Origin of the sequence: Paenibacillus sp. RC67 (assembly GCF_030020805.1) — a bacterium.
Taxonomy (GTDB): domain Bacteria; phylum Bacillota; class Bacilli; order Paenibacillales; family NBRC-103111; genus Paenibacillus_S.
This window is the reverse complement of record NZ_CP125098.1, coordinates 373,014-430,684: the sequence shown is the minus strand read 5'-3', so window position 1 is coordinate 430,684 and position 57,671 is coordinate 373,014. Positions and strand designations below refer to the sequence as shown.

Sequence of the window (57,671 nt, the reverse complement as noted above, 5' to 3'; positions counted from 1 at the left end):
TATCGGCGGTATCGTGTTAACGAGCACAGGCAGCGTCTTTGAAAACTGGTCCGATATTCATTGGAACCCATCATTTGTTGCATGCCTTTTGTTTATTTCCATTTTCGTTATTGCACTCGGTTGGCTCGCTTTCTTCAAGCTTGTCGGCTCAGGGGAGGCCAGCAAGGTAGGATCGTTTACTTTCCTCATTCCGCTTATCTCTATTATTTGCAGCGTGCTCTTTTTAGGCGAAAAGATTACCATTACACTGGTTGCCGGACTCATTCTTATTCTACTTAGCATCGTGCTGGTGAACTCCAAACCTAAAGCTTTGTGCAGCAAGAAGAACCTTAAGACGGCTTAGGCTTAGGTGCTTGGTCTCTTCCTTCTCTCTTCTTTCTAGCAAAAAGCCGCTTTTTTGGCGGCTTTTGATTTTGGTGAGAAGTCTTTATTCTATAAAAAATGTAATGGTTGGTAGGTGGCATATCCCCTGGAGGAGCGATAGTGCCCGCCTTTGTTATCGGGAAATCACCGCTGCAAAGCGCTTAAATTAAAATTTCCCGATAACAACAGCGGCCGGAAGGGGATATGCCACCGGGAAACCAGTATATTTTTCTACTTACAAAGGGTTCTCACCAACTAAAAAGGCCGCTTCTCAGCGGCTTTTTTCTATTCCTCTTCGTCAAATACGCACTCCGCAGGCTTCAACACCTTCGTCTTGTACTTCCATTTGTATCCGAGCCAGATGACCAGAAACAATGGAATCCCAATGTACGAAGCGAACATATACGCCCAATCGATTTTACCATCCGAGAACGCACCCATCGCTTGCCCGATAATGACGATCACACAGAGCACCCCAGCCAATACAGGCCCGAATGGAAACCATTTAGCACGATACGGCAGATCCTTCAACGATTTACCCTGAGCTACATAGGCTCGACGGAAGCCGTAATGACTTATGGCAATACCCAGCCATGCAATAAACCCGGACATTCCGGACGCATTCAACAGCCAAACATACACCAAACCATCTCCATAAAACGAAGACAAGAAAGCGAACATACCAAGCACCGCTGTTGCCAATAGAGCAAATACGGGTACTCCCCGGCTTGTCAGTTTCTTCAGAAAGCGAGGCGCCTTACCTTCCTGCGCCAGCACCCACAGCATACGGGTCGAAGCATACATCCCTGAGTTACCGGCCGATAATACCGATGTCAATATGACAGCATTCATGACCGAGGCGGCCATGCTCAAGCCCGCTTTTTCAAATACGATCGTAAAAGGGCTCATCGTAATGTTGTCACTGGACAAAGCTTCATTCGTGTACGGAATAATTAAGCCGATGACGAGAATCGCCAACAAGTAGAACAATAAAATACGCCAAAACACAGTACGGATGGCACGCGGCACATTTTCCCTCGGGTTCTCACTCTCACCTGCCGCAACACCGACAAGTTCCGTACCTTGAAATGAGAAACCAGCCGCCATGAACACACTTAATGCAGCTAGGAAGCCTCCGTGAAAAGGCGCGTCTCCTATCTTCCAATTTTGGAAGCCTACCGACTGTTGAGACCAGATGCCTGCGATCATCAGAAGACCGATAGCGATAAATACAATAACGGTTATGACTTTAATAAGCGCGAACCAAAATTCCGTCTCTCCGTACCCTTTGACCGAAAGCAGATTAAGCATTGTCATTAGAGCAAGAAATAAGGCACTCCATAAGAAAGAAGAGCTATTGGGAAACCAAAATTTCATAATTAGCGTAGCAGCCGTCAATTCCGCGGCGATAGTGATCGCCCAGTTGTACCAATAATTCCAACCAAGCGCGAAGCCGAAGGCAGGATCAACGAATCTCGTTGCATATGTACTGAATGTCCCGGATAGCGGCATGTATGTTGCCATTTCCCCCAAACTCGTCACGAGAAAATAGACCATTATACCAATGGTCAAATAAGCAAATAGAGCGCCCCCCGGTCCTGCAGTATGGATGGCTCCTCCGCTTGCCAGAAACAGGCCGGTCCCGATGGACCCGCCTAGCGAGATCATGGCCATGTGGCGGGCTTTCAGCCCTCTTTGCAGCTTTTCTTCCTTCAAAAAAGAACACTCCCTTGTCGTCACCGTTCCCGATAAGACTCTATCTTGCCTAATATAGAATAGTAGTGCTGGAGTTAAAGATCAATTGAAAAATTTTACAATTGCATTAAAATTCAACGCTTGCGCTGCAAAATTCTTCTATATTTTACCGCCCCACACTGCTTTCGATACGTTAGCCTGCAGATTTTATGTGGCAGACTTATTTCAAATGATATTACACTGCCCAACTAACAAGGGGAAAGAGAGTCTAAGAAAAAGAAAAATATTACATAGTAGGTAACCTCATTCTGGTGAAAGAAGCGATCCGTATCAAGGAACGGGAATGCTGAGCTAGGCTATGACAGGGATATGCTTCCATGTTTCTAGAAAGAAAAAATGAATGGAATGGAGGCTACATTGTAAAAATCCCCGGCAGCGAATCCGCTTCCGGGGAACCTTCTCTTGCAGTCTTCATTTAAGCTGCACAACCAGCACCTCGCCAGTCGCCATGGAGTTTAACCCTTCGTACCCTTTGTTTCTTAGATGGCGGCATAGGTCATCCGTCGATGCTTTCCCAGCGTGCACCAGCACTGTCTGCTTCGCAGGCACAGCATCCAGCATCGCCTTAACGTCAGGCAAGCCTTGATGTACTTTGTACCTGACCAAATGAATCCGACTGCCGTCCTCTCCCGGTTCTTCTCCGTTCAGCAGCCGCTGACCGAGGCTTCCCTTGGCCAAATGACCTGTCAGCACGACTCTATAACCGCCGTTCAGGCGAAGCTGGTTATAGTACCATCGGCATTTGGCTGATTGCATCATGCCGTCATTCGTGAACACGATGACACCCACCCCAGCACTATCGGCGAGTGCCTGCTCCCGCTCCGATTCACAATCCACTACAATCAGGCGCTCATCCGATAGGCAGTCCATTATGTGCTGTGCCGCATTTTCCTTCAACCATTCCGGCCAATCCAGCATTTGTCCGAGTACGTCCATAATCTCTCGTTCAACAACGATCCTTGCATGCGGGAATGTATCAAGTGCCCATAATAGCAGCTCCTGACCTCTCCCATAGGTTGGTACTGGAAGCAGTACCGTCTCCTGCTGCTGCAATACGGACCCCACGACCTCTTTCAACTGTGCAAGCTTATGCTCCTGAGAGTCTTCATCCATTCCATAAGCCGCTTCCACAATGGATAATTCTAGGCATTCCGCCGCATGGATGCTGCCGTACTCCTGCAGCCCTCTTAGGTTAGCCTCACCGCAATTGGGTATGCTTGGAATTTCCGCTGCAAGCAAGGCTGATTCAGACGTATAATCGCCCGAGAAGAAAGCCAAGCTCCCTTCCATATTAAGCAGCAGCCAAATAGAGCCTGGCAGATGCCCGCTTCTTCCCCAGCAGACGCTCAGCTTGTCCGACAGCGCCAGCCATTCACCGGCTGGAACCACTTCTTCTATAAATGCGTAGTGGATTGCGTCGATATGCCGCCCCTCGTAAGGCAGCTCAGCACCTTGATCCGTCACATAGCGCCTCCAGGCCTCGAAATAAGAGGGAAGCTGACGAACGGTTGCCCGTGTTGTCCATACCTTACCCCCATAGCCCATCTTATACAGCAGCGGCAGGGCCATAGAATGGTCTTCATGGGCATGGGAAAGAAACACCGCATCCAATTCGGATACGGCCCGCTCATCCAGCAGAGGGTACTCCCCTGTTCCTTCCTTCTTCACCCCGCAATCCAGCAAAACGCGGGTTTGACGGTGTTCCACGAGGTAGCAGGAGCGGCCATGCTCCCCCGCACCGCCCCATACAGTTACTTGCATTATTTCACACTCCACTTTTTGTTTGCGCTTATCGTATTAACGGCAAGGAGCATGACTGTCGTCAGACCGACGGAGACAACCGCCATCGCCATCCCGAGAGACACCTTGCCTTGCTCGAATTGAGAAAAAATATACGTTGCCGACGTTTCCATCGAAGGGGGCAGAATCATAAGAGACGCGACCAGCTCACGGACCGAGATCGTGAAGGTCATCATCCAGCCCGCCAGCATCCCCGGAATGATGAGGGGCAGCAGAATTCGGCGGAAAATGTACGTTGAGCTTCCTCCAAACACCCGTCCAGCCTGGAACAGCGATGGATCGAGCTGAGCGAAATTGGCTTTGACATATTGCACCGTGTAAGGGAGAAAAAACACAACGTACGTCAATACGACCATGCCATATGTGTTGTACAGCGGAATCGGATTCCACGGTGCATTCCACAGCAGGATCAAGCCTACCACAATGACAATGCCCGGCACTGTATTGGGCAGCAGGCTGAACAAGTCAGTTAGTTTCTGCGGCCATGATCTGGCCCGACCGATCATCAAAGCGAAATACGTTCCAAGGATGACCGAGATCGTCGCTGCAACCAAGGATAGGCTGATACTGTTCATCAGTGCCTGCATGCTTTTGGAGCCCCATGTAAGGAGTTCCACGTAATGTTGAAGTGTCAGGTTGGTCCAAGCCAGTCCGACTCCGCGCAGCTTCATCAAGGATGCTGCGATGATCGAAAAATAGGGGATGCCGATGGAAACCACAAGCAGTCCCACAACATAGAGCCAGGCAAGGCTGCGCATCCAGCCGCTCATCCGGTACAGCTTCCCGCGGGAGCCCTTGCCTCCGACCAGCGAATAGGTAAACCGCTGGCTGACTATGGACTGCATATACCAGATCAGCAAGCAGGTGGTTAACAGTATGGAAGCCAGCGACGTCGCTTTGCCGAAGTCAATCGGCCAACTGGAAATGTACTTATGGATTTCCGACGTCAGCACGTAAAAGCCGATTTTGCGGCCAAAGGTAGCCGGGGTACCGAATTCGGCAATCGTTTTGACGAAAATAAGCAGCGCCCCCATCGCATAGCTGGACAGCAAGAGCGGCAGCACGACGCGGCGAAAGCTGTACAGAAAGCCGCCCCCATGCACACTGGCCGCTTCCTCCTTGCTGCCGCCGATCTGTACGAGCGCATTGCGCAGGATCAAGTACAGGAACGGGAACAAATGAAGGCTCATGATGGCAATCATCCCGAATGAGCTAAAAAACACCGGCGTCACCGCTGCGGCTGAAGGAAGCAGCTGCTCCAGATAACCATTCGTCTGCATAAATAGAATCCAGCCCATTGAGCCGATATACGGCGGAGTCATGAAGGGAATCAGCAGGACAATATCGAGCCACGTATGGCGTTTTAAGTCAGTTCTAGATAATATCCATGCCAACGGCAGAGCTAACACCGTTGTGCCTACGATGACGCACAATCCGAGCCAGATAGAATTCCAGAACACCTCGCCTAGCTCATTGGCCAGAATCGTTCGAATCGGAGCCATCCAATCCCATTGTTCACCGGAATGAATGCTTGTCAAAAAGATGAAAAAAAGCGGGACGACCACCAGCAGCGCTAGAAGCAGCAGCGCCAGTGTCATCCCCAGTTTTTTGAAAGAACCTGTGTTTGTGCTGTACATAGCTGCCTCTTATTTAAATAACTGCGTGAATTTTTTCGTTACGGCTTCTCCGTTGGTGTCCATCCAATTCCAGTCCACTTTCATTTGTGGAATTTGCTCCACACCCGGACGGTCTTTGGCTGGAACGTCTTTACGGCCAGGCAGCAGATACGTTTCAGCTACCATTTTTTGCGCTTCGTCCGACAGCAAATAATCGATAAACGCTTTGGCATTGTCTACGTTTTTGCTGGATTTAATAATTGCAGCTGGACGCGGGCTAATCACAGTACCGCTCGCAGGATAAATCATGTCGACAGGCTCGCCCTTGGCCTTAGCTTGATAAGTCATGTAATCAACACCAGCAGCCACGATGCTTTTGGAGCCTGTAATCACCGGATCAAGCGCTTCTTGGTTAGCTCCTGCCATCGCTACACCGTTTTTCTTATATTGATCAAGCAAATCCCAACCTGAATCGCCCTTCATGCTCAAATATCCAGTAACGAAATCAAGCGCTGAGCCGGACAATGCAGGGTCTGGAATGTTTATTTTGCCCTTCCACTCTTCCTTCGTTAAATCCGTCCATTCCTTTGGCGGGGTTTTGACGAGCTTTGTATTGTAGCCGATACCAAGCGCCGAAGCGCTGTAGCCGAAGAAGTTGCCTTCCTTATCAGACCATTCAGGAATCAATTTATCCACATTCTTTGCTTCCTTATACTCCAAAGTGAGGCCGCTTTTCTTCAAGCCCTGGGCGGATGGCAGTGATGCCAGAACAACTACGTCGACAACCGGATTGGCCTTCTCGGCTTCCATACGGGATAAAATTTTGCCGTTTGTCCCTTGGAACATTTCAATTTTCACGCCGGTTTTTGCTTCATAGCCCTTTTGAATGCTTTCAGCCAGTTCCTTAGGACCCGCGCTGTAAACGACCAACTTGCCGCTCAGCTTCTTCTCTTCTTTCTTTTCCTCGTTCTTAGCAGGCTGCTGCGCCGGCTGTTCAGCTTTCGGTGCCGCTCCATTCGTCGCTGCCGTCTGCTGTGAGGTGCCGCAACCGGCAACTCCGAATCCGACCATAGCCGTCAGTAAAAGAAGTGCTCCATTCTTCAATCCGGTTCTCATTTTCATTGTTATAAGCCTCCCCAATTGGTTACGAAATGGTATGAATGTGCCGCTTCGATACATAAACCTCGGTCCGCAGCCCGACCGGCAATCGTACTTGATGATAGGCTGTCCATAATCCCATAGCCCCCATATCCAGCTGTACCTCATAGCGGTCACCATGATAGCTGACGCTGCGGATCGTACCCGAATAGTTCTCTTGCTCCGGATCATCCGTTCCACCCTCGGATTGCTGCCAGTGAATATGCTCGGGTCGAACCATCCGTTTGTCCTTCTCCAGCCAGTTCGATTTCCCGATAAATTGCGCGACGAAAGGATGCTCCGGCTGATTGTATATTTGCTCCGGCTGGCCGCTTTGAAGAATGCGGCCTTCCTTCATAACAACGATCTCGTCGGACATCGACATCGCCTCCGTCTGATCATGCGTAACATACAGCGCAGTCAGTCCGATGTCCCGTACGAGGCTGATGAGCTCAAGCCTCATCTCGTCTCGCAGCATCGCATCGAGCGCACTAAGAGGCTCGTCGAACAAGACAAGCTGCGGCCGAGTAACAACCGCTCTTGCAAAGGCAACCCGCTGCTGCTGTCCACCGGACAGCTGGTGCGGATACCGTTCCTCCATACCGCTCAAACGGACGGTATCGATAGCTTGCTGTACGTGATGCTTCAAGTCCTTCGTGTTTCCCTTTGCCCTCAGCCCGAAGGCCACATTCTCAAACACCGTCATATGCGGCCACAGGGCGAAATCCTGAAACACCATCCCGAAATTTCTGCGATGCGCGGGCTTATCTACCTTCCGGTTGCTGGAGAACAAGCACTCCTCGCCTACGAGCAGCTCTCCGCGATCTGGTGTCTCCAAACCTGCGATCATGCGCAGCAGCGTCGTTTTGCCGCAGCCTGATGGCCCTAACAGTGTCGTAAAGCTTCCTTTTCGAATTCGCAGATCTGTCGGCTGAAGAGCCTGTACCTGATCGAACGATTTTTGCAAGCCTTGAATGATGACATCCATGCAATTCCCTTCCCATCTGCCAATCTAACCTCAGTGTACAGGTCTAAATGCAAGGAAGTATTATCTCTACGTAAAGCCTTTGTTAAATTTATCAATGGGATCTATTCAATTCCATAGATTTTCTCTATACTGGTTCCGTACCTATTTTCTAACCAGAGGGATGTGCAAGATGAACCTGCTGAAGCTGCAAATTGTCGAATTGTTGGAGAAACATAAGAAAATCACACCTGTTGCCGACGCGCTCGGCTTGAAGCAGCCCACAGTCACCTTTCATATGAAAAGTCTAGAGCAAGATCTTGGCGTTCAGCTGTTCGAATCCCGATTAGGTAAAATTTTATTGACCGAAGCCGGTCAATCGCTCTACCACTACTCGGTCAAAATCAATTCACTGGCTCAGGAAGCGGAGCGCGTCGTCAAGGAGTATGACCAGTTAGGCAGAGGTTCGTTGAGAATCGGGGCAAGCTATGTACCCGGTACGTATATTCTTCCGCGCATTCTGAGCGGCTTTGCCAAAGCTTATCCAAGAATCAGCCTAACGCTGATGGTGAAGACCGCACCGGTCATCAAGGAGATGCTGTTGAACCATGAGATTGATCTTGGAATCCTATCCTGCGAGCCATTCCAAGCGCCTTACCTTGCTGCGCAAACGTTATGCGAGGATGAATTAGTGCTGATCGCTTCACCGCAGCATCCATTAGCAGAAATGCCGGAGCTCCTTCCCGAGCATCTTGAGAACGTCCCCTTCCTGCTGCATAGCCCGGAGTCGAGCACGAGACAGCTGACTACGAAATGGGCTGACACCAATCAAATAGAGCTGAATGCACATATGGAGCTGGATTCGCTGGAAGCGATCAAGCAGACGGTCATGCTCGGTGAGGGCGTCTCCTTCGTCTCCCAGCTAGCGGTTCGCAAAGAAGTGGAGCGCGGCGAGCTGGTAAGCCGTCCTATCCCTCAGAATAGCTATAAACGGTATGTCTATTACGCATATAATGTCGATCGGCGGCAGTCCGCCGTTCTGGATCAGTTCATGGAGCATCTGTACCGATCTGCCTCTATGTGATCTGATCCCGGCCAGCTGTCCAATTTCATTTTGTAATAACGACAAAAAGCGCCTTCCCAGTCATCCCCTCATAACAGCCTTTTTTTGCTGATGAGGAGCCTAGGAAGGCGCTATAAAGATATACAAATGGAAACTGTTATCCTGCAGAAAGCCGTTCGGAATCCAAAAGCTCCTTTGTCCCTTGTGACACAGCCGCGGCCTTGTTCATCCGGTGGAACTCGGAGACATTGTCGAGAAACTTTTGCATCGTAGCCCCCAGTAACGAATCACGGCGGCGAATGAATACGGTCGTAATCCGGCTGAACTGCTCCGGAAGTGTGAAGCAGCGAAGTCCGCCAGCCGCTTCCAAATGCGTAATAGTCGACTTCGGTACTAGGGAGATGCCAAGACCCGAGCTAACCATAGCCAAGATGGTTTCAAGCGTCCCGAATTCCATAATTTTGGCCGGCGCAACGCCATGCTGCCCAAGCCATTGTACGAGCCTTGCCCGATACCCGCAGCCTGCCCGGAATACAAGCAGAGGCTTATCTAGACATTGCTCGAGGGAAGCAAAAGCCTCGTCCTTTTTGGCAATAAGAACAAGATCTTCTTCAATCAAATAATCCTGCTCCATCTCTGCATGGTGAATCGGCCCCGTAACGAACGCCCCATCCAGCTGATACTGAAGCACTTCGTTCATCAAATGCTCTGTAACTCCCGTTACCAGTGACAAATCGACGCGAGGATACTCCCTGCAATACGTGGATAAGAGTGCCGGCAGGCTGGATACAGTTTCCACAGTGCCAATAAGCAGAGGACCAGAAGGATCCTCCGGATCATGAAAAGCCTGCCTCATATCGGCCATCAACTTCAAAATTTTTTGCGTATATTCGAGCAGCTTCCGTCCGTCCGCATTCAGCGCCACGCCTTTTCGATGCCTGCTGAATAACGTCGTTCCGAGCTCATGCTCCAGCTGTTGGATTCTCGCAGTTACATTGGACTGTACGTAGCTCAGCTCTTTAGCCGCTTTGCTGACACTTCCCAGCTCAGCAACCGTTTGAAATATTTTCAAATCGTTGATATCCACTTCCTGACCGACTCCTCTCTTCTCCCTTTATAATATCAATAATAATGATGTTTATTATCATTTTCAATCATTTTACATGATATGTTTTTGGGAATAAGATAGAAATCGTGTGAATCGTACATTTGCAGGAAGAAAGTAGGAAGTTGACGATGAGAAAAGACCACATCATTAAAGGCGTATTGATGTGCTTGTTGGCAAGCGTTGCCTGGGGCGCGATGTTTCCGGTAGCGGAAAGTGCATTTACATACCTGGATCCTTTTTATTTTTCTGTTATTCGCTATTCCGCCGTTTCCCTTATCCTGGTGGTACTTCTTTGGATCAAAGAGGGCAGAAAGGCGCTGAGCCTCGGAGGCCGCGGCAAATCACTATGGATGTTCGGAACCATGGCTTTCACCGTATATAATCTGCTCGTATTTTGGGGGCAAAATCAATTAGGAACGTCCGGCGTCATCTTGGCCTCCGTCATGGAAGCTCTTATGCCTATTCTTTCTGTTATTCTTCTCTGGATCGTCAAGCAGCGCAAACCGGAGCCGCCAACTATCATTTGTATTACCGTAGCGTTGATCGGCTGCTTCATGGTTATTACCAAGGGCGACATGAGTGTTTTCGTTCAAGGGAGCTTGTTCCCGGTACTGCTCGTGCTGCTTGGCGTCATCGGCTGGGTCGTCTATACGATCGGCGGCAGCCAGTTCAAGGATTGGTCCGTTCTTCGCTATTCTACGCTAACCTGCGTCTTGGGTACCGCAACATCCGCAGCTATCGTCTTGTTCTTAACGGCACTTGGCATTCTGCATGCACCAACGTTCCATATGGTCTACTCCGCTGGCTTCGAGCTTAGCTTCATGATCCTGATCGCTGGTCTCTTCGCACTCATCAGCTGGAACACGGGCATTAAGCTGCTCACTCCGGTAAACGGCATTTTATTTATTAACTTTGTACCTGTTACAACGTTCATTATTACTGTACTTCAAGGACACTCGATGACCGTTTATGATATCGGCGGCACCCTGCTTATCATTGCCGCCCTCGTGAGCAACAACCTATACCAGCGCCGGCGCGGCAGTCTGGCTGCAGCTGGGGCTGCACATTAGAACTTATTAAAAGCTGTCCTCGAGAGCGGAATACCGCTTAGGGGCGGCTTTTTTCATTAATAAAGCTAGAAATCATCCATTGTTCAAAGCCTTCCAAGTAGCCCATTCTTCAACTCACCACTGCTCAGTAACCGAGAAAAATCCCTCTTTGCAGCTCTAGGCAAGACATCGTCCTCTTGTACGACAAAAAAGCTGCCTCCCGCTCCAGACGGAAGACAGCTTTTGTAATGCAGCTATTTATTCGAATTTACATATCGGAATCATGCCTTATTTGGAACTATTGTATCGATCGTAGACGGTTTGATAAATTTTCATCATTTTATCCAGCCCCATATCGTTGAGCTTTTTCAAATACTCATCCCACTCTTTATCGATACCGCCGGACATCATCCATTTCGCAGTCATTTTGCCTACATAGCCATCGATATCGGTCAAATAGCGAGAAATCTGATCGCTTTCTTCTGCGGTAAAGTAAGCTTTCGGGAAACCGTTATTGACGAGGAACGGAGCATATACGCTGTCCACATCCACTTTACTGCGTTTGCCGCTTGGCGTAACGACCTTCATATCGTTTACTTTATTTGTTAAGGACCATACTGAGTACGCAGTAGGAGGAACCTTCTTGAACTCTTCCTCATTGGCGCCGGCAGGAAGCGTAATTTCGTCGTACTTGCCGTCTGGACGTTCCTTCAGGCTATCTCCGCCGATGACGCCGCTGCTGAATTGCAGCGAGATTTTCGGGTCAAACGAATAGTCGATCCATCGAATAGTCGCTTCCGGATTTTTGTTCACATTGGTGATCGAGAAGGAGCCTCTAAGCAGAATACCTGCTGGATAATCGGCCCATGCCGCTTTCTGTCCGTTCGGCCCTTTTAAAGGTGGCACCGATACGTAATCCTGGTTGCTCGGGTTCCAGTCCATAGCGACGCCTACGATTCCTTTGCTCGTCTTGGCATTGAATACCTTTGCGTCTTGAGTAAAGCTCTCTTGGTCAGCCAAGCCTTCGGCGAACAGCTTGTTGATGTATTGAATGGCTTCCTTGTACTGCGGCTGAACCGCGGTGTAAGTAACCTTATTGTTATCGACGGACAAATGGTTATGTCCGACTTTATGGATATCGCGGTCAATGACCCCGAATGCTCCGAAGAGCGAGTTGATGTCCGTATTGCTGCCGTTGTTTTGAACAAATGACAATGGAATTTGATCCTTCTTATTGTTGCCTCCCAGATCGTTCTCCTTGAACGCCTTCAATGTTTTGTACAGCTCATCGGTTGTTGTAGGCATCGGAAGCTTCAGCTCGTCCAGCCATTTTTTATTGATGAACATCGTCGATTTCGTTCTCGCATACGTTTCGTTAACGGTTGGAAGCGAGTAAATATGGCCATCCGGTGCCGTCAATTGCTTCTTATAGGTCGGATTTTCTTCAAGCAGCTTTTTGATGTTCGGGGCATACTTGTCGATCAGCCCTTCGAGTGGAATAAGCACTCCCTGTGAGCCGTATTTAACGATATCTGTATCTTCGCTTAAAATTCCATGTCCATAAAAAGCGTCAGGCAGCTCTCCGCCGGCGAAGAGCAGGTTTTTCTTATCCGCCCAGCTGCTTCCAGGAGTCAAGTTCCAGTTGATGTGAATGTTGGTTTTTGCTTCGATATCCTGGAACAGCTTGTAATCATTCAAGTCTTTACCTGAAGGCGGCTTAAAGCCGGCAAAGTTCAAGTTCAGCTTTTCCTTCGCAATCGGGAAGTCCGTTGCATTAATGTTGCTCGGCAGCTCGCCGCTCTTCTTGTCGTTTCCTCCCGCGGCGCTCTTGTCCCCTCCGCAGCCCGTCAAACCAAGTGCAATCGAAAGCGTTAATGCCGTTGTGGCAACTGGCCATTTCTTCTTATTCATTGACATAGTCCCCCTTATTCTTTGTTTCTTGCTTCTATTCATTAGCGGTTGGCTACATTACCCTTTGAGTGAGCCCACCAGAGCGCCCTTCACGAAAAACCGCTGAAGGAAAGGATACAGCACAAGTACAGGCAAGCTCGATACGATAATGATTGCGTATTTCATGAGCTCCATCCGCTTCTGCTGCTCCTGCGAGCCATCCTGGAGATTTTGCAAATCAGAGCCCTCGTTCATAATCAGAATGTTTCTTAGTATCACCTGAAGCGGCTGCATAGCGTTGCTCTTCAAATAAATAAGTGCCTGGAAATAGGAGTTCCAATGCCCTACCGCGTAGAACAGCACCATGACTGCCACAATCGGGAGCGCCAAAGGAATCGCTATTTTCACAAAAAACTTCATATTCGTGCAGCCGTCGATCATTGCCGATTCCAGTACCTCACCCGGAATGTTGGATTGGAAAAACGTCCGCGTAATGATCACGTTAAATACGGATACCGCGTTCGGAATGACCATTGCCCACACCGTATTAAGCATCCCAAGATCTTTAATTAACAGGTAGCTCGGAATCAGCCCGCCGCCGAAGAACATCGTAAACACGAGCAGGAACATGAACACATTTCTACCGACCAGATCGGTTCTGGAAAGCGCGTAGCCAGCAGAGACCGTCAGCACGACATTGATAGCCGTTCCTAATACAGTATACAGCAGAGAGTTTCGAAACCCGAGCCAGATGGAAGGTTCAGAGAGCACCTTTTTATAACCATCCAAAGTCAAATGGTCGGGGAAAAACAACAGCTTGCCTGAGTAAATCAAATCGGGATCGGTAACTGAGGCCATAATCACGAAATACAGCGGATAGATGACCAGAATCAGTAAAATCGTGATCAGTGAGTAATTCACCAAGTCGAAGGTGAGATCGCCTTTTGTTTTTGCCAGCTTCATCATGTCACTCCTTTACCATAGGCTCGTCTGCTTAAGCGATTTGGCGATTTTGTTGACCGAAATTAACAAAATGAAATTAATGACGGTATTAAACAGTCCGATAGCCGAGGCGTAGCTGTACTGCGCTTGCACGAGACCTGCCTTGTACACATAAGTCTGAATCGTCTCGGAAGCATCGACATTCAGCTGATTTTGCATCAAATACACCTTTTCAAACCCGACGCTCATCATATGCCCCATATTCATAATCAGCATAATAATGACCGTTGGCATGATCGAGGGGATGTCAATGTGGAGAACGCGCTGCAGTTTGGTTGCTCCATCGACCACCGCTGCCTCATGCAAGTCAGGATTAACCGCCGTCAGCGCGGCCAAATAAATGATGGTTCCCCAACCTACGCTTTGCCATACGCCAGAAAAGACGAATACGGATTTGAACCAGGCCGCTTCCCCCATAAAGAAGATCGGTTTGACTCCGAATAATCCGATAAAGGAGTTCACTGCACCTGTTTTCGGAGAAAGCAGTAAGTAAACAATCCCTACGACAACGACAGTCGAAATGAAATGCGGTGCGTAAGTAACCGTTTGCACGAATTTCTTAAAGCGTTCACTAGTCAGCTGATTGATCATCAACGCCAATATAATCGGGGCCGGAAAAGCAACCAGCAGCTCAAATACGCTGATCCCGATCGTATTCCTGATAACTGTACCGAATTGGTAGGATTCGAAGAATCGGGTAAAGTTGTCAAAGCCTACCCATGGACTTCCACTATAGCCTTTGATGGGATTGAAGTTTTGAAACGCGATCTGCAATCCGTACATCGGAACGTAATGAAAAATAATAAAGTAAGCAAGAGTCGGAAGCAGCAGCAGATATAAATCATAGTTAATTAAGATACTTCGAATGGTCTTAGCGAATTGAGATTTGGATGTGTTTCCTTGACCCTTTAATAGACCGGTTTGGACCGTATCCGTTTGTTGCGCCATATTTGTCGTTCACCTCCATGTTGTCATTGCCTTGCATGTAATCGCTTTTATACTCTTAATTTAACACCGCTGCGATCCCCCCTGTATATAAGTGAGATCGGCTTATGGACTATGCGAATATTGATGTGGTGCGGTTTTGAGGCATGAATCAGTCAAAATTAACCTGCTCATATGCCGATTTTGCAGCATAATGACAAATAAACCCCGCCACAGGCGAAGGGACACCGCTAAAGCGGCTTGCTTCGAATGCAGAGGGTTTTTTCAAATTGGGATAGCTTCGATTTACGCGCGCTGCTGCTTGCGATATTCGCCAGGGGTTACTCCAACCGATTGCTTAAACTTACGGATAAAGCTGGAGACATCATAGTACCCCACCTGCAAAACAATTTCCTTCACAGATCGGTCATCCGTTCGAAGGAGCAGCTTGGCCTGATCGATTCGTATTTCGTTCAAATAATCCATCACGGTTCGGCCGGTCTGTTCCTTAAAGTAACGGCTTAAATAAGATAAAGACAAGGAGAAATGATCGGCGATCTTTTGGACGGAAAAGTCAGGTTCACTGTAATGCTTCAAAATATATTGTGTAATTTGCTCGATCAGAGCCGAAGAGGAAGCAGGCTTGCGTTCCTTGAGAGATTCGCATAGCGTTGCGCACGCGGTAGTGAACAAATCCGCTATTTCATCGAGCGTCGTGAAATCGGTCAACGCCATAACATCGGGAAAGCTTCCATTGGAGCTGCCCGGCTGCTTCTTCTCGACTAAGGCTATGAATTTGCGGATCATATCGTAACAGAGTTCGCGCGCGATAAACAACGTCATTCCGCTCTGCTTCATGCGTACAGCAATTTGCTGAACCTCCTCCGAGATCCGGTCAGGGTTGCCATGCTGCAGCACAATATCCAGATCATCGAGCACACGTCTCGGATTAAACATATCCTCATGATCATGAGCCATCAGTTCGTCAAAGAAAATCGTCCGCTGACTGCCGCGAATCAGCTTGTAATCAATGGCAGTCGAAGCTTCCAGGTAAGACCGACCGACCTGCGTCAGCTCCGCGTACACATTCCCGACGCCCATCGTGATAGGCGCTTCAAACACTGTGCTTAGATACTCATGCAATTGCCCAAGCCATGACTTCCATTCCTCTACGGAGCCTTCTACAGACATAATAAACATCGTCCGCTTTTCCTCCAGGCTGTCCTTACAATATCCTAAATAGGCTTCCTCGAATTTCGCGGATATTTCCGAAATCAGCTTCTCTTTGAAAGGAATAAGAGATGAGGGGTATTCCAGAATCAGCACCGCGATGAGCGGGTTCGGAAAAACGATATCAACCTCTGTGCCCCGATCATTGACCTCTTGTAGCGTTTTCATTTCGCCTTTCAGCAAGCTGCCCAGCAAGTGCTCCTTGACAGCGGAACGGTTCTCTTCCAGCTTGCGTCCGAGCATCCGGTTCGAATCAGCCATATCGTGAATAGCGCTGCCTATCGCTTCAATTTCATTCGCTCTGCGAATGGAATGACCGCGAACCGCTTCGACGAGGGCCGCCAGCCGCTTGACGGGCTTGTAATTAAACAGCATGACAAGATAGACCAGCAGGGAGCCGGCAATGAAAATAATGAGTAGACTATTAATCCATTGGAAAATGACCCGATTGACCGGCGCCATCACGAACGATTGAGGCTGCATCGTCACGTACAGCAGGCCGCTTTTGGCCGATTTTTGATACGTTACGACATATTGTTTATGCATAATCTCGAGAGTAGCACTGCCTCTTTCATCAGTAAGCTGCTTGTAAAATGCCGTATCCTTCAAGTAATCCTCTTGCTTGTAGGCAGATAACACCTGGCCTTTCGAATCGAATACGATGGCGTTGCCCTTCGGCAGCGTCAATTCCGCATTCAAGCCTTTCAACAGCATGTCCTCCTTCATCATGAACATGACGGTGCCATATGGGCGCTGACTGTTGACTGGGATCGGAACCAGATAAGTAATAAGTCGTTGGTACGGGAGCCCATCAATCTTTACATCCTCGGCAGGGCGTAAGAACGGCTTGGTCAGGCTGTTCAAATCTTGAGAGAACTGCTCTGGGCTCCAATCGGAATAATGATAAAAATCCGTCACGAAATCTTTCGCTTTATATACGCTCAACGAGGAGTATAAATAATCCGATCCTCGAATATGCAGCAGGATCTCCCGGATGCTGTCATCTACGACTCGGCTCTCCAGCATTTTCTTCCCTTCATACATACTGAGCGGATCGTGAGTAAAGACGTAAGGGGACAACTCTGGTGTTTGCGTAATTTGTCCCGCTATTTTGTTCATTTGAATCAGCTTTTGATCCACTTCATCCTGCAGCTTGTCGAGCAAAGCCTGATTATTTCTCTCTACCTCATTGCCCACAATATCGGCTAAACGCAAATACCCCGTCGTCCCCAAAAAAAGCAGCGGCAGCAAGAGCAATACTATGTAGGACAAAAGATATCGATAAAAGACCGGTAGCCGGTTAATCGCTGATTTCATCCCATCATCCCCTCTGCATTGTTCTTGATGAAAGTCCGGTGCATAACGGATCGCTGCGCTAGTTGCTCCACTACGCTTCCATCCCCCGCTACTTTATCACCGTACTTAATAAATGACTTTCCTAAGCGTTAGCTCCAAAGGTATGGCATCTTTACACGTCAACTCGATCAGCGTGCTCTCGGTACCGCACTCGACGACACGAATGTAGTTATCCTCTTCTGGCCTAGTCCAGCATCCTTTTAGCTTAATCCGCAGGATATGCCTGATGCTTTCCGCATGAACCCATGATCTTGAATAAAGGCTTACTTCCACCTGCTGGCCGTGCTCATCATATTGATCCGGTTCGACACCCTCGTACAGACGCAGATCAGGATCTACAGCGCTAAGAATCAACTGATCGTCCTCTTCTCGGATCATCACCATGCAAGGAGTATCCACTGCAGTTACATGTCCAATGTTTACGCTTTCATCCGCCTCGAACAGAGCATATGCTGTTGTTTGGCTTGCCCGATCATAGACCACATGCGCGGAACGGTCTTTGCGCAGTACAGTGTATGCCGCCTTTTCGGGTGTGAGCATAGCATCGTGAAATTGCTCCATTCTGGAAGAATCTGTCTGCACAACCATCGTATATTCGTATCCTCTTCCCTTAGGTGCTGCTCCATGGTCCAGCCACGCGGCGGTAAAATTCCCTGCCGTATCAGCATCAGTCGCCTGGTGCTTCGAATATTGGACTTTTTTCGACAGCATGATGGTTTGTCCTGTCGGTATATAGAACCCGTTGCCCTTATTATCCAACATCCATACCGAGTTGTCTAATTCCAAATCCCGAGAGTAAGGAAAGGCACGGATAGCCTCCTCGGAATTCCAATAGATCGGATCGCTGGTATCGACAAGATGGTTTTGAAATAAAGTGGTTTGGGTCGAATACGCCGTATTTTCGTTTTCAATGTCGCTCCCCAGGCATATAATTCGATTGTCGAAGAAAAAGAACGATTTTCTCGCTCGATGCGTACCCTCATATTTCGGATTCTCGTGCAGCTTCATGGCGAACATGCCGTTACTCCCTTCGAGATGCAGCCCGCCGGCATACGTTTCATCTGAAATGAGCATCTCTTCAAATCCACTGAAGGTGTCCACGTTGCGCACATCCGATCGCAGCTCAGAGATTGGCTTATGGATGGTCGTCGTCCCCGGCCAACGGTTCCAGTCCCAGCCATCATGATGGTAGCCGCTGTCCTCGTTATTAATCGGGTCACCCTGACTCATAATTTGCAAATGTCCATGTGAAATATATCTGCCGTACAGATTCGCGCTCACATAGGTCTCATTCGCCCACAAGTAGCGGCTGTGCCCCCTAACTCCCGCTAACCAGGAGCTTCTGCGATGGATAGCCAGAGCGGCGTAATTCATCGTCCAGTGGCCGTTCGGATCTATCTCCGGTGCTATGCCTAACGTCTCTAGGCGTTCCCCTGTTACCGTTTGATGTCCTGGCATTAGAAGGCGTAAATACGCGGCAGCAACCTCCTCATCGATTTCCTGCGTCCCGTCCGGCGTACCCGATAACGCCATATACTCGAATGGTTCGAGCTCTAATGCCCACTTGCCCGTTGGATGACGCGCCGACAGACTAACCAGCCATTCGTACTTGTTCGAGTAAAGCCGCATAGCAAGGAGCGCTTTGCGAACCGTCTCATGAGCCTCCTGTGTAATCCGGTAATCCGTACCACTGGTAAAGTACATAACTGGTGTGACACCGAGAAAACCTCCAACAGCATAAGCAGGGTAATGATTAACGTGGTGGTATGCGGAGCCATCCACTTTATAGGCGGCACGCAGACCTCGGGCCGGGAGCAGCGACTGACTCAACCAGAGCTTGAACGCTGTCAGCTCGCGTACCTTATAAGGCGTTTCGTCCAACATAAGCAAACTGGCAAACATCCCATGCAGGGTCGTGTTGAAGATGTCGACATTCCCCTCCACCTCTTCTAACGGAGTATGAATGCGCCCCGCTCCGCTGAACCAGTACATCGTGCGCTGAGTCCGATCAATCCGTTCTTCCTGTCTTAGGACATCCCTCATCAAAAAAGCTGCCGGGTAATAATTGCGAAAGTTATAGCCAAAATGGTGAACCGTTCCCTGTGAGCTGCCATACGCCCACCCCTGGTCTTCCAAATAATCGATTAGATCAATGAACATCGCTTTTAATTGCTGCTTCCATTCCATTTGATCTGTGGAACGATAGCAGACTGCAATATCCATCATCAGCCTCGTGTATTCCTGCAGCTGTACGCTATTTGCAAGCGCCTTCAGCCGATCTTTATCAGCACCCGGAAAATGATCAAAGAACGGCAGCTCCACCGGACGCCCCGAGATCGTATCCCCTTTAAATGAGATCTCGAAAGAGACAAATTTGCGCTCTATTCGCTGCATATCTTCTGCAGTAACGGAACGCTTCTTTAAAAAGTAGGCTTCGAACCGTTCATCCATCCGTCGATGGTTCTCCACCTGATCCGGTTCTATATCATCTGGAATGGGCAGCTTACGCTCCAGCTGCTTAAATGCGTATAAACTTAGCCAGTGAGCGTTCGCGGCGGCATCCGCACGAAGATTGACGAACGGTGCTTGAACATCTCGAGTATGGAACCTCGGATCGATGGGTGTACAGAGCAGCATCTGATCCATATATAGCGTACCCGCCCCCGCGTTCTTCGGTCCTCGAATGATCAGGCAGTCCATCTCCGGATGGGGCGTGCCCTCCATATCTCTGTCAAAAGCAACCCAAGCCGTACGCCAGCCCTGAAAATTAAGTCGGAAATCGAAGCCACAATCCACCTGTTCTCCATCATTGCGTCCAAACTGGAAAGTGAGCTTATCCTGAATCGGACGAGGATTGTATATCCATACGGCGAAAGAATCGCGAGCTTGACTCTTCGCGCCTTCCTGAAACGGACGATAACCAATATGCCCAGTTATTTTCAAAAAAGCTCGTTCCGAATAGTCCCACTGCAAGCTATGTGCACCATCTTTATATCTCTGGCTGCTGATCGCAAGTTGAGACTGCTCATCGGACTCAATGCATTCGGGAATTCCATCCTCAAAGCTGAAAATCATCATCACCCATCTCCTTTATCGACCCTGCTCATTGTCGAGCTATTGTTTATTCCAGCGTATATACGGATAAATTCGCATATTCCCCTATCAACGGCGCCATCTGTCGGAAACCGATCTTCCCTCCGCCCAATAAGGGACCGTAGGTTTTTCCGTCATCCGTCCAACGAAATACCGTTAGATCATTGACTGCAAAAGAAATTTGCGCTCCGTGTTTCGTGAGCTCCATATGGTAGGTGCCCTGTGCATCCTCCACATCCGGTATCGGATCGGCGCCCTGGCAAACAAGGTGAGCTCCATAGCTTTTTCGCAGGTTGCATGTGTGAAAAGCCCGCTCCTCCGGATATCGTCGGCGAAAGTAAGAAACATGCAGCGCATTGATGTCTCCGCTATGATAATGCTCATATTGACCTGTCCTGCTGGCCAAATGCGGTGCGAACAAATCCTCGCCCTGACGGCCGGTTGCAGCAAAAAACAACATACACAGCCCGGGTTCTCTCACCGGTCGAAAATCCCAAGTGACCCTGATGTCCGAAGGAAAGTGCAGCGGACACCAGAACACGAAATTGGAGGCTTGCCCTTCCGCAGGGTCCAGCTTATTTTCCATTCGCATGGCACCGTTCGGGAACGATACGGACGCCTCTCCCTCCAAACGAAAACCGCTTACATCTTTCTCCGAAGCGAGGGGATTAAAATAGATCATCTGCTTTTCTGAATCCATCGCCGTTCCCCCTGTTTAATCTCTATAAATAATAATCAAGTTTAATCAATAATCGGATCGATTGTACATAAGCCGTTTCTTTACAGAGATATGCGAAATTTGCATATCCCCACAGCAGCAAGCGTTCTCGGCTGCGCGGCACTGTGTTGAGTAAAGCAAAAAAGAGCATACTTCTGCCTGCTACGGCAGAAGTATACTCTGATAAAACGCCTTTAAATTCCCCCCTTCTACTTAAACAAAGAATCAATCTTCCCGTTCAAACCTTCCCAAAACGCGTTGATATTCGCTAGCGGATCACCGATGATGCTTTCTCCTTTTTTGCCTTTATTATAGATAACATCCTTGTTCTTATTGATCTCTTCTAAATATGCTTTAACAATCTGCGCAGTCTTGGTGTCCGGATGCAGCTTCACCAGCTGCTCATAGCTTAGCTTCACTTCCGGCATCAGCTTCATCGTCTTCTCATCTATTGCCTCATACCGGTAACCATGAATATATTCTGCCATATAATTGGCGTATTGTGCCTTCATCTCGGCTTTCTTTTGACCGCTTGGATATTTCGTCAAATATTGCTCTACGTTCAACATACGATCGCCTAGCTCTTTACGGGATATTTTTAATCCCCCGTCATTGGCGAACGGCTTCTGGTCTTCCATAACTCGAATGGAGAGATAGTGCTTCATCTCCTCAGACAAACGAGACGCATACGCTTTTTGCAAAGCTGCATAATCGATCTTCCAAGCAAAGTCGCCTTCGTGGCCATTATCGAGAGCTAGTTTGCCTGCGGCTTGGTTTTGCAGCCATTGCTTCAGATTATCATCGTCCTTGATTTGATTGAAATCAAACGGGTACGACAGGGCATACATCTTTTCGGCAGTGCCTGGCTGAGCCATCAGCTGCTTGAGATTGGCATTGATAGCGGGAAGCTGACGCTCATTATACTGCTCCAGCATAATGAACATTTTATCTGCCGTCGGGGCATCGACCTTGCTAACGTTCGTATCCATAAAAGAGATGAGCTCGCGGGGCTCTTTAGCTTGAGATGCTGCGATTTGCATTTGCTTCAGCAGATCTTCTTTTTTATTTTCAGTCGGCTGAGTCGTCACCGTAGGCTGTGGAGATGGAGAAGATTCCGGCGGATTCTTCACGGTCAACTGCTTGCCGTTATTGCTGCAACCAGCAAGCAAGGCGATGGCAAGCAGGCTCGAAACTGTAATTCTCCCAATAGGTTTCATATCTTTTTCACTCCGTCTATATCCTTATTGTTTTAATTGGTACAAGGTTGTTGTCGACTGTCGGCTCAGATCGTAGCCACTGTCCTCACTAACCATCAGCTGACGGCCCGACGGGCTCCAAAGGATAGGAGCTTCCGGGTTCTGCTCAGCAGCGATAGGCGCCATTCGGCCTGTCTTGGCATTCATCACGTATAATCCCGAAATCCCTTGATTGAGATTGAAAATAGCAAATGCCAGCTTGCTGCCGTCCGGAGACCAGGAGGGTTGTCTGAGGAGCCTCCCTTTGGCCACGAAGGCGCTTGAGGTCGCATCCACAGTATTGATTATCTTCAACGATTCCTCATCGACAGCGGTACCTACTACGACAGCTAACTGCCCCCCGTCTGGCGATAGGGAGAAAGCGGCAATGCGCTCATACAGCACCGTGGACTGCTTGCTTCCCAGATCAAACTTCAGCAGCTGTTTGGATGCGTTCAATATATACAAGGTATTGTTTCTACTCTCAACCTTTTGAATCAGGTCTTTGGATCCTGGTACGGTCAAATAAGTGATTCCACCGTCAGTCGTGAGCAATGCCAAACCATACTCTCTTTGCGGATTTACTACAGGTACGATATAGGTGCTGTTATCTTTCCAGGAACCACGTGATTGACTAATAAAATAAGATAAAACTTCGTCACCGACAACCATGGATGGTCCATTAGACACTGACGTTCCGCCACTCAATACCAGCATCTCTGCCTTACCTCTGTTCTTTATCAGAACCACAGCATGCTGACGATCCGGAGAAATATGCACCTCGGAGCTGGCTGGAATGTCTGTAGGCAAAGTCTCTCCAGTCTCCAGTTTGCGTATAGTAAGCGTCACATTCGAAAGCGTCCTCTCCGCGCCCAGCAGCTCCTGATCCGTTAGCCAATCATACGCGTACAGACCCTCGAGTCGATCCACTCGTACTAACGCAATCTCATCCGCTGTGCCTTGTGATGGTGCATCAATTATCGTAATCGCTCTTCCTTGATTTCCGTCACACCCTGCTGCGAATAGTCCAAGTGTCGCTATTAACGCGGCGTGAACTGCTTTCCGTATCCCAGTTGCTGTTCCCCTCTGCCTCAGATTCATTCCTCCTTTCCGAAGAGCTTATACCGAGTATAGACCCCAATGTTATCCGGAGCATTTCAACTTGTTTCGAACTTGTAAACTTATTCACGGCAGATATATAGGAAATGTAACGGTAACCATAGTACCTTGTCCCTCAGAACCCTCGATGCGGATCGTCCCCGCCTGCTTCTCGACAAGCTGCTTAACCAGAGCCAATCCCAGTCCGCTGCCGCCTGATTGTCTCGCCCGGTCCTTGTTAAGAGTATAGAAGGGCTCGAATAATTGATCCCTGCCTTCCACCGGAATACCTACCCCCGTATCTTCAAACACGACCTCCGCCCGCTCGCCAACAACATGGCATTTTACAGTGACAGACCCGTTTTCCACGTTATATTTAATGGCGTTATCTAAAAGGTTTATCGCAATATGAATAACGCTCTCCCGATCCGCCCAAATAATAACAGGCTCCAGCTGCTTGAAGATCGAGACGCCAAATTTATCGGCCTTCCCTTTCATTCGGTCGCTAATATCATCCAACAGTGCTGCCAGTTCCACTGGCCCGGGCTGATGCTCGAATTCATATTTTTCCAGCGCGGCCAGCTTTAACACCTTTTCCACCAAATCGTATAATCGGCCCGACTCTCTTGATATGGCCTCCCTCGCATCGCGAAGGAGCGTAGGATCGTCTTCATACATGTCCAGCAGATCGGTATAGGCTTTGATAGAGGTTAAGGGTGTTTTAAATTCATGGCTAATGTTGTTGATAAAATGCTTCTGCTGCTGTTCCAGTTCTTGAAGCTTCCGCAGCGCTTGACGCATCTTAGCCTGCTCCCCCTCTAAAGCCTGCAGGTTCGATTGAATCGCCTCGCTCATTTCGAATATGCCCAAGCTTAAATCGCCGAGCTCATCCTTCCGCTTCAAAACAGGCTCAGCTAGCCGCTCGCCTTCGCGAATTCGGTCTGCCGCTTTCTTCAGCTGACCAACGGCGTTCGCTTGACGGCTCATATAGTATCCTCCGAGCACGAAGCTGATAACGAGAACGATCAGCCCTCCAAATACAAACAAACTCAGAATGTTTCGATAGAAAGCACGCTGAGCTAGTAAGGAAGCTTCATATTGAATGACTCCGATTTGTCCGTCCGGCCCTTGCAAAGGAGCCAAATATTGCAACGTATCGCCTTCGGTTATATAAGCAATCTTGTTCTGCAGAGCAGGTTGAAGTGCGTCCGAGACATCCGTCTTCGCAGCCATAGGCAGCGAATCGCCTACTGCCATGCCGTCCGAATCATACAGAATGACCCTCATACCACTTATGGACCCAAGCTCAACAGCCAGCTTCTGGCCCTGCAGCTGCATGAAGGATTTTGGCTCCAGGCGTGCGCCTGTAACGAATTGCTGGCGAATATGAAGATTAGCCGTCCCTGTCTGCTGCTCCAAGGAGCTTTCCGTCTGCCTGCGTTGATCGTCCGATACCCCTTTGAGCACAAGCATCGATAATATAGCGATCGTAAATACTAATAAACCGGCAACAAAGCCGATAAACTTCCATTTCAAACTCACTCGAATCACGAGCTGTCACCCGCCGCCTTGTATCCGACGCCATACACCGTTTGGAGCAGCTGCTGCTGGTCCGGACCGAGCTTTGATCTCAGCCTTTGAATATGAATGTCCACCGTACGCGTTCCTCCCGCGTAGTCCATTCCCCATACTTGCTCCAGCAATTCCTCTCTAGTAAACACACGCTTCAGATGGATAAGCAGCAGTGCCAGCAAATCGAATTCCTTCGGGGTCAGAATGAGCTCCTTCCCTCCGACGCTCACGGTCCGCTGCTCCAACTGCAGCTTCAAGCTCCCGATGGCGATTAGAGTACCGGGCTGGCTCTCCCCTTTCTTGTCTACCCGCCTGCATAAAGCCTTGACCCGAGCTACCAGCTCCCTTAGATCGAACGGCTTGGTCATATAGTCATCGGCCCCGAGCTCGAGCCCTACAATTTTGTCCACGATATCATCTTTCACGGTCAGCAGCAAAATACCGATATCTGTCCTGCTCCCCAGCTTCCGGCATATATCGAACCCGCTCAGTTTGGGCATCATGACGTCCAACACGAGCACCTGCGGTTGAAAGGCTTCCGTCTTACGAAGCGCCTCTTCTCCATCATAGGCCGTTTCCACCTCGAAGCCCTCCCGTTTCAACGCATAAGCGACAGCATGGGCTATCGCCTGCTCATCATCCGCTACAATTACTTTGAAGCTCATATTGAGTGCTGATCCCCCTTCCGAAGCCGACTGTCTGTCATCCCATATTTTTTCTTATTATAGATCATTTCAGCTTGTGCTCCAAAACAACGTATTGGCAAAGGCCATTCAAGCTAATAAGGCTGTCCCTTACTCAATCTATTGCTTACCGTTGCAGCTTTTTTGTGTTCATACCGCGTATAAAAACTTATATTCTTTATGATTCACGTAACTTATTTGCGGTTGCCTCGTTAATACTTATGAGGCTTCGATCCCCTGTTGGACAAGCAGCTGGAAACATTTTATTAAAGGGATTGGCGCCTGACTGCCGAAATTCATTTAAGCAGAAGTTTGATTTCAGCATAACAGATTAAAGGAGGCATTCCATTGGTTCCCATGACAAAAAGACTCAGCAAATACATGATGCTAACTGCCTTAGCCTTGCTCATCTTGTGCAGCAGCCTGGCTCTGCCCGCAGATCGCGCCTTCGCGTTCAAATACGGCTTTCAAGGAGCACCGCAGAATACAGTTGGAGTTACCCGGCCTACATTGACCTTTTATTTAAAAACAGACTCTGACATGCTCCCTACCGCCTATTCCATGTTCGTAAACGGCACGATTGTAGCAGCCACTTACGATAAAGACAAAGGAGCGTTCACCTATACGCCGGACAAGGATTTGACCCCCGGCAACTATACCGTCCGCATGTCCGTCACCTTCAAAGGCTACCAGCCTTTAGAGGAGTCGTGGACCTTCACGATTGCGAGCGATGCGCAAAGTCAATTCGCGGCAGCAGGAGCGGCTCAGCTTGAGGCTTTCAACGCTCTCAATGATTACCGCACTCTATACGGACTACCTCCGGTTAAAATGAATGAGCGGCTGAATGCCAGCGCCACCGCGCATGCCAGCTATTTGAATGTAAACGAAGTGAAGCAAACCAACGATAGCCAGGAAAGCCTGCATATGCAAGAGGCGGGCAAGAAGCAATTTATCGGAGAGACTCCGCTCGAACGAGCTGCGTACTACGGCTACACATCCAAAGTTGGGGAAGACGCGGCTTATGCATCAGGATCGACGAACGAGGCGATGGATCTTTTGTTCGATGCGCCTTACCATAGAAACCCTTATCTGGATCCTAACGTAAGCGAGATTGGGGTTGGAAAAGTCGGCGATTATACGATCATTGAATTCGGATATGCGTCGACTGTAACAAACCAGCTCGTCGTGTCTCCTGTTCCGGGAGATCGCTATGTCCCAATGGCCTTTAATGGCAATGAAGATCCAGACCCACTGCGTCTGCACTCAAACGCTAGCTATCCCGTCGGCTACCCTATTATGGCCCAATATTATGGCACAGGTACCGATAAGGTGAAGCTGGTCAGCGCAGAAGTGACGGATAGCAATAAACAGAAGGTCGATGTGCTTGTGAATACGCCAGATAACGATGATAAGCTGACCAACGCCTTTATTCTTCTGCCTAGCAAGCCGCTGCAAGCCAACCAGACGTACCGTGTGAAGCTGAGCGTTCAAGTAACCAAGAGCGACGGCAGCACAAGCACTGACAATAAGGAATGGGATTTCACCACCGAGCCAACCTCCGGAATCGGCAAAACAAAGCTGCACCAAGATTCAACCAAATACAAAAATACATCCGTTACAGTAGCTCCGTTTCTACGTACGGCCAGCTTCGGACTTGATGACAGCAGCTATTCCGTTGACGGAGTCAGCTACCCAATGAAAAGACAGCCTGCTATTCTAGACGGCTTTTCGTATTTGTATATCCGTGATCTTGCTGCAGCGCTAGGTGCTGACGTAGAATGGGACAACTCCAAGCGCGCGGCTATCTATACGAAGGGCAATTTGAAAGTAACACTGTATACAACCCAAAATGCTTATGAAGTGAACGGGCAATTAAAGCAGACCGACACGCCTGCTCAGCTGATTGGTGAGAATACGATGGTACCCGTTCGGCTTTTAGCTGAAGTATTGGGAGCCAAAGTAGACTATATCGAGGCAACGCGTACCGTGAAGCTGACATACTAATTAATTTTAAATTTTAAAAAAAGTCTCCATTGCGGCTCACTGCCTGCATTCGGGGGCTTTTTATTACTTTTACGTTCGTATTTCAGCGAAAAAATTAGCCAACAAGAGAAAATGAGAGCTTTCGTTTTCTGAAAACACCCACATTCGCCATCCCTATTGAGCACTTAAATTCTCCTGCTTGTACGAACACTTGTTTTTAGTGTTTACTCCTCATGAAGACGTCCTGATAAGATAAAGACGTTTCTAAAAATGGGAGTTTATACCAATTTTGTTTCCTTTTCCAGAATGGCTTACCTTTTTCACCAAACAGCTCCTTCGCTCCAAAGGGACGCTTCTGCTCGTATCGCTTTTGACGATAGCAGTCACCATGTGCAGCGCGTTATCTCCTGTGTACATCGGACGAATCATTGATGAACTCACGAAGCAGCCAAGCACAGGTCTCCCGCGGCTGGCCGGATTTCTGTTGGCTTCGCTGCTATTCAACGAGCTGTTCATCGTTATTCGGAAGTATGTATCCACCAAGGCCATGATTCAGCTCACCTACGAATGGATTCATAATTCCTTATCCGCTATTTTGAATACTTCTGCGGATTTCTTCGTCCGAACGCCTAGAGGTGAAATGCTGCAAAGATGCATCCAGGATATCCGCACCATCCAGAAGTTCGGACTATTTACTCTGCCCGGATTCGTTCAGGAATGGCTGCTGGCCTGCACCGCTATAATAGTCATCTCGAATATTTACTGGCCTATAACGGTCATGATTATCGGCTGTTATGTCGTGCTGTTCATTCCGGTCTACTTCTTCGCTAAAAAACGAAGCCACTCGAGAAAACAGCTCATTTTACACAATGCCGTCCTGCGGCAAAGCCTGCTCGAAAAGCTGGAATCTATCAAGCAGATTAAAATATTCGGCACGGAGAAGCAGGAATACAACCAGTTTCACGCTGAGCAGCAGCATTGGGCGGCGCTTTCGTATCAGGAGGGAATTATTAACGCTACCTACAAAGGCTTCCCGCGAATTCCCGATGCTCTGGCACCAGCGCTTGTGTTCTTGTTCGTTGGCTGGCAGGTCATGATGGGGAATGTTACCTTCGGCCAATTGATGACCATCATCGCCTTTATCCCGGCTCTCAACGCCCCGGTCCGCACGTTCTTCGGCCTATTCGTTGTCTTGGCGGATATCCGCTTGCGCATTCAAGGGCTGCTGGAGTATGTGCATCTCCCCGTTGAGCCAGGAAAAAGAACCGGGCTCCAGCAGCTGCCGGATGATAGAGAACTGCCGATTTCCTTCCACAACGTAACGGTGCTGAAGGAACGGGGAACAATATTGAACGATGTTTCCTTTACCATTCAGCCCGGAGAACACATCGCCATAGTAGGGCCGAGCGGAGCCGGCAAAAGCACCCTGCTCAAGCTGCTGACCCGGCTGCAAGAACCATCTGCCGGTGAAATTAGGATCGGCGGCATCCCGCTTCACAAGCTCGATGCAACGCATCTGCGAAGAAGGGTTGGCTATATGACGCAGGAACCCGTCCTGTTCCGTGAAACGCTGCTCAACAACCTGACGCTGCTTCATCCAGCGGAACGGTCCGAAGTGGAGGCGTGGATGCAAGCACTAGGTGCCGAAGACATCGCAGCCAGGCTTCCGGACGGGTATGACACCGTCATTGGAGACGGCGGCTCCTCGCTCTCAGGTGGCCAGCGACAGCTGGTCGGCTTGATCCGCGTCCTATTGAAGCAGCCTGACCTGCTGCTGCTTGATGAAGCTACCTCCTCCCTTGATCAGACTAGTGAGGCTCTCGTCCTGCATGCACTAGAAAAACAAATGCAGCGGACGACACGTATTAGCGTGACTCACCGCTTGAGGGGAGCTCGCTTGGCGGACCGCATCTTCGTCATCGATCAAGGGCAATTAATCCAGGTCGGGACCCATGACGAGCTGCTGCTGGAGCAGGACAGCGTATACGCCAAGCTATGGTTTAGTGAGCTTCAGCAGGCCGAGTCAGGTCAAGCTGTGGAACATCAACGGGAACGAGGTGATCTCTCCTATGTCTAATGCATCACTTAGCCCCGCCCAACAACAGAGCGCAGCAATTCGCACCTACATTCGACGACAGCTCTATTCCCATCGTTGGATGCTGACCCTTAATTTATGTAACGTCCTTGTCCGCAGCCTTCTATTTCTGATCCCTCCGATCATGACGAAATATGTGTTGGAGCAGCTGCTTCCCCAGAAAGATTGGAATTTGCTTCTCTGGGTCAGCATCGGGATTGCTCTGGTGCCTATCGTTGGGAGCGCTATGATTGTACTTGAGATTTTTGCGGACAAGGCGCTGCTTCGCCTCGCGGGAAAGGGGCGTGCCGACTTGTTCGATAGCATTCAGCATCGACCGCTCTCCTGGATTCGGAAGCGGCAGCACGGCGATCTTATTACCCGCACTCTGGACGATACGAAGAGCATCGCAGACTTCGCCACAGGCAGCCTGATGTGGATGTGCTGGCTAACCATCAGCATCACGGCCGGAGGCGTCGTCATGCTGTATCTTTATTGGAAGCTGGCTCTAATTATCTTGGTCTTATGGGGAGCCCATGCCGTACTAATAACGAGACTCGGGCAGCGCATGAAGCAAAGGACAGCTGACACGGCGAAACAGACGTCCCGCGTGACCGAATCCATGAGAGAAATCATTACCGGAGCGCATTTTATTAAAGCCGCCGGAATAGAGAGTAACGCACTCGGAACCATCGCAGCTTGCTTGAAAGAAGAATGGAGTCACACGAGCCGCAGCATGCTCTATGAGCATCTGACGCAGCTGATCTATGTGTTCCTTACTTCCGCCTTCCTCGTGGTCATGTACTATGGAGGGGGGATGGCTGTAATAAACGGTGAAATAACGTTAGGCTCTCTCGTCGCATTCATCGCTGTGTATAATTGGGTTCGTCCCTTCGCCATTACTCTGTTGGATACTTATATGTCCGGCAAAAAGGCAGCTTCCGCTGTTGAGCGAGTGGCTGATATTGCCATTCCCCTATCGGATAAAAATAGCTGCTGCACTGCATCCGCTAGCGATTTCTCTATCCAAGCGGAGCAAATCTCTTATTCTTATGGGGAACGCACCGCCTTGAACGAAATCAGCTTCCGCATCCCTGCCGGTATGATAGTCTCCATCGCAGGGCATCGAGGTTCAGGCAAATCCACGCTCGCCGATTTGCTGCTCGGACTTGATGAGCCCACCGCAGGTACACTGCGTGTCGGCGGCGTCCCGCTAAACGAGCTTGACAACGGTTGGCTTCGTCGACACCTCCTCTGTGTAACCCAGGATGCTATGCTTCGCAGCGGTACAATCCTGGACAACATTGTATACAGCTGTGAGGACACGCATCCCGATCAAGTTAGCGAAGCCATTAAACTTGCCGAGCTGGAGGATTGGCTGTCTACCCTGCCGGATGGTTTGAACACCAGGGTAGGAGAGCAAGGCTTCTCCTTATCCGGAGGGGAGCGTCAACGAATCAGCATCGCCCGGGCTTTGCTGCGCAAGCCGTCGATTCTTATTCTCGACGAAGCCACCTCCGCTTTAGACCTAGTTACAGAGCAGCGGCTTCTGAACCGCTTAACTACAAGCTTGAAGGGCTCTACCTTAATCTTCATTACGCATCGTCTGTCTGTTACCAAGCTGTCCGATCATATCTTGGTTCTAGAAGATGGTACTCTTGCTGAGGCAGGCTCTACGAATGAATTGTTACAGCGGCAAGGCGGCGTATTCTGGAAGCTGAGTCAAGATGCAGGCTAGCCGTACGGGCTTCCCTTACTTCCATTCCACGCTTCTGAGGATGCGGTGCTTCAGCAAAGCTAGAATAAAGTCAGTATAATAATCCTGCCTGACAATGAATTGATAGGAATGATCCTTGTAAGCATAGAAAAACACATCCGTCAGCACTTCATTATGCTCAAAATCATTCTGGACTGCTTTCATTTCTTGATCAAAAGACTCATTCCCGATGACACGAATACGAAATTCTACATCTCCTTCATTTGCCGTTTCGCTTAGCTCAATCTGTTGTTCGTCGTAGGTGTAAGCTAGCATAACCTTCACCAACCTTTGTTTTATATTAGATATCGCAAGTAAATATAAACGCTGGATAGCAGGATAGATAAAATCATTAACGGAAATCCGTACTTCAAGTATTTAACGAAAGTTATCGGATACCCTTCCTTGCTCGCTAATCCAGCAACGACCAGATTTGCGCTGGCGCCGATCAACGTTCCATTTCCGCCCAGGCAAGCGCCTAGCGCAAGACTCCACCACAACGGCTCCAGGTTATCGACACCCATCGTCCCCATCTCTTGAATCATGGGGATCATCGTAGCTACGAACGGAATATTGTCCAGAAATGCCGAGGCGATCGCACTAAGCCACAGAATTAGCATGGAAGAAGCGAACAAATCCCCTCCAGTAAGCTCAACCGCCTGCTTGGCGAGCTTGGCAATAACCCCGGTTTCCACCAAACCAGCAACCAGAACGAACAAGCCGACGAAGAAAAATAACGTAACCCATTCCACACTGTGAAACGCTTTTTCCAGCATCCTCTCTCCCGTTAGCAGAAGCAGCAGAAACGCACCTGCAAGGGCAACCGTCGCCGATTCCAAATGTAGCGCCTGATGAAGAAAAAAGCCTAAAATGGTTATTCCGAGAGCGAACAGGCATTTTTTCAGCAGCTTGCTGTCTGTTATCATCGATTTCTCGTCCAATTCCATAATGCTTTGTTGGAGTTCGGGAGTCGATCGAATCTGCTTGCGGAACATCATAAGAAACAAAGGTATATACGTCACCATAATAATGATGGCTATGGGGGCCAAATTCACGATAAAAGCCATAAACGTCAGCTCTTTCACCGCGCTGCCGATCATAATGTTCGGCGGGTCTCCTATTAGCGTCGCCGTCCCCCCCACATTTGAAGCAATAATTTGCGTCAGAAGAAACGGTATCGGATTAATTCGCAGCTGCCTTGTAATACTTAAAGTAACCGGAACCATGAGCAGCACAGTCGTCACATTATCAAGAAATGCAGAACCAACGGCCGTCAGAATCACCAGGGCTACCATAATTCGGGTTGGCTTTCCTTTAGCCAGCTTAGCCGCCTTCAGAGCGACATATTTGAACAGTCCCGTTTCCGCCGTAATCCCTACAATAATCATCATGCCGACCAGCAAACCGATCGTATTGAAATCAATATGGTGAATAGCGGTCTCCTGATTCACGATTCCCAAGGCAATCATGAGAACGGCGCCTATGATGGCGAGAATGGTACGATGTATTTTTTCAGAAATGATGAGTGCATAAATAATTAAAAAGATCCCTATTGCCAAAATAGCTTGCTGTTCCATACTTCCTCCCCTTTTATTTTGATAATTTTCACCAAAATCTGCATTCTTATGTGAAAAAAACGCAAAAAGAGCCCCTTGGTGACAGGCTCCTCCTAAAATTCCACATATTTAAGTTTAATTCGATCTTACCTGCTTTCCCCAGGAAAGTAAAGCATTCCTCATACATCACCAGGTTCCTCCAGAACGAATAGGATTCCTATGCAAAATAGACTAGTAAGCCTTCTCCATTCGCCGACTCCAATGCTAGATTACGAGCATATTTTGTATAGGAGGTGGTACTTATGGGGAGAAGAAAACACAAATCCGTTAACAACGTCCAATTAGATAACAGCAAAACCAAATTCCGAGCCAAACAAACCGCTAACGCAAGCGTCGGTCAAGGGGGTAATGCCTTCGCTATCAATGCCAATGAGCTAGGCGTTATCCGTGTTCGTACAGGCGGACAATAAGCAAGGAGTCGAGAAAACGAGGCGTAATACCTCATCTCTCGGCTCTTTCTACTTATTTGCAGCCATGCCACGCTTCAAACCTCGAAGTGAACAATAGCCTTCTGCAGCTGCTCCGCCAGCATTTCCAAGGATTGAGCGGAGGATAACAGCTCAGCGTATCCATATTTGCCTTTATTCCTTACTTTTTTTCTATTTAGGAGCAAATACGCTTGGAATGAACGTGGTCGTCCATGGCACGTAAGTGATCAGCAGCAAAATCGCGAACATGACGAGCAAGAATGGGATTAACTTTATTGTAAGCCGTTCTACGGTAACCCCGGTTGTAGCCGAAGCGATAAACAATACCGTACCAAAAGGTGGATGCATCAACCCAATGGTCAGGTTAATGACGATAATGGCGCCCAAGTGGATTGGATCTACACCGAACTGGGCTGCAATCGGCAGCAAAATCGGCGTCAGGAAGATGATCCCTGCGACTCCCTCAAGGAAAGTACCGATAACGATCAGCAAAATATTAAGAAGAATGAGGAACATGAACGTACTTCCGGCAAGATTCAGGAAAACCTCTGCAATCATGTGCGGAATGCCTTGAAGATGCAGTACCCAACCGAAAATATTCGTCGTCGCTAGCAAAAAGGATACCGATGAAGTTGTAATAATCGTACGAACCAGGATACCCGGAACATCCTTTAGCTTCAATTCCTTGTACAGGAAGGCTCCTACAAGAATGGCGACAAACACAGCAACCGCAGCGGATTCCGTAGCTGTAAATATCCCCGTCGTGATACCTACCATAATAAGAACGGGAATAAGGAGCGCTGGAACAACACCAATCAAGCTTTGCACGATTTCCTTCGCAGAGCTTCGTTCCATCTTGTTGCCTTTTGTTTTTCTAAAGGTGACATAGATGATGATACCGAAACCGAGTGCGAACAAAATACCTGGGATAATTCCCGCAAAGAACAGACTACCTATCGAAACGCCTGAGGTAACCCCGTAAATAATAAACGGCATGCTCGGAGGAATTAAGGGACCCATAATGGAGGCACTCGCCGTGAGGGCCGTACTGAATTCCTTGTTATAGCCCTGCTTCTCCATCTCAGGAACGATAACTTTACTCATAATAGCCGTTTGTACATTGGACGAGCCAACGATTGCCGCCAAGAACATATTGGCTACTACGTTAACGTAAGCAAGTCCTCCGCGTAAATGGCCGAAGATGACGGTAGCGAAATGAATCAAGCGATTCGTAATCCCTCCGCGGTTCATAATCTCTCCCAGCAGGACGAACATCGGGATCGCTACGAAGCCGAAATTTTGCAAGCCGTTAAACAGCTTGGAAGGCAAGGACTGCAGTGAAGCTATATTACCCGTGGAAAAAACATAAATTAAAGTGGTTATCCCGAGCACGAAAGCAACAGGAACCCCAATGAAGAGCAGAAGGACAAAGCCAGCAGCAGAACTCATTGTGCCGCACCTCCTTTTTTACCGATAAAGAGGTCCTGCAGCAAATGAACGATGTGTTCAATCGTAAACACGGCCATGCAGAGCATGGATATCGGCACGATGACATACAGCTTCCACATTTTCATAGACAATGCTGGAGATAACAGGTTCATAACGCTTGGGCTCATGATCCAAATCATGGAGTAGTAGCCCATGACGACAGCAAAGAACAAAATGCTAAGTTGTATCAGCATCGAACCGAAAATGCGCCCTCGTTCAGGAAGACGGTTGAGCAAGAACGTCACCGCAGCCATGTCCGAACGTTTCACGGCTAAACAAGCGCCTAGAAAGGTTGCCCAACAAAACAGGTACAAAGAGAGCTCATCCGCCCAAAAGATGGGCGAACTCAACACATATCGATAAAACACGGCCACGATCATGTTAATGGCCAATACAGCCCCAACCGCAATACTAACCCATATGAGAAACTTATCAAGCGCGAGGGTGATTAACGAGAAGGGGCTGCGTCCTGCAGGTCTGTCGCTCATGAAAGCACCTACTTCTCTTGTTTGATTTTGTCAGCTTTTTCTAGGAATTTCGCGATTTCAGGCGATTTCTTGCTCCACGTTTCTCTGACCGATTTTACAATCGGATCGTATTCCTCGCGTTTGACCTCATTCAGCGTCAAGCCCATTTTGGTTTTAGCTTCGCTTAATAGTTTGTCTTCATTTTTTTGAATGTCTACGCTGTTTTGTTTCGTTTTTGCGAGTACCGTTTCTTTAATCAGCTTTTGATCGTCCGGAGACAGGCTGTTCCACAGATCCTTGTTGATTAAGATACCGCCAGCCCAGTACATATGCTTGTCGGCATTCAGGTTTTTAGCAATTTCCGTCAATTTCTCCGATGCCAACGACTCGGAATCAATGTCTACCCCTTTAATAACACCCGTTTGCAGGGATGTGTACACATCAGTCAGAGGCATTGGCGTCGGACCTGCTTTCAGACCGTTCCAATAGTCCAGAATGGTAGGGCTTGGTGTTGTACGCAGCTTGTAACCTTCCAAATCCTTCACACTTTGTATAGGCTTGGTTCCAAGAATGTAACGGAATCCGGAGGATGCGTAGCCTAAGCCAACCACATTCTCGTTTTTCAGCGTATCAAACAACTGCATCGATTCATCACTAGTCCATAGCTTGTAGGCTTGATCGTGCGTATCGACCAAATAAGGCATCAGCCAGGCACCGAACGCAGGGGAGGAGTTACTAAGCTGTGCCGTCGTAATGACGGCCATTTGGATACTTCCGGTGTTAAGCTGCTGCATCATATCGGTTTCATTGCCGAGCTCGCCGCCAGGGAAATATTGAGGCGAAATACGGCCGTTTGTTTTGGCTTTTAACTCTTCGCCAATGTTTTTCAGCGTTACGCTCAACTGGCTGTCCGCTTTTGTAATGTTGGCCATTTTCAAGACGATTTTCTTTTCTCCTGATGCCGTATTCCCAGCAGCTTTTCCGTCTGCGCCTCCATTGGCGTTACCGCAACCGGCCAGTGCAGATACCATAAACAACGACGACAACAGCAAACCCATTCCTTTTTTCATATGCTTCATAAACTCCACCCCTTAAAGTTCAGTCTGTGATACCTCTTTTGCTTTTCAGTGACTTATTTGGAATAATAACGAACTTCAAATGTTTTACACCCGGTTGGGGTAACCCAAGGGCCGTGCTCCATGCCAGGAGGGCGACAAGCTACCATTCCCGCCGTAAATTCCTGGTTCAGCGTCAGATCGATCAGCGTTCCTTCAATAATGTACAGCTCTTCCCAGAAGTCATGAATCTGCACTCCGTTAGGCGTCGTGTCCGTTCCCGGAGCAAAGCTAAGAATGCGTGTAGCTACTCCCGATTCAGGGTCTTTGGCAATGACTCTTTCGGTTAAGCCTTCCACCTTGCTGAAAGGTACCTCTTCAAATTGACGATAGTCTACAAATTCCAACTCCGGTTTAGCCATTGCTTATTCCTCCTCCGCGTTTTTCAAAATATGAGTGCTATATTGAAGCTCCAGCTTACGCCCTTCTTGCTTATCTACGAGTTCCGCCCGGAAGGTTCCTCCGAACACAAATCCTCCGTGAAGCGGCAGCGTTCCGCAGTAAAGCGCCATATTGGAGCTTGCATATCCACGTTCCTTGACCATGCGCATCAAATCATTCGGGTGCAAAAACTCGCCCAGCTTGCCGGATTGATACAACTTTTCCTCACCGTCCACTTGTACCCAGCTGTTCATCTCGATCTCATCCCAGCGATGAATGATGGATTCCAGCGGCCATACTTCCCTGGTAATCGGTTTGGCACATACCTGCTTGGATTTTTGAATCGAAATCGCCTCTATTACTCTGTCCGTATGGTCACTTCCGAGTCCTACATACCAGCTTCCGCCAACGTCCAGCAATACGACTTCCGCTTCGCCGCTTCCATCGTTTTGAACAACGGTAATCTCCCCCGAGGTTTGCAGAAGCTCTGGCGAAAGATCATACAGCATCGGCACCTGCGGGGGTGCAGGTACCCCCAATTCTTTGAGTTCATCGATATGTTTCTTGACAGCTTCTTGGTCTTTGCCCGTATAACCGGCGATAACCAGCCGTTCAGGTGACCATTGAATCGTTGCTCCATTGCATATAAATTCCATATTCAGTACGTCCTCTCCCAAGTTGTCTATAGTACGCGATGCTTCAGGCTGGGGAATACATCCCGAATCCGCTGTACCTCAGTCGGATCAATTTCCGCTTTGACAATCGTCTCGTGTTCTCCGCCGGATGCAACGGTAACTCCCCACGGGTCGACAATGGAGCTGTGACCTCCTAACAAAACGTTGCGGGTAGTCCCTACACAGTTGCATGAAATAAGGAAGCATTGATTTTCCAAAGCGCGAGTCGCGTTAAACAGCTTCCAATGCTCCAACCGTTGATGCGGCCAAGCCGATGTCACCAGCAGCAGCTCCGCTCCGAGATCAACCTGCTGGCGGTACAGCTCCGGAAACCGAAGGTCGTAGCATGTCGTCAAGCCGACCTTGCCGAACTCTGTATCGAATACCTTCGCTCCTTCGCCCGCCGTTAACAGCTCGCCTTCCTGGGAACCATAACGGAACAAGTGGGTCTTGGCATAGGTGCCCACCAGCTTACCCTCACGGTCGAATAAAATGCTCGTGTTGTAATATTTGCCGTCCTTCAGCTCCACGAAGCTGCCGGCGAACAAGTACACGCCATGCTGTCTGGCTTTCTCTGAAAACAAACGCACCAATGGACCGTCGATCGTCTCCGCTTCTTCCACATATTTATCGAATGAGAAGTATCCTGTTGCCCAAATTTCCGGAAGCAGGATGAGATCCGCATCCTGAGCGGCCTTATCGACCATAGCCGATGCTCTCTCCACCCGCTGTTCCTTGCTCTCATGCGCCTTGATTTCTAGCTGTATCGATGCAACCTTCATAGATCGGAATTCCTCCTTCTGGACCGTTCATATAAAACTATCTTTGTCGTTATTGGGTTTCCCAACAGATTCAAAGGCTTGTTAAAGCATTCTTCATCTCGTCATCCAGCTTTTTGATTAAATCGGCATTGTAAGTCTTAACGAAGGCAGGCTGAGTGACGATTTTGCCACCGTAGAAGATGATGTCGCGAATTTCTTGGACTTGAACCTCCAGAAGCGCCATCTTTAGTGTCAGCTCTTCGGTGCGAGCAACCTTCACGGCGGCGGCTCCTTTCACGGAATAAACAGTCTCTCCGCATACGAAGTTAAGCAGCACTCGCGGATCTTCCTGTACGATGCGTACAAAGTCGGACTTCGCGTCGATTGCAAAACGGATCGTCCCCGGATCGATAGCATATACCCACGATAAGGCGGTTGAATAAATATCTCCTGTTTCTTTGTTCACTACGTTCAGAAGAACGATATTTTGGCCCTGCAATTGGTCGATCATTTCCGCAGAAAGCTCTGTTATAACTTTGGACATGGTACGAATTCCTCCCTTTGGGAAATTGCAATAATATGAAGATGATTCTAATATTTCGAGTGACGGCTGTTATGATACTCGCTAAACCTCTTGCGCTACCGCTTTCGGCAAGGAGTAGCTGCTCAAGAATTGATCCACCAGAGCCAGCGGCTCCTGATAGCCGTAATTGCGGAATGCATGGCCTCTTACGACGAACGGCGCCCCGTTATAGAACATTTCATATTGTTGGTGTCGGCCTGCGAACTCGGAACCGATAACATCCCATGCCAGGCGGTACAGTTGAATTCTTGTTTCGGAATCTACGCCGGTGGCGCGAATATATTGGCGAATATCGTCCTTGGTCTCAGGATTAACCATCTCGTGATAGGAGGATGGCATTTGCAGTACGCCGCCGCCAACCAGCTCACGCAATATGCTGATAACACTTGCATAAATTTTGTCCTGCATCCCTACGATGCCGTACAAGTAGCGTTGATGCGGCCTTGCCACGCCGTTGATATCCAATGAGCACTCGTACTCACTTGCCAGCAGCATTCCTTCCACCGTCGCAGCCAGCGATGCCAGTTCACCCAGACGCTCCTGAACCTGCGGGAACTTGTCAGTGCCGCCAACCTGCGTAATTTTACGGGCGATGCCGATCAGGAATTTGACTTTCGTGCACAGCCGGATTTGCGCTTGGTTATTGCCGAGGACGTGAGCCGGTGTTTTGTGGAACTGGTCTCTTGTTGCCTCAATATTTTTGTATACAAAGATGTGCTTCCAAGGAATGAATACATCGTCGAAGACCATCAAGGAATCACTTTCGTCGAACTGAGTGGATAGCGGGTAGTCGTATACACTCTCTTTTCCCATGGCATAGCTTGGACGAGGGTATAATTTCAAGCCCGGAGCATCCATCGGAACAACGAATGAGATCGCATAGTCTTCGTCTCCAGGTCGGAGCGGCGTTATACAGCTGACGAACAAGTAGTTGGATACCGCTGAGCTCGTGCCGAGCATTTGCGAGCCACGTACGATAATTCCGTCCTCACGTTCTTCGAGAACACCTACCGGCAAATATTTCTCTTCCTGCTCGTGAGCTGCCTTACTGCGGTCAACTTGGGGAGGAATGATGACATACGTTACAAACAAATCTTCATCACGGGCATATTTATAAAAATCCAAAACGTTCTGCTGATATTCTCCGAACACCTCAGGATAACTGGCAAAGCCGGCTAAAAATCCAGCTACGTGGTCCGGACTCCGTCCCGCGAAGCCGCAGGTTGCTTCAGCCCATTGAGTGATAGCACGACGGCGAACGGTCAAATCCTCTCGACTGCGAGGAATCATGAATATTTTATTGGCAGTCGTTCCATCTTCTGTTGTGTAAGTCATATCGTTCTTAGGATCCGCAGCCAGATCGTACAGCTTGGCAAAGGACTGAGTGATACCTGCAAACGCTGGATGCGTCGTTACATCGTCCACCATTTCCCCGTTAATATAAATGCGGCGGTTATCCTTCAAAGACTCTACATATTGGTTGCCGTTGCGTACCATCGCTGATCATCCTTCCATCTTTTCCATTAGTTCGTATTAAGTATTGTGTGTTGTGTATACATTAAACTCTTAAAAAAAAGGTGGTATGTTGCATTCGATTTTTCGTGTTAGATTAACTGACTTGATCTTACGACTTTTTGTTTTTGAAGTCAATACTTTTTGCAATAAATTGTCGATTGATGTAATAAAACATGACATATAAGAGAGGTATACAGCTAGAGTAACTATTTTTCAATGTGTTGTAAGCGTTTGCTTTTTCTTTTAAAAAAACCTCAGAGGAGGTCTTTTCCCACTTCCCGGAAAATTATTTGATAATGACGGATTCCTTCGTATTACTGAGATGCTTCGTCATAACTATGGCCGATTCTTCGGCATCTTTTCGTTCAATCGCTGAGATAATGTCCAAATGCTCCTCCAGCACTTCTTTCATCCTATTCAACTTCTTAATGGCGCGAAGCCCGATGAGTTGGGAAAGATTGTGCAGATTCAGCAGCATTTGCTCAATCAGCTCATAATCGACAAATCGAGTTAATGCGATATGAAAAGTCTGATCCAGTTTAATGAAAGCGATGTCATCATTGTTCAACATTGCTTCTTCCTGCTCTTTGCAAATGTCTCTCAGTGCTTCAAGCTGCTCTGGAGTAATAGTCTCGGCAAGCTTCTGGATGACCTTCGTTTCAATTGATGTGCGAAGTAAAAAGATCTGCTCCATTTCGCTTTCCGTTACTTTACGAACTGCCATCCCTTTACGCGGAATCGAGACAATCAGCCCTTCTTTGATCAAATCCGCCAGAGCTTCTCTCACCGGTGTGCGTGATGTATTAAGCAGTTCGGCCAGCTTGACTTCCGTAAAAATCTCTTCCGACGTAATGTAACCGCTTAGAATGACATGTTTAATTTCGTTGTATGCTCTCTCTTTTGTGGTTGTCGGTTTATCAATCGGTTTTAAATTAAACTTGGATGGAGCCATTTCAACCTACACCTTTCATCAAGTCGACAATTCATTTCGTTCTATGTATACATAATACAAAATACAAAAAACTTAGTCAATACACACTTTTAGACTTCCAGAAATTATTAACCCCCTTAATGAAAACAGGAATCGTGGAACGTGCTGCCAAATGTAATAATCTTGTGGACATCTTCATCTGTGGATATGTTGATAGAGGTCTACGAACTTATGCACAGTATATCATAATGGGCTGTGTACTGTGTGAATAACTCTGTGGATGAATACTATTTTTATAAATTTGGCACCTAAAAACAGCGCCAAAAACTCCGGAAATGGTTCCGGAGCTCTTCGAGTGGTACTTATCTATTCACATACAGGACTTTTGCAGCTTAGGAAGGAACCACCTTACTCTTAATCCTTGTCAGCTGTTCCTCGATCAACGCCTCCCTGGATGCTGCGGCTTCAGCCTTCATGGAGCTTAACAACTCCGCTTGCGCTTCCTTTTGCATGATCGTCTCTTCGATTCGTTGAAAGCCTCGCGTTGCGCTTCCAGTTTGGGTGCCGCTGCTGAAGATAGGATTTGCTGTGCTTAGCGTTCTACCCTCCACCTTCTGCGCTCGGGTAGCAAGGTCATTTCGCTTGGCCTGCATAGTGGCATATTCGGCTTTCGCTTGAGCCAACTGATGAGCCAATTCAGCAGAACGCTGCTTGGAAGCCTCATAGGCTTCGATATACTGTGCCGCCTTGTCCAAATAAGCTAATCTTGCTTCAACCGCTTGACGCGCTTCCACCATACGATCGGCAGCTAATGCTTCAGCAGCCTTTTGTTCGCTCAACGCAGCTCCGCGCTCACTCTCAGCCTTTTGCTGCTCCAATCTCCGCTCTGTGACCGTTTGTTTCGTGAGCGCCTGCTCTACCGAATGAATTTCCTGTTCCATATCACGGAGATATTGGTTCATCATCATCACTGGCGACTCCCATTTATCCAACGCTTCGTGTGCAGCGGCTTTTGACATATCGACCAATCTTTTTAATACTCCCATGTTTAGAATCCTCCTATAATGTTGAATTTATCCGTTATTACAAATAATGAACGTAAGACTGTTTAGGAATGAACAAGCTTGCAATAAAGTAAATCAGTATCGTCGTTCCGAAGCTGCAGAAGGCTGCGATAATGGTAATAAGACGGAGCAGCGTAGGGCTGATGCCCAAGTACTCTCCTAACCCGCCGCACAATCCGGTTAATCTCCGATTCGAAGTGGAACGAAATAATTTATTCATGTCAGGTACTCCTTTTCATTGGTTGTCGTTAGGTTGGTTGTTCAAGTTAACCTCTGTTCTTCATGTCTTTATTGTAGTAGGAATTAGCGTCCGGCAAAACGGACCGGCGACGGTTTTGTATCCTAGCCCTAAGACGGGGAAGCACTCTGACCTAGGACGGGATGAAGTCGAAGAAGCATAAAATAACCCCACAAAGTGGGGCCTTGGCTTCGAAGCTGATTCAGGTACTTTGTGGGGAGCCCCGAAACTTATCAATTCTATACTGTTAAAAAAAGAGGCTTCTCTATTTAGAGAGCCTCAGAGTGTCGAGAAACCTGTAGAACTTGAAATATTCTTGTATAGTCCAGTGGGGTATGCCCCTCCAGCCGCTGTTGAAACCCGTCCATATTTCCCGAAAAAAGGGTTCTCGACAAACCCAGGCTTTTCGATTTAGAGAAGCCACATTGCTTTATCCTAACCCTTCTAGCTAAATTCTTCCCGCTGCCCAGAGGCAGCTTGTCAGAATAAGCTTACGTACCTCGGGATGCTGCAAAGAATTAGAGTTATGTCCAGGCATCAGTGACACCATCCGTCCTTTTCCAATGTGGCGCACCCAAGCTGCCGGGTAGGTTTCTCCATCGAGAGAATAGTGGAGAATGACCTGCTTTTCTACCCCTTCGACAAAAGCATACCGGTAAGGTTCGTCCTCCGAATGAAAAGGCTGCAGCTCCTGTACAATCGGATGCAAGTCACCCGATTCCTTCTTCAATGGCTCGAATTCGAGGGATTGATAGGGAGGATGACCGGTGAAGCGTGCTCCGATAAGCTCAAGCAGCTTCGCATGGGCGCTAAAGGATACACCCGTGTGCAGTACGACGAGGCCGCCACCTTCAACCACGTAGTTAATTAAGCCGTCGGCTTGTTCATCCGTTACGGGTCCGTCCCACTTATCGGTGTAGGATACGAACACCCCAGTGTCAGTGATTTGCTCCTTCCGCATCACTTCGTAATCCTCGGTGAAGGTTACAGTAAAGTGCTCCCCGAGCATTTCATTCAGATCCTGCTGAATACGATCCAAAGGATGATAGATCATTTTCTCTATATCGCCTAGAACCATGGCCTGCCGTGATTGTCTTTGAACTGCTGTCATGTGGATTGATGCCCCTCCCTTATCATGAGTTTCTTTACTAATCCAGCTTGCGGGAACCAGGTTGAAACCATTACCACACCAATCGTTCTCCGGTTGCCGTATGGATGTAAGGCGGCTTACCATCGACCGGCTCATAGGAATCATAATTATTAATAGTACGTACAATATTGGAAGCCGCCTGCTCTACCGTGAGAGATGCCTTCGTATTTAGCTCCCCATGCATGTAGCTCTGAACATACCCTGGATGCAGGACAAGCAGCTTCAGACCTTGGCTCTTGAACTGATTGTAGATGAGTGCTGACTGCATATTTAACGCAGCTTTAGACATGCAATAGGCGTACCAATTATGACGGGTGCAGCTTCCGATGCTGCCCGCCTCAGAAGAAATATTGGCCAACAGCTTACGCTCGCTGTGCAGCAGCATAGGCAGGAAAGCTTGCGTTACCCTCAAAGTCCCCAACGCATTGACATTAAACACCTCCTGCATTTCCGCATAGTCCAGCTCATCCAATACGGTTGCCTCAATATCACCAAGTATTCCTGCATTGTTAATCAGAAGGTCGATGCGCTCCGTATACTCTCCCACCCAAGACGCCGCCGCTCTAACACTCTCTGCATTAGAAATATCCAAATCCACTAGATGAAGATTGTTCTTATGTAAGTCTTTCAGCTGCTGCAGAGGCCCCTCCGAGGCTGCATACCTTCCTGCAAAAACAGTGAAGCCCTGTCCGAGAAGCTCTTGAACCAAGCCTAATCCTACTCCGCGATCCGCGCCTGTAACCAATGCGAATTGAGTCGTCATCCTTTGCTCTCCTCCATTATGCTGCATGATACTTGCAAATCTTTACTCTAACTATTCCTCAAAAATCCATGGAATCCCTGTTGGTTCACCGATGAGTTAACTTTCATTTATCATTTTAATTTTAATTAAACTCGCAGGTTTCAATAGCGGCCTGAGGGGCATACCCCACTGGAATCTAAAACAATCACTATGGTTTTTAGACAATCGCCTCATTGTGATGACGCTTTCTGTCCAACATAATAAACCTATACAGATGAAACTGGTATGTATAGGGGGAGAATTGCTTTGAATAAGAAAATCATTCCTGCATCGCTTGCGGTTGCGCTCGGCATGACCGCTGCTTTGACCGGCTGTGGCGGAGACAGCAAAGGCGGCGCCGATAACAAAGCCGCAACCGACAATCTTACAGCACCTGGAACGTTCCCGATTGTAAAAAATAAAGAAACGATGAAAGTATACGTCGTGGGTGATCCGAACATTGAGGACTTAACAACGAACGATTTCACCAAATTTTACGAGGATAAAACGAATATTCACGTCGACTGGACCGTTGTTCCGCAGTCGGCGAAGGAAGAGAAGCTTCAAGTGACGATCGCAGGCGGAGATTTGCCTGATGTATTCATGAACGCGGGAATTTCAGCTAGCCAGCTCGTTGCCCTCGGTTCTCAAGGGGTCTTCCAGCCTCTGAATGAGCTGATCGACAAATATGCTCCTCATATCAAGAAGGTTATGGAGGAAGCGCCTTACGTCAAGCAATACATGTATGCTCAAGACGGCAACATCTACGGCATTCCTAATGTCGGAGAAGTCGTCCACTCCACGATGCCGAAGAAGATGTGGATCAATAAGGCCTGGTTGGACAAGCTCGGACTCCAAGTGCCTACAACGACAGATGAATTTTACAATGTATTGAAAGCATTTAAACAGATGGATCCGAAGGCCGTACCGCTAGCGGGAGCCAATGCAGCTAACAATGAGCCTGACGCGTTCCTTATGCAATCTTTTGTCTATTATGAAAAAGGCAATTATGTTGAATTGAACAACGGCAAAGTAGAATTCTCTGCCTCGAAGCCTGGTTATAAGAACGGCCTGCTCTATATGCGCAAATTGGTGCAGGAAGGCCTCCTCCAGCCAGAATCATTCATTCAAGACCGTAAAGCGCTCACCGCGCTCGCGGAAGATCCCGCTGGCTCAAGGCTGGGAGCAGCAACAGCGCTTTACTGGGGACAATTCACGATAGACAACGGACCTAGCGGCCGTTACAAGGATTATGTCCCGGTTCCTGTTCTGGCAGGTCCGAACGGAGAGCGCTTCGGCTACGATCGCGGCTTCGCTCCAATTCCAGGCGCCTTCGTCATTACGAAGGACGCAAAGGACCCGATTGCAGCCATCCGCTGGCTCGATTGGCTGTATGACGAAAGAGTCGGTATCCAAGAGGGTACGACCTCCAGCTGGGGGAAAGAAGGCACAGGCTGGAAGCGTCCTGCCGAAGGCGTGATGGGCTTGAACGGCAAGCAGGCTCTGGTAGAACCGATTGTACCGTTCGGAACGAAAACCAACATCCGTTGGGGACAAACCGCAGCAAGATTTACAGCGCGGGATGTACAAGAAGGCGGTGTTGTAACTAAGGACAGCCAGCTGGAAGCGAAGCTTCTCGATATTACAAACAAATACTATAAGCCTTATGCAGCTCCAGACAAGCGCGTTCCGTTCATGTTCATGTCCGGTGACCACTTAACCAAATACGGCGATGTCACCAAAAACATCCAGAATACGGTACAGCAGTTCATGCTGAAGTTCATTACAGGCAATCTGGATATCGACAAGGATTGGGATAAATATTTGAAAGAGCTGGACAATGCCGGCTTGCAGCAGTATCTCCAAATTTTGCAATCCAACTATGACAAAACGAAAAAATAAAACTCCATGAGCGAGCACCGGCAGGACCCGGGTTTCGTCAGCACAGGCTGCTGCGGTGCCCGGGTCCGCCCTTTTCATCCGCAGATAAGAAAGGAAGGTTATGATGATCTCGGCAAAACGCAAACAAATTTTAGAAAACTGGCAGCTCTACGCACTGATTCTCATTCCGTTCGCTTATGTCATTACGTTTCACTATGTTCCTATGCTCGGCCTGCAAATTGCATTTAAAAACTACAGTGTCATGAAAGGCATTTGGGGAAGCCCCTGGATCGGCTTTGATCATTTCCAGCGCTTTTTCAACTCCTATGATTTCAAGCTGGTCATCCGAAATACGCTGCTCATTAACCTGTACAACCTGTTAATTGGCTTCCCGGCTCCCATCGTCTTGGCCTTGTGCCTTAACTATATTCGACGCGAGCGGTATAAAAGAGCCGTACAGCTCGTCACCTATGCTCCCCACTTTATCTCCGTGGTCGTGCTGGTCGGCATTGTCATGCAGCTGTTCTCCCCCATGACAGGCGTCCTGTCCAGACTTATTGAGTTTGTCGTCGGACATAAGATCAATGTGCTTGGTGAGCCCGCTTATTTCAAATCACTCTACGTCTGGTCCGGTGTCTGGCAAAATATTGGCTGGGGCTCGATTATTTATCTGGCCGCCCTTTCTTCCGTTGATCCACAGCTTCATGAGGCGGCTATTGTAGATGGCGCCAGCAAAATGCAGCGCATTCGTCACATTGACATTCCTGGCATTTTGCCGACCATTGTCATGCTCTTGATTCTTGAGTTCGGTAAAATCATGACCGTCGGCTTCCAGAAGGTGCTGCTGCTGCAAAATCCAATGAACGTGGACGCTTCCGAGGTCATCGACACGTACGTTTACAAGACCGGGTTCATTACAGGGATGCCCAATTATTCTTATGCGACGGCCATTGGCCTGTTCAAATCGTTAATCGGTCTCGTGCTGATTATTGCGGCCAACCGAATCGCCAAAAAAGTGAACGATACAAGCTTATGGTAATTATCATCCACGGAGGGCTGATACATGATTGAAAATCGATTAATTCGCGAAACAGGCGGCGACAAGCTGTTCAACTGGTTCAACTACGCATTTACTTTCCTAATTTTCTTACTGGTGCTATATCCGATCCTGTATACGCTGAGCGCTTCCTTCAGTTCGCCGGAGGCTCTCGTTGCAGGTAAAGTATGGCTGTATCCCGTCGATTTCGGTCTGCAAGGCTACAAGGCCGTCGTGGAATACAAAGCAGTCTGGATCGGATATTCCAACAGTATTTTCTACATGGTCGTCGGTACCCTTATCAACGTAGCTATGACCATAGCGGCAGCCTATCCGCTGTCTCGTAAAGATTTTGCCGGACGTAAGTTCATTATGATGGTATTCGCCTTCACACTTATTTTCTCAGGCGGACTTATCCCCTCCTACTTGCTGGTCAAAGAACTGGGCATGCTGAACACCCGCTGGGCGCTGCTCATTCCTAATGCGATGAGCATGTTCAATGTGATTATGACGATGACCTTTTTCCGGTCGAACATTCCTGATGAGCTGCTGGACTCGGCCAAAATGGACGGCTGCAGCAACTTCCGCTTCCTTATCAGCATCGTACTGCCGGTATCCGGTGCGATTATTGCCGTTATTACGTTGTTCTACGCGGTAGAGCATTGGAATGAATTTTTTAGCCCTCTCATTTATTTGAATAATAAAAGCCTATTTCCCCTTCAAATCTATTTACGGGAAATTTTAATGATGAATACCTCCGATACATTGACAACTAGTATTGCTGACCAGAATCAACGGCTGTATTTGAACGAGCTGTTGAAGTATTCACTCATTATTTTTTCCAGCTTACCGCTGATGATTATGTATCCGTTCGTCCAAAGACATTTCGTTCGTGGCGTTATGATCGGTTCTATCAAAGGGTGACCGGCAAGACAAATATACACATAGGACAATAATTTACCCTATTGAGCTTTACCGACTTCCCATTGTAAGATCTAAGGTATGACAAAATTCCTAGCTTAACTGAATGTGAGGAGACAGCATGCTGCGCATCTTAGTTGTCGAAGACGAGCTTCCTATCCGATCCGGACTTATTGCTAAAATTGAACAGTGCGGTGAGGAGACGCTGAGAATCAGCGGGGAAGCCTCAGACGGGGAGGAGGCGCTTAAGTGGCTTGAGACCCATTATGCGGACATCTGTATCACCGATATTCGCATGCCTATGATGGACGGCCTCGAGCTCATTAACCAAATCAATCAGTCCTATCCATGGATGAAATGTATCATCGTCAGCAGTTATGACGATTTCAGCTATGCTAAATCCGCTCTCGCTCTTCATGTAACAGATTATATTCTGAAGCCGGTCGAACGGAGCGCCTTACGACAAGCGCTTGAAACAGCTAAAAGCGAGCTGCGCAAAGAGCGGACAGATCATGCCCACAAATTACTGGCCGAGCAATTGAATCATTCCCATGAAATTATGACCAAGTGGGTAGACCTGATTCGGACCCAACAGTCAGATAAATACCCGCTTTTGGTAATGGACACGCTGCTTGCTATGGAACAATGGTCGGGAAGCGATTACTACCTGCTCAGTCCGCTATCCGAGGCTTGGATTGATATGATCGCTAAAGAAGCCCGACTTGTGATCCCTGATCTGTGTAGCATTACCGACCAACAATTAGGGTACGTCAAAAGTGGTATGCCTCACCAAGACAAGCGATTTTACTTTCGATTGGCTGCCGTTATGCGTCTTGAGCAAAGTGTGCTTCAACTCATCGAGCAGAGCAAGAAAGATCAGCCCTCAGAATACGCAAAGATCGTCATGCAAGTGAAGACCTACATAGAGCAGCATTTCTACGAAAAGGTCAACGCATCGGAGCTGGCCGACCTGATTCCGATCAGTCGGTCTTATTTGGCCGTTCTGTTCAAGCAGCATACAGGCTCGACCCTTCTGGGGTTTTTAACGGAGGTCCGCATGAACAACGCCAAGCGATTACTGCTCGATCAACAGCAAAAAATATACGAGGTTGCCCATCAGGTAGGTTACGAGAACAGCGAGCATTTCGCTAAAATATTCAAGGACTTTTGCGGCATTACGCCTAAGGAGTATCGAAAACGAATGGGCATGGTCGCTGAGGCTTAATGGATACGAACACGGTTAAAAAGACCTGCAAGGCTCGCTTGGCTCGCCCTATCTCCCTTTTGGAGCCTCTATGGTCCAGGTGGAAAACCTCGTTCAAATGGAAGCTGGTCTCCATTTTCGTTCTCGTCGTCTTTGCCAACTTACTCCTGATCGGCATCTTCACGGTGCGAGAAACCTCGAGCAAAATTCAGCAGGACGATATGCAGTTCAGCAGCCTTATTTTAAAGCAGGCTAATTTGAACCTGGTTCGCTATTTGCAGGAATACGAGCGGTTCCTTTTTACGTTGGGATCGAGCGAGCAGCTTCAATCCTGGAGTAACCTCAGTATCGGGCGTAAGCCTGAGTCGGTCGTTCCCTTCTACGTGCTGGAGTCTGACTATATTAAGCCGTTCACCAATACGCATCCGGAGCTGTTATCGGTCATGCTGTACCATGTTTCTGGCAATCAGGCGTATTTCACGACGGATGCAGGGATTCGCCCCGGTTATACGATGGGCCAAGAGCCTTGGTTCAACCAGATCAATCCGATGCAGAAGGTAACTTACTTGTCCGACATCACTTCTAATTACGTAGATTCGGCATTAAACCCAATGCGGCTGCCGATCGTCAGCATCGTGAAGCGTGTAGGTTTTAATGGAGTCACCTACATCAAAATCGATATTAAGCCCGATTTGATGCAAAGCATCCTTAACGAGATCAATATCGGAAAAAGCGGTGTTGGCTTCATCATCAATTCGAGCGGGCTCATTGTTGCTCATCCGCAACGGGATAAGCTGTTGACACCGTTGGATCATTCCATTCGAAGCCGAATGAAGGATACACCGGGAGGTTCTTTTATTATTCCAGGTTCCAACGAGATTGTCGTGTATCAATCTATCGAGGGTACCGATTGGAAATCGGTCATTGTCATTCCTTATGTCGAGGTGGCAGGAAGCGTCGTCGATATTCGCCGGATCATTATTTCCACAGCAGCGATTTGTATGGTGCTTTCGGTACTATTTATCATCTTCGTCTCCTCGTCCATCACCCGTCGAATTAGCAAGCTGAAGCAGTTCATGAAGCAGACGGGCCGCGGGCAGATCGACGTTCCAATAACGATTGAAGGCGAGGATGAAATTTCAACACTAGCCCAGTCCTATAACGTGATGCTATCTGATCTTCAGCAGCATATTAAGCGATTGTCCGAATCGAAGCTTGCGGAGCAGCAAGCGGTACTTTTTTCACTACAGTCCCAAATCGATTCCCATTTCCTGTATAATACATTAGAAATTATTAATTCCATGGCTACCCAAATTCGGCACTATGAAATTGAAAGCATCACGATATCGCTTGCCCATATGTTTCGGTATACAGCCAACTACCGGCATACGGATGTTACCGTTCGGGATGAAGTGCAGCATTTAAAGCGTTACTTGCAGATTATTCAAATCCGTTACGGCGATGCTTTCGATTACACACTGCAGGTCGATGAAGCTTGTCTGGATACCCCCTGCTTGAAGGTCATCCTTCAACCCATTGCCGAAAATGCTGTACGACACGGCTTTGAGAAGAACGTGAAGCAGCTTAGCTTAAGCATTGTCGTCCAGCGGACGGAGCAGGGAACCCTCGGAGTAATCGTTACAGACAACGGGGCAGGCTTCACCGAACAGCGCTTGCAGGATCTCCGCGATCAGTTGGCTCACGCCGAGTCGGATTATACCGATTTTCAGCGCATTGGGCTTTTGAACATTCAATATCGGCTGAGGATGCGTTATCACGCAGCTGGCCCAGGCATCGAGATCGGCAACAGCCCCCAAGGGGGAGCTTTTGTTCACATGCAGTTCCCATTGTAAGACCGCTTTGACATCTTATTATTTTGATGAAAAGGAAGTGTACGAATGGTTAACGAAGCCAACCCATCATTCCATGCAGATGTAGCCGCACCCGGAATCGCAGATTGGACATTGGAACACACGACCCTCACGCAGCAGATCGGCCAACCAGCGGTGCTTCCGTCAGGCTCCCAGCCACCTGCAGTACGAGTTCAAGCACATGCTGATATTCAGTTGACTGTTGAGCTGGTCAGCTCGTCGAATTCCCGAATATTGGACTCCGTATCCGAGACCTCGATTGCAGCAGGAGATGAACAGCTTATTGTATTGCATGCTGCACAGCTTGCTGATGGTCTGTATGAAATCCGCATTCGGCTCCATACGACCGAAGCTGCTTCGTTATATGACTGCTTCACCTTTATGGTGATGGATAAGGACAGTCTGTCCCCCGAACAAAGCCAGATTGCCTTTCTGGATGTGAACGGCTGCATGACTTATGTCCCTGATTATAAAGGGAATCGAATAGCCGACTTTTCCAATTGTGGTTATATGGGTGGCGGCGTTCCAATACCTGATGCACAAGTTCGTTTGGTTCTGAGTCCCGCTTCAGCTGAGGGCGACGATACGGCTCGCATTCAACAAGCTATTGACGAATTATCCTGTATGCCGATCGGCAAAGATGGCTTACGCGGTGCGCTGCTGCTGCAGAGAGGTACCTATCGGATCGCAGGCACTTTGTACATACGCGAGAGTGGCGTCGTGCTTCGTGGTGAAGGACAAGGCGAAGACGGGACCATTCTTCATGGTACCGGCGCAATCAAGCGGGATCTGCTTCAGGTGCTTGGCAGCACTCCTAATCTTATGGAAGAGAAAGGCACGGACATCACGGATCTGTATGTCCCTTCCGGCTCAAGAACCTTTCACGTCGCCGATGCCAGTGGCTTCTCGGTAGGCGATACTATCGCCGTCCTTCGATACGGCAACGCTGATTGGATCAGCGCAATTGATATGGATACGATCACACCTCGACCGAATGCTGGCGGTACGAAGCAGTGGGCACCGTTCGAGCTCCTATTCGACCGTGTCATCAAGGGCATTGAGGGAAATGTCGTCACTATCGATGCTCCGATTACGAACGCAATTGAAGCCCGCTGGGGTGGAGGGAGACTATTCCCTTATGACGATAAGGGGCGAATCGAACAGGTAGGTCTTGAGAACTTAAGGATCGACTCTGATTTTGATCCGGAAATAACGGACACGCAAGTGGATGCAAGGCCCGGCAATACGACTTATTGTGCAGACGAATCTCATATCGTGAACTTCGTCACGCTGAACTTTGTCAAAAACGCTTGGATTCGCGATGTGACCGGTTATCATTTGGAACACTCTCTTGTAACCATAGACCGCTACGCCAAATGGGTGACCGTCCAAGACTGTACGGTCCGCGACATGGTCAGCATCATTACTGGCGGACGCCGGTACTGCTTCCATGTGACAGGACAGCTGTCGCTCATACAGCGCTGCGACACCGAGACAGCCCGCCATGCCTTCGTCTTCGATGCCAAGGTGTCCGGACCAAACGTGTTCCTGGACAGCGAGTCGCGAATTGACTTCAATGCCAGCGAGCCTCATCACCGTTGGTCTGTCGGTGGCTTGTACGATAACGTTAGCTCACCCATTTACATCCGTGACCGTGGATGGATGGGAAGCGGCCATGGCTGGGCCGGAGCCAACTATGTAACGTGGAATACGGAAGGTGTTCTGACGGTACAGCAGCCACCCACAGCTCAAAATTACGCTATCGGCCACATTGGAAAGCAAGAGCGTCCGTTTCTTCCGAACCAGCACGACCTGCGTCCCCGTCAGGACGGCTTCTGGGATCGGTACGGCCAGCATGTGGAGCCGCGCAGTCTGTATTTGCAGCAACTTAAAGAACGCTTAGGCGATAACGCGGTACAGAACATCGCAAAGGCACCGGAAGCGAAGTAAGTCTTTATACAAAGCATCTGCCATAACATTAAGTTCGTCAGACCACGAAAAGGCTTTGATTTTGCAATCCAAAAAGGCAGTCCGGCATGAGCGAAGCTCCCGGATTGCCTTTTTTATTTTTATATGAATGCTTCTCTCGACTTACCTTAGTTCTTGGTATCGACATCCAATATATCTAGCAGGAAGACGAAAACCGGAATCCCTAGAATTAACCCCCATACCCCCAAGTAATGCTCAGAAAACACGAGAACTACAAATGTATAGAACATCGGAAGATTCATCTTGGATGACATGAGCTTCGGATTCAATAAATACCCTTCCAGCACATGCAGTACTGCGATCATGGCAACGACATAGACAATCATCACCAACCCGCCGATATTATACCCGATCAAGCATAAAGGAAGCAGTGACACTACAAAGCCGACAACAGGAACCAGGCTCAGCATGAAGATCATGATCGACAAGGCAAATAGATAAGGGAAACCGAGAATCCACAGTCCGATCACTGTAAATACGGTGTTGCAGATAGCAATCAGAAGCTGCGCTTCAATCACCTTGCCGAAGGACAAAATGAATTTTTTGCCGAAATACTCCAACTCCTCATACAGCCAGGACAATTTACTTTCTTTCAGCTTGGAAGTGAACGTAATAATACGACTTTTTTCAAGAATAAACACAAGGCTCAATATTAAGGACAAGACGAAGGTTGTTCCCCAGTTGCTGATTCGGAGCACGTATTCAAAGCCTTGCTTGACATAAGCTTGTAAATTCAGGTCCTTCAGGGTTTTGTAAATGTACCTTGAAAATTCGTCCTCCGGCGCTGGCAGATTAGTAAATGCAACCAAAATATCTTTTAATTGCTTAATCTGAATAAACACCTTTGGTATATAATGAATCAACGCAAAAACAATCATAGTAACGAAAATCAAATATAACAGGATGATAATGACCTTGCTGTTCACCACAACATACTTGCTTATTCGCTTGGACACGGCTTGCTGCAGGCTGTGCATGACATAAGCGATCAAAAAGGTTAACAGTACCAGGTTCAGCATATCTCTGATACTAAACAGCAGTAAGCATACTACCGCGAGAATGGAAAATCGTCGTACCGTTAAATTTGCGAAAAAGCGCCTCATATTGTCCATCGATTCATCCCCATTCAAGTACTCTCTTTCTTAGTGTACAGCAAGGAAAACCGTAATAGCAATGCCATCTGAAGCTCAGGATCCTTTTGAGCCAAAATAAATTCACCTAAGTTCCTTCAGGTTCGCTTCGCCTGTCGGTCTCCACGAATACGTCTATAGTATTTACGTTCTTTCTGGTAAACTGGATGCATAACATTTATTATTTTTATATAAAAAAGGAGAGTTTGGCTTCTATGATAGTAGCATCTGACGGCAGCGGAGATTTCCTCACAGTCCAAGAAGCGCTCGATCAAATTCCAAACGACCAGCGCGAGCGAGTCGTCATTTACATAAAAAATGGAGTCTATAAAGAAAAAATTCATGTAGAGAAGCCCCGTGTCAGTCTGGTTGGAGAAAGCCTGGAGCATACGATTCTTACGTTTGACGATTATGCCAGAAAAACATTTCCTACCGGAGAATCCTATGAAACCTTCAACTCCTATTCTTTCTTCGTCGGTGCCGACGATTTCACGGCTGAACGGATTACGTTTGAAAATTCAGCAGGACGAGGCTCGCTTGTGGGTCAAGCATTGGCCGCTTACGTGGATGGAGATCGGGTCACGTTCAAAAACTGCCGATTTATCGGTCATCAGGATACGCTATTTACTGGGCCTTTACCGCCCGCTCCTATGCAAAGGGCTCATTTTGGCGGCCCTCGCGAAGGGTATCCTCGTAGAAATGTACGGCAGTACTACGAGCAATGCTATCTGGAGGGGGATGTCGATTTCATATTCGGATCGGCAACGGCCGTGTTCAACCAATGTGAGATCTTCTCCAAACGGCGATTAGGAGAAGAGGATGCGAAGGAGTTCCCTGCCGATTCTATTCACGGATGGCTTACCGCTCCTTCTACTCCGGAAGAGGTTCGTTTCGGTTACGTGTTTCACGATTGCCGTCTAACCAGCGATGCCCCGGCACAATCCGTCTATCTCGGCAGACCTTGGAGGAACTATGCCAAAGCGGCCTTCCTACACTGCTGGATGGGCGAGCATATTATCGCGGCAGGCTGGGATAACTGGAATAAGCCGGAGAGTGAGTCGACAACCGTTTTCTGTGAGTATGACTGCAAAGGGCCAGGGGCTTCGTCGGAGCAAAGAGTAGCTTGGTCCAAGAAACTGACTGAGGAAGAGGCTCCGTCTTACTCGATCCAGCAGGTACTCGCAGGTGAAGACAGCTGGAATCCGATTTCCGTTGATTAAAAAGATAAAACCATAGAAGCGTTCTCTGCAAGAGAGGCCGGCTCCTATGGTTTTTTAGATGTATTTACGAATACCTTTTAAATCCAAGCATTAGCGCTGGAGCGCATCCACTTCGACCAAAGTTGCAGCTGTAATGGCGTTGCCGGGAGCCGATGTGTTTCCTGCACCGTCTTTCGCTCTCACCGTATAAACATAGCTCGTTGACGCATTAAGTCCTTTGTCAATATAGCTGGTTGTTGGGCTGCTTCCTATCTTGACGTTATCTCTATAGACGTCATAGCCTGCTACTCCGACATTATCTGTAGCATCTGTCCAAGCGATACAAATCAAATTCGTGCTTATGCCTGTAACAGTCACATTCTCTGGTGCAGTCGGAGACGTTGTATCTCGATCGTCACCATTAAGGTCTACTACGGTGATCGGAATTCTTGAAGGGCTGGTCGTTCCATTGCCCAACTGACCGGAGCTGTTCTCACCCCACATGAAGTACTTTCCTTGTTCGCTCTTCGCAGCACTGGAGTAAGTGCCTGCATCAATGGTGCGTGCATCGTCGATCGTACGAACCTTCACGGGCAAGGATTTATTGATCGTGGTTCCGTCGCCCAACTGCCCGAATTGGTTATTCCCCCAGGACCATACGGTTCCGTCCTTTCGGATCGCCAAGCTATGAAACAACCCTCCTGCCAGCATGCTCACGTTATCCAGTCCTGCTATGCGTTCAGGCTTTAACCGACCGGTAGTCGTTCCATCGCCCAATTGCCCGTAACGATTGTCTCCCCATGTCCACACGCTTCCGTCGCTTTGGAGTGCCATGCTGTGATAGCCGCCAGATGCAATCGCATAAACATTAGTTAAAACAGATACTTGTACAGGTATGCTGCGATTATCCTTCGTCCCATCACCCAGTTGTCCTGCGTAATTATCTCCCCACGCCCATACCGTCCCGTCGTCTTTCAACGCGAGGGTAGAGGATCCGGAAGACGAAATAGCTGTTACATGATTCAAACCACTGACCTGTACTGGATTCCAACGAGTGGCGGTTGTCCCATCTCCCAATTGTCCGGATACATTATAGCCCCAGGTCCATACTGTCCCATCCTTTTTGAGTGCCACACTATGTACTGTTCCACTGGCAATAGCGGCCACATTATCCAAGACAACTACAGGGCCGGAATGACTTTCTTCGCTTCCGGTGCCAAGCTGGCCGAAGCTGTTATTTCCCCAGGCCCATACCTGACCATTGGCTTGCAAAGCAAGGCTATGAATTCCTTTGGCGCTGACGGATCGGATATCTCTTAGACCGGAGACCTTCATAGGACTCGTTAGTGAGGATTTGCCATCGCCACCTTGTGCTCCTGTGCTGCTCCCCCATGACCACACACTGCCATCCTGACTTACAGCCAGCGAATGTCTCTCTCCCGTAGCTAAAGTGGTAAGGGGCATCGACGGGTATACTGCTGTTGTTACGGCTAATTTTTCCGCAGGTATCACCTCTATCGGGGTATAGACATTATAAGTCACTCGGGTAACGGACCTTCCTGTACCTACAACAGCGTACAATCTGTCATTTGCGGCAGTTGACGGAGAAGACAATACATTATACGGTGCTATGGGCGAATCCATTGCAGCCGAAGCGCTCAGGCCATCCAGATTCGGACCGACCCAATTTAGAGATCCAAAATCCGCAAAGGCCACAGGAGCACCGCACAAGAGAAGACCGCCCATGAAAATGGCCATCGTTTTTCGATTTCTGTGCTT

The 57,671-nt window shown here is 48.5% G+C and carries 47 protein-coding genes (2 of these 47 cut by a window edge); 14 read left to right on the top strand and 33 right to left on the bottom strand.

The window, feature by feature from the left end; genetic code table 11:
* Positions 1–343, top strand: the 3' portion of a protein-coding gene (locus QMA13_RS01950; RefSeq protein WP_282943210.1) for a DMT family transporter. The gene continues 563 nt to the left of window position 1, outside the view; only the last 343 of its 906 coding nucleotides appear in the window; its start codon lies beyond the left edge, outside the window; it ends in the stop codon at positions 341–343.
* Between the two features lie 305 nt (positions 344–648).
* Here QMA13_RS01950 and QMA13_RS01945 read toward each other — a convergent pair whose 3' ends face one another.
* The 5 genes from QMA13_RS01945 to QMA13_RS01925 all read right to left on the bottom strand — a co-directional run bounded on the left by QMA13_RS01945 (position 649) and on the right by QMA13_RS01925 (position 7,659).
* Complete coding sequence (locus tag QMA13_RS01945; RefSeq protein ID WP_282943209.1) at positions 649–2,037, bottom strand: amino acid permease; 1,389 nt, start codon at positions 2,035–2,037, stop codon at positions 649–651.
* A gap of 492 nt (positions 2,038–2,529) precedes the next feature.
* Positions 2,530–3,879: an MBL fold metallo-hydrolase gene (locus tag QMA13_RS01940; protein WP_282939179.1), complete on the bottom strand. Its 1,350-nt coding sequence runs from the start codon at positions 3,877–3,879 to the stop codon at positions 2,530–2,532.
* A complete protein-coding gene (locus tag QMA13_RS01935; protein WP_282939177.1) occupies positions 3,879–5,555 on the bottom strand; it encodes an ABC transporter permease in 1,677 nt (558 codons plus the stop codon). The genes QMA13_RS01940 and QMA13_RS01935 overlap by 1 nt, the downstream gene beginning before the upstream one ends.
* A gap of 9 nt (positions 5,556–5,564) precedes the next feature.
* The gene (locus tag QMA13_RS01930; protein ID WP_481858121.1) at positions 5,565–6,656 is read right to left on the bottom strand and encodes an ABC transporter substrate-binding protein; all 1,092 of its coding nucleotides are present in this window, start codon (positions 6,654–6,656) and stop codon (positions 5,565–5,567) included.
* Between the two features lie 22 nt (positions 6,657–6,678).
* Entirely contained in the window at positions 6,679–7,659 is a 981-nt protein-coding gene (locus QMA13_RS01925) for an ABC transporter ATP-binding protein (protein ID WP_282939175.1), read from the bottom strand.
* 169 nt (positions 7,660–7,828) lie between these two features.
* Here QMA13_RS01925 and QMA13_RS01920 point away from each other — a divergent pair, with 169 nt between their 5' ends.
* Positions 7,829–8,719 (top strand): LysR family transcriptional regulator, encoded by an 891-nt coding sequence (locus QMA13_RS01920; RefSeq protein WP_282939173.1) that lies wholly within the window; start codon positions 7,829–7,831, stop codon positions 8,717–8,719.
* Positions 8,720–8,855: 136 nt separating this feature from the next.
* Here the strand turns inward: QMA13_RS01920 and QMA13_RS01915 are convergent, their stop codons facing one another.
* A complete protein-coding gene (locus tag QMA13_RS01915) occupies positions 8,856–9,785 on the bottom strand; it encodes a LysR family transcriptional regulator (RefSeq protein ID WP_282939172.1) in 930 nt (309 codons plus the stop codon).
* A gap of 149 nt (positions 9,786–9,934) precedes the next feature.
* Here QMA13_RS01915 and QMA13_RS01910 point away from each other — a divergent pair, with 149 nt between their 5' ends.
* Positions 9,935–10,876, top strand: coding sequence for a DMT family transporter (locus QMA13_RS01910; RefSeq protein WP_282939170.1), 942 nt, complete (start codon positions 9,935–9,937; stop codon positions 10,874–10,876).
* A gap of 267 nt (positions 10,877–11,143) precedes the next feature.
* Here QMA13_RS01910 and QMA13_RS01905 read toward each other — a convergent pair whose 3' ends face one another.
* The 10 genes from QMA13_RS01905 to QMA13_RS01860 form a co-directional block, all read right to left on the bottom strand.
* Entirely contained in the window at positions 11,144–12,766 is a 1,623-nt protein-coding gene (locus QMA13_RS01905) for a type 2 periplasmic-binding domain-containing protein (protein WP_282939168.1), read from the bottom strand.
* Between the two features lie 57 nt (positions 12,767–12,823).
* Positions 12,824–13,711 carry a carbohydrate ABC transporter permease gene (locus QMA13_RS01900; protein WP_282939166.1) on the bottom strand — a complete coding sequence of 296 codons (888 nt, stop codon included), beginning with the start codon at positions 13,709–13,711 and terminating at the stop codon, positions 12,824–12,826.
* 9 nt (positions 13,712–13,720) lie between these two features.
* Entirely contained in the window at positions 13,721–14,695 is a 975-nt protein-coding gene (locus QMA13_RS01895; protein WP_282939165.1) for an ABC transporter permease, read from the bottom strand.
* A 282-nt stretch (positions 14,696–14,977) separates the two neighbouring features.
* The gene (locus QMA13_RS01890) at positions 14,978–17,218 is read right to left on the bottom strand and encodes a helix-turn-helix domain-containing protein (RefSeq protein ID WP_282939163.1); all 2,241 of its coding nucleotides are present in this window, start codon (positions 17,216–17,218) and stop codon (positions 14,978–14,980) included.
* A gap of 105 nt (positions 17,219–17,323) precedes the next feature.
* Positions 17,324–20,335 (bottom strand): chondroitinase family polysaccharide lyase, encoded by a 3,012-nt coding sequence (locus QMA13_RS01885; RefSeq protein ID WP_282939161.1) that lies wholly within the window; start codon positions 20,333–20,335, stop codon positions 17,324–17,326.
* A gap of 43 nt (positions 20,336–20,378) precedes the next feature.
* On the bottom strand, positions 20,379–21,050 hold the full coding sequence (locus QMA13_RS01880) for a YesU family protein (RefSeq protein ID WP_282939159.1): 672 nt from the start codon (positions 21,048–21,050) through the stop codon (positions 20,379–20,381).
* A 227-nt stretch (positions 21,051–21,277) separates the two neighbouring features.
* On the bottom strand, positions 21,278–22,285 hold the full coding sequence (locus tag QMA13_RS01875; protein ID WP_282939157.1) for a hypothetical protein: 1,008 nt from the start codon (positions 22,283–22,285) through the stop codon (positions 21,278–21,280).
* Between the two features lie 24 nt (positions 22,286–22,309).
* Positions 22,310–23,404 carry a hypothetical protein gene (locus QMA13_RS01870; protein WP_282939155.1) on the bottom strand — a complete coding sequence of 365 codons (1,095 nt, stop codon included), beginning with the start codon at positions 23,402–23,404 and terminating at the stop codon, positions 22,310–22,312.
* 84 nt (positions 23,405–23,488) lie between these two features.
* Positions 23,489–24,943 (bottom strand): sensor histidine kinase, encoded by a 1,455-nt coding sequence (locus QMA13_RS01865; RefSeq protein WP_282939153.1) that lies wholly within the window; start codon positions 24,941–24,943, stop codon positions 23,489–23,491.
* Between the two features lie 5 nt (positions 24,944–24,948).
* Positions 24,949–25,638 (bottom strand): response regulator transcription factor, encoded by a 690-nt coding sequence (locus QMA13_RS01860; RefSeq protein ID WP_282939151.1) that lies wholly within the window; start codon positions 25,636–25,638, stop codon positions 24,949–24,951.
* A gap of 375 nt (positions 25,639–26,013) precedes the next feature.
* Between QMA13_RS01860 and QMA13_RS01855 the strand changes: the two genes are divergently transcribed.
* The 3 genes from QMA13_RS01855 to QMA13_RS01845 all read left to right on the top strand — a co-directional run bounded on the left by QMA13_RS01855 (position 26,014) and on the right by QMA13_RS01845 (position 31,451).
* Positions 26,014–27,660, top strand: a complete 1,647-nt coding sequence (locus tag QMA13_RS01855) for a stalk domain-containing protein (protein WP_282943206.1) — start codon at positions 26,014–26,016, stop codon at positions 27,658–27,660.
* 268 nt (positions 27,661–27,928) lie between these two features.
* The gene (locus QMA13_RS01850; RefSeq protein ID WP_282939149.1) at positions 27,929–29,716 is read left to right on the top strand and encodes an ABC transporter ATP-binding protein; all 1,788 of its coding nucleotides are present in this window, start codon (positions 27,929–27,931) and stop codon (positions 29,714–29,716) included.
* Positions 29,709–31,451 (top strand): ABC transporter ATP-binding protein, encoded by a 1,743-nt coding sequence (locus QMA13_RS01845; protein WP_282939147.1) that lies wholly within the window; start codon positions 29,709–29,711, stop codon positions 31,449–31,451. Before QMA13_RS01850 ends, QMA13_RS01845 begins: the two co-directional genes overlap by 8 nt.
* 15 nt (positions 31,452–31,466) lie before the next feature.
* Here the strand turns inward: QMA13_RS01845 and QMA13_RS01840 are convergent, their stop codons facing one another.
* Both QMA13_RS01840 and QMA13_RS01835 read right to left on the bottom strand, forming a co-directional pair.
* A complete protein-coding gene (locus QMA13_RS01840; protein WP_282939145.1) occupies positions 31,467–31,745 on the bottom strand; it encodes a hypothetical protein in 279 nt (92 codons plus the stop codon).
* A gap of 20 nt (positions 31,746–31,765) precedes the next feature.
* Positions 31,766–33,046, bottom strand: a complete 1,281-nt coding sequence (locus tag QMA13_RS01835; RefSeq protein ID WP_282939143.1) for an ArsB/NhaD family transporter — start codon at positions 33,044–33,046, stop codon at positions 31,766–31,768.
* Between the two features lie 281 nt (positions 33,047–33,327).
* Between QMA13_RS01835 and QMA13_RS01830 the strand changes: the two genes are divergently transcribed.
* Positions 33,328–33,495, top strand: a complete 168-nt coding sequence (locus tag QMA13_RS01830) for a hypothetical protein (RefSeq protein ID WP_282939141.1) — start codon at positions 33,328–33,330, stop codon at positions 33,493–33,495.
* A gap of 189 nt (positions 33,496–33,684) precedes the next feature.
* Here QMA13_RS01830 and QMA13_RS01825 read toward each other — a convergent pair whose 3' ends face one another.
* The 13 genes from QMA13_RS01825 to QMA13_RS01765 form a co-directional block, all read right to left on the bottom strand.
* On the bottom strand, positions 33,685–34,962 hold the full coding sequence (locus QMA13_RS01825) for a TRAP transporter large permease (protein WP_282939139.1): 1,278 nt from the start codon (positions 34,960–34,962) through the stop codon (positions 33,685–33,687).
* Complete coding sequence (locus QMA13_RS01820) at positions 34,959–35,489, bottom strand: TRAP transporter small permease (protein ID WP_282939137.1); 531 nt, start codon at positions 35,487–35,489, stop codon at positions 34,959–34,961. The genes QMA13_RS01825 and QMA13_RS01820 overlap by 4 nt, the downstream gene beginning before the upstream one ends.
* A gap of 8 nt (positions 35,490–35,497) precedes the next feature.
* A complete protein-coding gene (locus QMA13_RS01815; RefSeq protein ID WP_282939135.1) occupies positions 35,498–36,547 on the bottom strand; it encodes a TRAP transporter substrate-binding protein in 1,050 nt (349 codons plus the stop codon).
* A 53-nt stretch (positions 36,548–36,600) separates the two neighbouring features.
* Positions 36,601–36,945: a cupin domain-containing protein gene (locus QMA13_RS01810; protein ID WP_282939133.1), complete on the bottom strand. Its 345-nt coding sequence runs from the start codon at positions 36,943–36,945 to the stop codon at positions 36,601–36,603.
* Between the two features lie 3 nt (positions 36,946–36,948).
* The gene (locus QMA13_RS01805) at positions 36,949–37,620 is read right to left on the bottom strand and encodes a DUF2848 family protein (RefSeq protein ID WP_282939131.1); all 672 of its coding nucleotides are present in this window, start codon (positions 37,618–37,620) and stop codon (positions 36,949–36,951) included.
* A gap of 26 nt (positions 37,621–37,646) precedes the next feature.
* The gene (locus tag QMA13_RS01800; RefSeq protein ID WP_282939129.1) at positions 37,647–38,420 is read right to left on the bottom strand and encodes a carbon-nitrogen family hydrolase; all 774 of its coding nucleotides are present in this window, start codon (positions 38,418–38,420) and stop codon (positions 37,647–37,649) included.
* Between the two features lie 70 nt (positions 38,421–38,490).
* The gene (locus tag QMA13_RS01795) at positions 38,491–38,943 is read right to left on the bottom strand and encodes a PNPOx family protein (RefSeq protein WP_282939127.1); all 453 of its coding nucleotides are present in this window, start codon (positions 38,941–38,943) and stop codon (positions 38,491–38,493) included.
* Between the two features lie 81 nt (positions 38,944–39,024).
* Positions 39,025–40,479, bottom strand: a complete 1,455-nt coding sequence (locus QMA13_RS01790) for a 4-hydroxyphenylacetate 3-hydroxylase family protein (RefSeq protein WP_282939125.1) — start codon at positions 40,477–40,479, stop codon at positions 39,025–39,027.
* Between the two features lie 304 nt (positions 40,480–40,783).
* Positions 40,784–41,449, bottom strand: coding sequence for a GntR family transcriptional regulator (locus tag QMA13_RS01785; RefSeq protein WP_282939123.1), 666 nt, complete (start codon positions 41,447–41,449; stop codon positions 40,784–40,786).
* A gap of 371 nt (positions 41,450–41,820) precedes the next feature.
* Complete coding sequence (locus tag QMA13_RS01780; protein ID WP_282939121.1) at positions 41,821–42,474, bottom strand: PspA/IM30 family protein; 654 nt, start codon at positions 42,472–42,474, stop codon at positions 41,821–41,823.
* Positions 42,475–42,511: 37 nt separating this feature from the next.
* Positions 42,512–42,712 carry a PspC domain-containing protein gene (locus QMA13_RS01775; protein WP_282939119.1) on the bottom strand — a complete coding sequence of 67 codons (201 nt, stop codon included), beginning with the start codon at positions 42,710–42,712 and terminating at the stop codon, positions 42,512–42,514.
* A 466-nt stretch (positions 42,713–43,178) separates the two neighbouring features.
* Entirely contained in the window at positions 43,179–43,841 is a 663-nt protein-coding gene (locus QMA13_RS01770) for a ThuA domain-containing protein (protein ID WP_282939117.1), read from the bottom strand.
* A gap of 70 nt (positions 43,842–43,911) precedes the next feature.
* Positions 43,912–44,643 (bottom strand): SDR family oxidoreductase, encoded by a 732-nt coding sequence (locus QMA13_RS01765; RefSeq protein WP_282939115.1) that lies wholly within the window; start codon positions 44,641–44,643, stop codon positions 43,912–43,914.
* A gap of 285 nt (positions 44,644–44,928) precedes the next feature.
* On the opposite strand from QMA13_RS01765, the gene QMA13_RS01760 reads away from it, so the two are divergent.
* The 6 genes from QMA13_RS01760 to QMA13_RS01735 all read left to right on the top strand — a co-directional run bounded on the left by QMA13_RS01760 (position 44,929) and on the right by QMA13_RS01735 (position 53,524).
* On the top strand, positions 44,929–46,563 hold the full coding sequence (locus QMA13_RS01760) for an extracellular solute-binding protein (RefSeq protein ID WP_282939113.1): 1,635 nt from the start codon (positions 44,929–44,931) through the stop codon (positions 46,561–46,563).
* 100 nt (positions 46,564–46,663) lie between these two features.
* Positions 46,664–47,581, top strand: coding sequence for an ABC transporter permease (locus QMA13_RS01755; RefSeq protein ID WP_282939111.1), 918 nt, complete (start codon positions 46,664–46,666; stop codon positions 47,579–47,581).
* Between the two features lie 24 nt (positions 47,582–47,605).
* Positions 47,606–48,502: a carbohydrate ABC transporter permease gene (locus QMA13_RS01750; RefSeq protein ID WP_282939109.1), complete on the top strand. Its 897-nt coding sequence runs from the start codon at positions 47,606–47,608 to the stop codon at positions 48,500–48,502.
* A gap of 118 nt (positions 48,503–48,620) precedes the next feature.
* The gene (locus QMA13_RS01745; protein WP_282939107.1) at positions 48,621–49,724 is read left to right on the top strand and encodes a response regulator transcription factor; all 1,104 of its coding nucleotides are present in this window, start codon (positions 48,621–48,623) and stop codon (positions 49,722–49,724) included.
* Complete coding sequence (locus tag QMA13_RS01740) at positions 49,724–51,556, top strand: sensor histidine kinase (RefSeq protein WP_282939105.1); 1,833 nt, start codon at positions 49,724–49,726, stop codon at positions 51,554–51,556. Before QMA13_RS01745 ends, QMA13_RS01740 begins: the two co-directional genes overlap by 1 nt.
* Positions 51,557–51,601: 45 nt before the next feature.
* The gene (locus QMA13_RS01735; RefSeq protein WP_282939104.1) at positions 51,602–53,524 is read left to right on the top strand and encodes a pectate lyase family protein; all 1,923 of its coding nucleotides are present in this window, start codon (positions 51,602–51,604) and stop codon (positions 53,522–53,524) included.
* Between the two features lie 146 nt (positions 53,525–53,670).
* On the opposite strand, the gene QMA13_RS01730 is transcribed toward QMA13_RS01735, so the two are convergent.
* A complete protein-coding gene (locus tag QMA13_RS01730; protein WP_282939102.1) occupies positions 53,671–54,675 on the bottom strand; it encodes an AI-2E family transporter in 1,005 nt (334 codons plus the stop codon).
* 233 nt (positions 54,676–54,908) lie between these two features.
* Between QMA13_RS01730 and QMA13_RS01725 the strand changes: the two genes are divergently transcribed.
* Positions 54,909–55,913, top strand: a complete 1,005-nt coding sequence (locus QMA13_RS01725) for a pectinesterase family protein (RefSeq protein WP_282939101.1) — start codon at positions 54,909–54,911, stop codon at positions 55,911–55,913.
* A 90-nt stretch (positions 55,914–56,003) separates the two neighbouring features.
* On the opposite strand, the gene QMA13_RS01720 is transcribed toward QMA13_RS01725, so the two are convergent.
* Positions 56,004–57,671, bottom strand: the 3' portion of a protein-coding gene (locus QMA13_RS01720; RefSeq protein ID WP_282939100.1) for an RCC1 domain-containing protein. It continues 3 nt past the right edge of the window; the window shows 1,668 of its 1,671 coding nt (coding positions 4–1,671); its start codon lies beyond the right edge, outside the window — the gene reads right to left on this strand; the stop codon is at positions 56,004–56,006.

What these genes read in the sequence shown, in the direction of transcription:
- QMA13_RS01945 (WP_282943209.1), bottom strand. Translation starts at nt 2,037, where the DNA reads ATGGCCATGATCTCGCTAGGCGGGTCCATCGGGACCGGCCTGTTTCTG.
- QMA13_RS01940 (WP_282939179.1), bottom strand. Translation starts at nt 3,879, where the DNA reads ATGCAAGTAACTGTATGGGGCGGTGCGGGGGAGCATGGCCGCTCCTGC.
- QMA13_RS01935 (WP_282939177.1), bottom strand. Translation starts at nt 5,555, where the DNA reads ATGTACAGCACAAACACAGGTTCTTTCAAAAAACTGGGGATGACACTG.
- QMA13_RS01930 (WP_481858121.1), bottom strand. Translation starts at nt 6,656, where the DNA reads ATGAAAATGAGAACCGGATTGAAGAATGGAGCACTTCTTTTACTGACG.
- QMA13_RS01925 (WP_282939175.1), bottom strand. Translation starts at nt 7,659, where the DNA reads ATGGATGTCATCATTCAAGGCTTGCAAAAATCGTTCGATCAGGTACAG.
- QMA13_RS01920 (WP_282939173.1), top strand. Translation starts at nt 7,829, where the DNA reads ATGAACCTGCTGAAGCTGCAAATTGTCGAATTGTTGGAGAAACATAAG.
- QMA13_RS01910 (WP_282939170.1), top strand. Translation starts at nt 9,935, where the DNA reads ATGAGAAAAGACCACATCATTAAAGGCGTATTGATGTGCTTGTTGGCA.
- QMA13_RS01905 (WP_282939168.1), bottom strand. Translation starts at nt 12,766, where the DNA reads ATGAATAAGAAGAAATGGCCAGTTGCCACAACGGCATTAACGCTTTCG.
- QMA13_RS01900 (WP_282939166.1), bottom strand. Translation starts at nt 13,711, where the DNA reads ATGATGAAGCTGGCAAAAACAAAAGGCGATCTCACCTTCGACTTGGTG.
- QMA13_RS01895 (WP_282939165.1), bottom strand. Translation starts at nt 14,695, where the DNA reads ATGGCGCAACAAACGGATACGGTCCAAACCGGTCTATTAAAGGGTCAA.
- QMA13_RS01890 (WP_282939163.1), bottom strand. Translation starts at nt 17,218, where the DNA reads ATGAAATCAGCGATTAACCGGCTACCGGTCTTTTATCGATATCTTTTG.
- QMA13_RS01885 (WP_282939161.1), bottom strand. Translation starts at nt 20,335, where the DNA reads ATGATGATTTTCAGCTTTGAGGATGGAATTCCCGAATGCATTGAGTCC.
- QMA13_RS01880 (WP_282939159.1), bottom strand. Translation starts at nt 21,050, where the DNA reads ATGGATTCAGAAAAGCAGATGATCTATTTTAATCCCCTCGCTTCGGAG.
- QMA13_RS01875 (WP_282939157.1), bottom strand. Translation starts at nt 22,285, where the DNA reads ATGAAACCTATTGGGAGAATTACAGTTTCGAGCCTGCTTGCCATCGCC.
- QMA13_RS01870 (WP_282939155.1), bottom strand. Translation starts at nt 23,404, where the DNA reads ATGAATCTGAGGCAGAGGGGAACAGCAACTGGGATACGGAAAGCAGTT.
- QMA13_RS01860 (WP_282939151.1), bottom strand. Translation starts at nt 25,638, where the DNA reads ATGAGCTTCAAAGTAATTGTAGCGGATGATGAGCAGGCGATAGCCCAT.
- QMA13_RS01855 (WP_282943206.1), top strand. Translation starts at nt 26,014, where the DNA reads ATGACAAAAAGACTCAGCAAATACATGATGCTAACTGCCTTAGCCTTG.
- QMA13_RS01845 (WP_282939147.1), top strand. Translation starts at nt 29,709, where the DNA reads ATGTCTAATGCATCACTTAGCCCCGCCCAACAACAGAGCGCAGCAATT.
- QMA13_RS01840 (WP_282939145.1), bottom strand. Translation starts at nt 31,745, where the DNA reads ATGCTAGCTTACACCTACGACGAACAACAGATTGAGCTAAGCGAAACG.
- QMA13_RS01835 (WP_282939143.1), bottom strand. Translation starts at nt 33,046, where the DNA reads ATGGAACAGCAAGCTATTTTGGCAATAGGGATCTTTTTAATTATTTAT.
- QMA13_RS01830 (WP_282939141.1), top strand. Translation starts at nt 33,328, where the DNA reads ATGGGGAGAAGAAAACACAAATCCGTTAACAACGTCCAATTAGATAAC.
- QMA13_RS01825 (WP_282939139.1), bottom strand. Translation starts at nt 34,962, where the DNA reads ATGAGTTCTGCTGCTGGCTTTGTCCTTCTGCTCTTCATTGGGGTTCCT.
- QMA13_RS01820 (WP_282939137.1), bottom strand. Translation starts at nt 35,489, where the DNA reads ATGAGCGACAGACCTGCAGGACGCAGCCCCTTCTCGTTAATCACCCTC.
- QMA13_RS01815 (WP_282939135.1), bottom strand. Translation starts at nt 36,547, where the DNA reads ATGAAGCATATGAAAAAAGGAATGGGTTTGCTGTTGTCGTCGTTGTTT.
- QMA13_RS01810 (WP_282939133.1), bottom strand. Translation starts at nt 36,945, where the DNA reads ATGGCTAAACCGGAGTTGGAATTTGTAGACTATCGTCAATTTGAAGAG.
- QMA13_RS01805 (WP_282939131.1), bottom strand. Translation starts at nt 37,620, where the DNA reads ATGGAATTTATATGCAATGGAGCAACGATTCAATGGTCACCTGAACGG.
- QMA13_RS01800 (WP_282939129.1), bottom strand. Translation starts at nt 38,420, where the DNA reads ATGAAGGTTGCATCGATACAGCTAGAAATCAAGGCGCATGAGAGCAAG.
- QMA13_RS01795 (WP_282939127.1), bottom strand. Translation starts at nt 38,943, where the DNA reads ATGTCCAAAGTTATAACAGAGCTTTCTGCGGAAATGATCGACCAATTG.
- QMA13_RS01790 (WP_282939125.1), bottom strand. Translation starts at nt 40,479, where the DNA reads ATGGTACGCAACGGCAACCAATATGTAGAGTCTTTGAAGGATAACCGC.
- QMA13_RS01785 (WP_282939123.1), bottom strand. Translation starts at nt 41,449, where the DNA reads ATGGCTCCATCCAAGTTTAATTTAAAACCGATTGATAAACCGACAACC.
- QMA13_RS01780 (WP_282939121.1), bottom strand. Translation starts at nt 42,474, where the DNA reads ATGGGAGTATTAAAAAGATTGGTCGATATGTCAAAAGCCGCTGCACAC.
- QMA13_RS01775 (WP_282939119.1), bottom strand. Translation starts at nt 42,712, where the DNA reads ATGAATAAATTATTTCGTTCCACTTCGAATCGGAGATTAACCGGATTG.
- QMA13_RS01770 (WP_282939117.1), bottom strand. Translation starts at nt 43,841, where the DNA reads ATGACAGCAGTTCAAAGACAATCACGGCAGGCCATGGTTCTAGGCGAT.
- QMA13_RS01765 (WP_282939115.1), bottom strand. Translation starts at nt 44,643, where the DNA reads ATGACGACTCAATTCGCATTGGTTACAGGCGCGGATCGCGGAGTAGGA.
- QMA13_RS01755 (WP_282939111.1), top strand. Translation starts at nt 46,664, where the DNA reads ATGATGATCTCGGCAAAACGCAAACAAATTTTAGAAAACTGGCAGCTC.
- QMA13_RS01750 (WP_282939109.1), top strand. Translation starts at nt 47,606, where the DNA reads ATGATTGAAAATCGATTAATTCGCGAAACAGGCGGCGACAAGCTGTTC.
- QMA13_RS01745 (WP_282939107.1), top strand. Translation starts at nt 48,621, where the DNA reads ATGCTGCGCATCTTAGTTGTCGAAGACGAGCTTCCTATCCGATCCGGA.
- QMA13_RS01740 (WP_282939105.1), top strand. Translation starts at nt 49,724, where the DNA reads ATGGATACGAACACGGTTAAAAAGACCTGCAAGGCTCGCTTGGCTCGC.
- QMA13_RS01735 (WP_282939104.1), top strand. Translation starts at nt 51,602, where the DNA reads ATGGTTAACGAAGCCAACCCATCATTCCATGCAGATGTAGCCGCACCC.
- QMA13_RS01730 (WP_282939102.1), bottom strand. Translation starts at nt 54,675, where the DNA reads ATGGACAATATGAGGCGCTTTTTCGCAAATTTAACGGTACGACGATTT.
- QMA13_RS01725 (WP_282939101.1), top strand. Translation starts at nt 54,909, where the DNA reads ATGATAGTAGCATCTGACGGCAGCGGAGATTTCCTCACAGTCCAAGAA.